The sequence below is a fragment of the Salinibacterium sp. NG253 genome, assembly GCF_015864945.1.
Classification (GTDB): domain Bacteria; phylum Actinomycetota; class Actinomycetes; order Actinomycetales; family Microbacteriaceae; genus Rhodoglobus.
On the sequence record NZ_JADYWF010000001.1, the window covers coordinates 2,004,294 to 2,054,059 of the forward strand.

Sequence of the window (49,766 nt, forward strand, 5' to 3'; positions counted from 1 at the left end):
CCATCGTGTATCCGGGTGCCCGCCACGAAATCTTCAACGAGACCAACAAAGACGACGTCATTCGAGACCTCGTGGTGTGGCTCGATGCTCGGCTCAAGCCCGTGCATCCTGACGCGACACCTCCGGCGCCAGCCCACCCCGAGGCGACCGAACCCAAATAAATGGCATCAATTTTCACTGAGATTCTGAACGGCCGCTCGCCCGGGCGCTTTATTTGGGCGGATGACCGTGTCTTCGCCATTCTCACGATCGAGCCCCGCAAGCCGGGGCATGTGCTCGTGATTCCGCGCCTCGAGGTTGATCGGTGGAGCGAGCTCGACGAAGATCTCGCGATGCACATCTTCCGGGTCGGGCGGCTCATCGGCCTTGCCCAGCGTGATGAGTGGGATGCCGACCGGGTCGGTCTCATGTTCGAGGGCTACCGGGTGCCGCACGCGCACTTGCACGTCTGGCCGTCGTGGAATGTGTATGAATACAGCCACACGGGCATCAACCGTGACCCGGGCGCTGCGGCTCTGGACGAAGCTTTTCAGCGATTGCGGGCCCGCATGATCGAGCACGGTCATGGTGAGTTCGTGCCGCCGCTCGACTGGTCAATTCCGCAGGCTGACACTGCCCAGTAGGCTGGATTCAGTACAACTAGACAGGGGTGAGTGATGCACGGCGAATTCAAGGTGCCTGGTGGAAAGCTCGTAGTGGTCGATCTCGACGTTGTCGACGACGCCATCACCAACTTCCGGCTCGCCGGCGACTTCTTCCTTGAGCCAGATGACGCTCTCGAAGACATCAACGCCGCCATCAACGGGCTCGCCGCCAACTCTGACGCGAAGACCATCACGGCCGCGATTCAGCAGTCGCTGCCCGAGGGCACCGTGATGCTCGGTTTCTCTGCCGAATCGGTCGCCACGGCCATCCGTCGTGCACTGCAACGTGCCACAACCTGGAAAGACTACGACTGGCAGATCGTCACCGGGCCACCTCTTGAACCGCGCATGCAGATGGCGATGGATCAGGTGCTCTCTGAAGAGGTTGCTTCCGGTCGCCGCCAACCCACTCTGCGCATTTGGGAGTGGGACAAGCCCGCCGTCGTGATCGGCAGCTTTCAGTCTCTGCGCAACGAAGTTGACCTTGAGAACGCGAAGAAATACGGCTTCGAGGTCGTTCGTCGCATTTCGGGTGGTGGCGCCATGTTCATGGAAGCCGGCACCGTCATCACCTACTCGATCTACGCCCCGGTCGAGCTAGTGCAGGGCATGACCTTCGCCGACTCCTATGCGTTCCTCGACGAGTGGGTCATCATCGCCCTCAAATCACTCGGCATCGACGCCAGCTACCAACCCCTCAACGACATTGCGAGCCCCACGGGCAAGATTGGCGGGGCAGCCCAAAAGCGTCTCGGTGCTGGTGCTGTGCTGCACCACGTGACCATGAGCTACGACATTGATGGCGAAAAGATGGTGCAGGTGCTGCGCATCGGTCGCGAGAAAATGAGCGACAAAGGCACCAAGTCTGCCGCCAAGCGAGTCGACCCGCTGCGCAGCCAGACCGGCATGGAACGTGCCGACATCATCGACACCATGGTTGCCACCTTCCGAGGGCTGCACGGTCTCACCGAGAGCGAACTCACCAGCGACGAGATCGCTCGTGCTGAAGAACTCGTGACCGAAAAATTCGGCACTGAAGAATGGTTGCAGCGCGTTCCGTGAACACCACCCTCCGCGGCCTGACCCTCACGCTCACCCTTGCCGCGCTGCTGCTGGGCGGCATCGTGGCGTCGGCTGTGCTCGGGCAACTTCCGGTGAGTCCTGCCGAAGTGGGCGGATCGCTGCTGCGCTCGCTCGGCATCCAGAACGCCTGGGCACCCACCGATTCCATCGTGGAATCCACGCTCTGGGTGGTGCGTTTTCCCCGGATTGCGATGGCCATGGTCGTGGGTGCAGCACTCGCCGTTGCCGGTGCTGTGATGCAAGCCATCTTTGGCAACCCGCTGGCGGAGCCTGGCGTCGTGGGAGTCTCATCCGGTGCCGCTCTGGGCGCCGCGATTGCGATCGTAGTGGGAGTTGCCGCGCTCGGTGACAGTGCGATTGCGCTCTTCGCTTTCGTCGGCGGGCTGCTCGCTACGCTGCTGGTTTACTTCGTCTCGCGCGCCAACGGCCGCACCGAAGTGGTGACGCTGCTGTTGACCGGTATCGCTGTGAACGCCTTTGCTGGCGCGGGTCTCGCGTTCTTGCTGTTCGTCGCCGACTCGGGCAGCCGCGAACAAATCGTGTTTTGGCAACTGGGCTCGCTCAATGGTTCGCGGTGGAGCGAAGTGCTCATCGTGGCGCTCGTCACCGCGATCGGTCTCGTCGCCGCCGTGGTTCTCGCGCGCCCCTTCGACCTGCTCGCGCTGGGGGAGCGCAACGCTCGTCACCTCGGTGTGAACGTTGAGCGCCTGCGCATCGTCTCGATCGTGATCGTCGCGCTTCTCACCGGCGTTGCCGTGGCGTTCGTGGGAATCATCGCCTTTGTCGGCCTGGTCGTGCCGCACGCTATGCGCATGGCGATTGGGCCGGCCCATCGCCCGCTCATCATTGCCAGCGCTGTCGGCGGCGCAGTGCTGCTCGTGCTCTCCGACCTGCTCGCCCGCTCCGTCGTGCCCGGCGGCGACCTGCCGATTGGCCTCCTCACCTCGCTCATTGGCGGCCCGTTCTTCTTCTACCTCCTGTTCCGCCAACGACGACAGAGCGGAGGGTGGGCATGATTAGTGCACGCAACGTGAGTGTCCGACTCGACTCTCGCGCCATCCTCGACGACGTCAGCCTCGACGTGGCTCCCGGCGAAGTCCTCGCACTCGTCGGGCCGAACGGCGCCGGAAAGTCGACGCTGCTCTCAGTGTTGAGCGGTGACCGCAAGCCAGACAGCGGAACCGTGACCATTGACGGGCGGGATATTGGCGGCATCCGACATGCAGAGCTCGCTCGCCTGCGCGCCGTGCTCACTCAAGAGAACACAGTCAGTTTTCCCTTCCGGGTGTCTGAAGTCGTTGCCATGGGCCGAAGCCCGTGGTCGCGAACCCCGGATAGCCGTGACGACGTTGCCGTCGTCAATGATGCTCTTGCTGTCACGGATGTTGCCCACCTGAGCGAGCGCCGGTTCACCACGCTGTCGGGTGGCGAAAAGGCGCGCGTCTCGCTCGCGCGGGTTCTCGCTCAGCACACCCCCGTCGTGTTCTTAGATGAGCCGACCGCAGCGCTCGACCTTCGCCACCAAGAAGAGGTGATGCGGGTCGCCCGCTCGATGGCCGCCGATGGCCGTGCCGTCGTGGTCGTACTCCACGACCTCAGCCTCGCCGGTGCCTACTCCGACCGCCTCGCCCTCGTTGCGCACGGCACGCTCGACGCGATCGGTACTCCCAGTGAAGTGCTCACCGCCGAGCGGGTCGAGCGCGTGTATGGCCTCGCTGTCGACCTGCACGACGTCGGTGGGCATCCGGTAGTCGTTCCCCGACGCTGACGGCAGCGATTGACAGACCAGCCGCGAAGAGCGACTAGCGGCTGAGAAGGTCGCGGTACTCGGGGTGATCGGTGATGAACTTATCGATGAACTCGCACTTTGCCACGACGCGGGTTTCGCTTTCGGCACGCACCAGATTGAGGGCGCCGCGGGCTAGTTCGCTGCCGCGACCTCGGCCCCGAAACTTGGGATCAATCTCGGTGTGCACAAAAACGATCTGATCGTCGCGCAGCTGGTAGTCGGCGAGTCCGGCCTGCACACCATCGACAAGCAACTCGTACCGGTGCATTGCAGGGTCGTGGATAACTTCGCTGGCCATGACCAAAGCCTAGTCGCGGTATCTCTGCTGGGGATGCGTTCTGCGGCGCGTCAAAGCATGGGAATAGTATCGACGGGTGTCTGATTTTCCTCCCCCCAGTTCCGGCGGGTCGCACCGCCGATTGATCATCATCGCCGTCACTGGTTTCGTGCTGATCGTTATCGCCGCAGTGGCTTCGTTTGTCGCGCTTGAGCCCAGTCCCGAGCCGGTTGCGACCGCAACGCGCACGCCTACTCCGACGCCCACTCCCACCCCGACGCCTACCCCCACGCCCACGTTCGACAAAGCCCAGTTCTCCATCGACGATGCGAGCAGTCTCTGGGTCGTCGCCAACAAGCTTCGCCCGCTCAACCCGCAAACCTACGAACCGAGCCTCGTGTTCGTCGATGTGCCGTACGTGTATGAGCCCTACTTGACGCCGGATGCTGCCGCTGCTGTCATCGAAATGTTTGCCGCATTCGAAGCCGAGACCGGGCTTCAGATGCAGTCGCAGAGCTCCTACCGCAGCTACTGGTCTCAAGAGAGCGTCTATGCCGGCTGGGTATCAAGCCTTGGGCAAGAGGCGGCAGACCTCACGAGCGCGCGCCCAGGCCACAGCGAACACCAAACCGGTCTCTCGATTGACGTGAGTGCGTCGCCTGCGACTTGCACTCTTGACCAGTGCTTTGGTGACACCCCGCAGGGGCAATGGTTGGCGGAAAATGGCTGGAAGTACGGCTTCACTGTCCGCTATCCCGAGGGAAAAACCGACATCACCGGTTACGAGTACGAGCCATGGCACATGCGCTACGTGGGCAAGGAACTTGCCGCTGAACTTCATAGCACGGGCATCCAAACCTTGGAAGAGTTCTTTGGGCTGCCTGCCGCACCGAACTACGGCTAGCCGCTGGCACCCTAAACTCGTGTCATGACTTCGACGCCGCACCCCGACACTGTGAGCTACAGCTACCTCGGGCCTGCCGGAACCTTTACGGAGGCCGCGCTTAAGCAGGTTCCCGAAGCGGTTGGTGCCCACTGGAAGAGCGTCAACAACGTTGGCGAAGCTCTCGACGATGTCACGAGCGGTCGCAGCGTTGCCGCGATGATCGCGATCGAAAACTCGATCGATGGTGGCGTTAGTGTCACGCAAGATGCTTTGACCACCACCCCCAATCTGCGGATCTTGGGCGAATACTTGGTGCCCGTGAACTTCGTGCTCGTGGCCCGGCCGGGAACGGCGCTCGCCGACGTGACGACGGTGAACGCGCATCCGGTTGCCTACGGGCAAACGCGGCGCTGGATTGATGCCCAGCTTCCCCAACACGGCTACATCCCTGCGACCTCCAACGTTGCCGCTGCCGCATCCTTGCTCGACAACAGCATTGCGGATGCCGCAGTCGCCCCACCCGGAATCACCGAGCACTATCCGCTCGAGGTTCTCGCTGAGAACATTGCGAATAACCAGAACTCTGTGACGCGGTTTGTGCTGGTCTCGTCGAACACCGAATTGCCTGAGCCGACCGGCGCAGACAAGACGAGCGTGATCGTTGAACTCCCCGACAACGCTCCTGGTCGCTTGCTCGAAATGCTTGAGCAGTTTGCGACGCGGGGCGTCAACATGAGCCTCATCGAATCGCGGCCGATTGGTGACGAGCTAGGCCGCTACCGCTTCGTCATCGACCTTGAGGGTCACATCCTCGATGAGCGGGTGGCAGACGCGCTGCTCGGTCTGAAGCGGTTCAGCCCGAACGTCATCTTCTTGGGCAGCTACCCGCGGGCAGACAAGCTCGCCACGACGGTAACGCCGCGCTACGGCAACGATGTGTTTGTTGAGGCACGCGACTGGTTGCGGGCCATCACCACTAACGAGCCTTCGGCTACTCGCGAGCCGTAGCCTTTTTGCTTCGCGCTTTTTCCTGAGCTGTCGTGCGCGCTGTGGTTCGCGCAGTTGTGCGCGCTTGTGAACGCGCCTTGGAATGAGCCCGTACTTCGGCGCGAGTGTGAACCTTCGGTACTCGCACAATGAGCGCGCCGGGTTCCACCCAGGCATGCACTGATTTGGCGAGACCGAAGTCGTCTCCGTCGAGCTGAAACTCCTCCGGGTTATCGACGATCATGTTGAGGTCGCTGCCCTTGGCGTAGCGCACATCACGCACGTCTTGGGAAAGATCGATGATGCGGCGTCCGATGGCGCTTTTGCGCAGCACGCCGTTCTCCCACGCAATCTTGTTCCAAATGTTGAGCCACCCGAAACGACCGCGAGGTATGAGCGCGGCCATATCGAGGATGCCGTCGTCGGGTTGGGCTTCGGGCATCAGCAGCAAACCACCGGGCAGTGATCCGCAATTGCCGATGATCACGGTGTGCGCGCTGAGGGAACGATTGGGGGAGCCATCCACGCTGAAGCGCAGCTTCACAGGTTTCAGCTCGGGAATGGACCGTGCAATGCCGTCGACGTAGGCCAACCAGCCGACAGCTTTCTTCAGCTTCGTACTCGTGTTCTTGATCATCTTGGCGTCGAGTCCTAGGCCTGCCATCACCAAGAAGGCGTGTTTTTCGTGCTCGTCGTTGTCCCGCACAATTTCGACCATGCCGAGGTCGATGGCGTGGTCTGCACCGTGGAAGGCCAATTCAACACTGTCGCGGATGCTGCCTGTTGGTAGATCCAAGTTGCGAGCGAGGAGATTGCCTGTGCCCGCCGAGACGACAGCCAACGCGACTCCGCTGCCCCCGAGGGCCTCGGCCACAGCACGCACGGTGCCATCGCCGCCTGCAGCGATCACCACGGCGACACCACGACGGATCGCACTGCCGGTGACGTTCTGGCCGGCATCCTCCTTGGTCGTGGAAAACCAGATGGGGGCAGCCCAGTCGGCGGCCTTCGCCGCAGCAGCGACCATCTTCTTGAGCTTCGCAAGATCGACCTTGATGGGGTTGTAAACAACCGCAACTTTAGGCTTTGAGTTTCGAGGGGTGGGCACAGATAAACGCTACGCCATGAATCGGTAGGCTGTAGGGGTGATTGACCCCCAAATTCTTAGAGAAAACCCTGAAGCCGTGCGGCAGTCGCAAATCGCGCGCGGAGCTTCAGTCCAGTTGGTCGACGATGCTATTGCCGCCGACCAGAAGCGTCGCGCCAGTATTGGCGAATTTGAGGCGCTCCGGGCCGAGCAAAACAGCTTCGGCAAGAAGGTTGCTCAGGCGCCATCCGAAGAGAAGAAGGCGCTCGTCGCTGAGGCTCAGAAGCTGGCTGCTCGGGTAAAGGCCGCTCAGCTGGTTTCCACCGAGGCTGAGGCGGAGTTCACTCGCATCGTCGGTGCACTCGGCAACATTGCTGTTGAGGGCGTTCCCGTTGGCGGCGAGGATGACTGGGAGCTCGTGCGCGAAGTTGGCACTCCCACAAAGTTCGACTTTGAGCCCCGCGACCACGCTGATCTCGGCGAGATCCTGGGAGCCATCGACATTCCCCGCGGCGTGAAGGTATCGGGCAGCCGGTTCTACTTCCTCAAGGGCGTTGGTGCGCGACTCGAAATCGGCCTGATGAACATGGCTCTCGATCGCGCTATCGCTGGCGACTTCATCCCGCTCATCACGCCAACCCTCGTGCGCCCCGAGATGATGGCCGGCACCGGGTTCTTGGGTGAGCACTCCGACGAGATTTACTACTTGCCCGCCGACGACTTGTACCTCACTGGTACGAGTGAAGTGGCGCTCGCCGGTTACCACTCCGACGAGATCCTCGATCTCTCGAAGGGCCCGCTGCGCTACGCCGGTTGGTCGACCTGTTACCGCCGTGAGGCCGGTTCTGCGGGCAAAGACAACCGCGGCATTCTGCGTGTGCACCAGTTCAACAAGCTCGAGATGTTCAGCTACGTGCTACCCGAGAATGCTCAGGCCGAGCACGAGCGCCTGTTGTCGTTCCAAGAATCGATGCTGCAGGCGTGTGAGCTCAGCTACCGCGTGATCGATGTTGCCGGTGGCGACCTCGGTTCGAGCGCTGCTCGCAAGTACGACATTGAGGCCTGGGTCCCTACTCAGGGCACCTACCGCGAACTCACGTCCACCTCGAACTGCACGACTTATCAGGCGCGCCGTCTCGACATCCGCTATCGCACCGAGTCGGGCAAGACCGCCCCGGTAGCGACCATCAACGGAACTCTCGCAACCACCCGCTGGCTGGTTGCCATTCTTGAAACCCACCAACAGCCCGACGGGTCGGTCGTGGTGCCGAAAGCACTTCGCCCTTACCTCGGTGGCCTTGAAATTTTGGAGCCAATCGCGTGACAACCGCAGCGCAGGATGACCGCTGGATGATCGCACTCGACATCGATGGCACTGTGCTGCTCGAGTCGGGCGAGATGAACGACGCCGTTATTGCGGCGGTCGCGAAGGTTCGAGATGCCGGGCACGAAGTTATGTTGGCCACCGGTCGTTCGGTTGCCATGACTTTGCCCATTCTGCAGAAGCTCGGGCTGAAGCCGCAGTACGTGGTCTGCTCGAACGGGGCGATCACGCTCAAGCGCAACCCGATGGGCGAGGGCGGCTACAGTCGCGAATTTGTGGAGATGTTCAACCCCAGAGAGGTGCTCACGAGCATCAAGGAGCACTTGGGTTCGGCGAACTACGCAGTTGAGGATGCGACGGGCAAGTTCTTTGTCAACGGCAAGTTCCCCGATGGCGCCCTTGGTGCGGTGAGTGAAGATGTCGCGTTCGAGGAGCTCGTCAAGGTGCAAGCGACTCGCGTTGTCGTGATCTCACCCCAACACCAAGTCGATGATTTCCTCTCGGTTGTCGAAAAAATGGGCCTTCACAAGGTCAGCTACAACGTGGGCTGGACTGCCTGGCTCGACATCGCGCCCGATGGCGTCAACAAGTCGACGGCGCTCGAAAATGTGCGTTCGCGTCTCGGCATCCCGCGCACGCGAGTGCTCGCCATGGGTGATGGTCGCAACGACATCGACATGCTCGAGTGGGCGTCACGTCACGGCCGCGGTGTTGCAATGGGTCAGGCTCCGGATGACGTGCTGGCGGTCGCCAACGAGGTCACTGAGAGCGATATCAACGACGGCGCCGCGCTCGTTCTTGCCGCCTTCAAGCCGTAGCAAGCCGTAGAACGCCGTAGCGAGGTTTAGCCGAGCCCGAGCCCGAACGCCGAGCTCGGCCAAACCACCCGCTTCTGCGCTGAACCCCTTCGGCGCAGAACTCTGTTAAAACTCGCTGAGCGCTTCGTCGTAGATGGCCATGGCGCGCGCAACTTCGTCGGGTGTCACGACAGCCGGCGGTACGACGTGGATGCGGTTGTCGGCGATAAACGGCAACAGTCCGCGCTTTACGAGCGCACCCTTGATGCGGCCCATGTCAGCCGCGCTGAGAGGCTCACGCGTCTCGCGGTTGGCGACCAGTTCGAGCGCCCAGAACACGCCGCTTCCGCGAACGTCGCCGATGCAGTCGTGCTTCTCAGCGAGAGCGGCAAGGCCGGGGCCGATGTGATCGCGACCGATCATGGCAGCGTTCTCGATGATGCCTTCGTCTTCCATCGCGGTGATGGCCGCGACGATCGAGGCAGCCGCGATGGGGTGACCCGAGTAGGTGAGTCCGCCGGGAAAGACGCGCTCGTCGAACGTTGCGGCGATCTCGTCAGAGATAATCACACCGCCGACGGGGATGTAGCCGGAGTTCACTCCCTTGGCGAAGGTGATGAGGTCGGGCTTCACGTCGAACGCTTCAAACGCGAACCAGTTTCCGGTGCGACCGAAGCCGACCATGACCTCATCCAGAATCAGCAGGATGCCGTACTTGTCGGCGATCGCGCGAACACCAGCCATGTAGCCGGGCGGCGGGGTCAGCACGCCAGCGGTTCCGGGGATGCTTTCGAGTAGGATCGCGGCGATTGACTCGGCGCCTTCCGCTTGGATGGTGCGCTCCAGGTGGTGCAGGGCGCGCTCGGATTCTTGTTCGGGGGAGTCCGACCAGAATTCGGAGCGGTACTCGTAGGGGCCGAACACGTGCACGTGGGCGCGAGCGTATTCGTTGGGGATGCGGCGCCAGTCGCCGGTGGCGACAACGGCCGATCCGGTGTTGCCGTGGTACGAGCGGTAACGCGAAATGATCTTGTCGCGGCCGGTGTGCAAGCGGGCCATGCGCATGGCGTTCTCGTTGGCATCCGCTCCACCGTTGGTGAAGAAGACCTTGTTCATGCCGTCGGGCGCGTGGTCGGTGATTTTGCGGGCTGCTTCGCCGCGGATGTTGATGGCGTGGGCCGGCGCGACGGTAGCCATGATGTCGGCCTGTGCCTTGATGCCGGCGATGACTGCTGGATGCTGGTGGCCGATGTTGACGTTGACGAGCTGGCTCGAGAAGTCGAGGTATTCGTTTCCTTCGTCGTCCCAGACCATGCTTCCGAGGCCGCCTTCGAGCACGAGCGGTTTGAGTGCGCCCTGTGCTGACCAGGAATGGAATACGTGGGCGCGGTCGAGCGCGACGGTGTCGGCGTTGCTGTGCTGGGGTGTTGCGGGCGCGGAGTTCATGGGGCACCTTTCGTGACGAAGCTGAATGACTCAACTATTGCTGCCGGCCACTCGCGCGTGGCTGCCAATATGTACACCAGATCACCAATTGTTCGACATAATGTGACTACAGGGCGATGAGGGGAGAAACCGGATGCTCCCGACAATTCAATGGCTGCTCACGAGGCGCACATTGCGACTGAGCGTGATCGAGGTGAGCGCCACCGCAGGCGCTAACGCCAGCCCCGTGGAGAGTGCCAGACTCAGCTCCGCTTTCACGGCCAGAATGAGCGCTCCGATCAGTTGGGTGCACAGCTCCGACCTCGACGACCCGACGCCGTTCTTGAGCCGCGGCAATGTTTTGCTCACCGATGGTGCGCAGTTCGGGTTCGGAGCAGCTGCTGAGCTTTACGACTACGACTCCTACATTGAGCGCCTCATCGACACCGGTCTTGTCGGGCTCGGTTTCGCAACGCACTTTCTTCACCAAGGCATGCCAGAGGCGCTCGCTGCTGCTTGTGCGCGCGTGGGCTTCCCTCTTATTGACGTTCCCGATCGCGTTCCCTTTATTGCGGTCATCCGCGAAGTCGCTGATCGCATCGCGGCGGAGCGCAGCCGTCGCATGGCATGGTCGATTGCTGCCCACAAAGCCATTTCGCACGCCGCCCTCAAACCAACAGGTTTGCGGTCGACCCTCATCGAGCTCGAACGTCAACTCTCATGCTGGGTTGGGCTCTTCGACGCGACAGGTCACCCAATTCCCGTTCCTGGCCAGCAACGCTCCGCAGCTCGCTTTGCTCAGCCGGTAAGGGATGAGGTGGCGCGGGCGCTGCGCAAGGGCAGTCGGTCATCCACCGCCTTCACTCTCGACTCTGGGCAAGTCACCATCCAGACCCTCGGCCAGAACGGAGAGTTGCGCGGTGCGCTGGCTCTTGGCCGCGGCGTGCCTCTTGATCGTGCTGAGAACGAACTCGTGACGAGCGTGATCGCGATGGCCACCCTTGCGCTTGAACAGAACCGCACCCTGGATGCCACGCGTGGTCAGCTGAGGTCGTCACTGCTCGAACTGGTGCTCTCAGGCAACGTCGCCGCGGCCGAGGCAATTGCTGGCGAAGTGTGGGGCGCTCTTCCGGTAGCGCCGCTGAGCGTCGTGGCGATTGCACGGCAAACCCACAGCCACTTCGTACTGGATGCCCTCGACGCCCTCTCGCTCGATGCCGACGGCAGCGCATTTTTCGCCGTTCGCGGCGACACCGTCGTCGTTCTCGTTGAAGCGGGCGCGCAGCAGCAGTTCTCCGCACTGCCTTCTGAACTGACCGACGTGCAGCGAGACCTCACACAACTCATCGCTGAGCACGAGCTCGTGGCAGGCAGCTCCAGTGCCGTCGATTATGCGGGGCTGGGCGCAGCGCTCGGGCAAGCAACCAGCGCCCTCTACGCTCGCGGCGGTCAGGCTGGGCTCACTGATTTCGCCGATATTGGCGACTCCGGGATGCTCGGGGTGCTCCAGTCTGCTGGTGCTGAGCGAGTGGCGCACCGGGTGCTCACGCCGCTCAGCGATTTCGATAGCGCGCATTCGGCGGCTCTCGTGGAGACGTTGCGCTCCTGGTTTGCGAACGATTGTTCGTGGGGCGCGACGGCTGCGAAGCTCGGCGTTCATCGGCATACGGTGCGGTCGCGTGTCGACCAGGCGGCGAGCATCCTGAACCTCGATCTGGAGTCGTTCGAGGGGCGGCTTGAGGTGTGGGCGGCGCTTCGGCTGCACGGCTAGACCTCACTACCCCCATTTCGAGCCTTCTAGCCTGCCTTTCAGGTACGCCTTGCGGGCATCAGATACACTCTGAACTTGCGTCACGCAAGGAGGGCTGTCCGAGCGGCCGATGGAGCCAGTCTTGAAAACTGGTGGGCAGAAATGTCTCGTGGGTTCGAATCCCACGCCCTCCGCTCTGCGTGTCATGTCTTGTTTCCGGCTAAAGAAAGGGGAGTGCGATGAGTGAACTTCGTCCGCGCTCAGAGTTGCGTTCGCGCTCTGTCGACCGCACCGACTCGAAGAAAAAGCCTGAAGTCCAAGGTCTGGCACGTCACGGACGGTTGAAGAAGCCAGGACCGTGGGGCTCGATCGCTAAGGTCGTTGCCGCATCGCTCGCTGTTCTGTTGGTCAGTGGTGCCGCAGTTGGCGCTGTGGCCTTTGACAATATTTATAGTCAGCGCGACACCGTTGCCCTCATCGGTGAAACCGAAGGTGCTCCGCCTCAGATCGGCAGCTTTGAGGGTGGCTTCAACATCCTCATCGTGGGTAGTGATACTCGAGTCGATCAAGATGGCGTCGGAGGCTCCGCAGCGGTTGAATCTGGCGAACTCAATGACGTGAACATGATTTTGCATGTCGCGGAAGACGGTCAATCCGCTACCGCCATCAGCTTTCCGCGCGACATGGTTGTCGGCATTCCTGAGTGCCCGAGCCTGGACGGCGATTACAACAAGTACTACTCCACCGAAGCGCTCAACACGGCGATGTCGTATGGCGGTCTCGCCTGTGTCGTCCTGACGCTGTCGGAGTTCACCGGCCTCGACATCCAGTTTGCCGGCGTTATTACTTTCCAAGGTGTCATCGAGATGACCAACGCAATCGGCGGCGTTCCCGTCTGTATCGATGGCCCGCTCGTTGACCCGCTGGCAGACATCAACCTTCCTGAAGCAGGTACATACACGCTTCAAGGTGCTGAAGCTCTCGGCTTCCTTCGCTCTCGCCACGGTGTTGGTGACGGTAGTGACCTCACGCGCATTAGTTCGCAGCAGGTGTACCTCTCCTCGATGGTGCGCACTCTCAAGAGCGAAGACACGCTCGGCGACTACAAAAAGCTGTACAACCTGGCGCAAGCCGCCATCGACAACATGCAGCTGTCCACTGGACTCAGCGATATTCCGACCCTCGTCTCCATCGCGCTGGCGTTGAAGGATGTTCCGCTCGAGACGGTTCAGTTTGTGCAATACCCCGGTACCACTGGTGGCGTCGGCGTGTACTCGGGCAAGGTTCAGCCGAACACGTACCTGGGCGATCAAATGATTGCCTTGATCGCAGCCGATGAGCCGTTCGTGCTCGCAAACGCTGGAGACGACATCGGGTCCTACGTCAACCCCGATTCTGTTGACTCGACTACGGAACCCGAAGCCACGGAGTCGGCCGACCCCAATGCAACGGCTGCTCCTGAAGTTGAAGCCGAGGTTCTTGATATTCGTGGCCAGAGCGCAGCGGATGAGACCTGCACGATCACGAACAGCTACTAAATCGTTCGATTTGCGGCTCGGTTCGTCGTTCCGCTCCTGAGCGGTTATGATTGCTGAGTACGTCTGGAGACGTCGCATAGTCCGGCCTAGTGCACCACCCTGCTAAGGTGGAGTACCCGTAAGGGTACCGAGAGTTCAAATCTCTCCGTCTCCGCTCTGCGAAGAAAACCCTTGATTTTTCAGGGGTTTTCTTGCGTTAAGGGCCAGCCACCATTGCAATCGCGAAGGGACCTCGTGGAGATCTACTCCGTCGCCGAAGCGGCCGCGCGAATCGAGTTGCTGAGCCAGCGTAAAGACGGTGCGCCCTTTCTGCTTGGCGTCGTCGGGCCGCCCGGGGCAGGTAAGTCGACGTTCGCGGAGATGCTCGCGGTGCCGATCCTTCCGATGGATGGTTTCCACTTCGCCAATGAACACCTCGACCGTCTGGGCCTTCGGAACAAGAAGGGTGCGCCGGAGACTTTTGATGCCGCCGGCTTCGCCGCGACGCTGCGTCGGTTGCGTGCCGGGGAGGCTGTCGTGGCTCCGCGGTTTGATCGAGAGCTCGACGCCGCCATCGCTGGAGCGGTTTTGCTCCCCGGCGATGCCCCGTTGATCGTGACGGAAGGCAACTACCTTCTCCACGACAATGCCGGCTGGGGTGCGATTCGACCGCTGCTTGATGAGGTCTGGTATCTCGACATCAATGACGACCTTCGGCGCGACAGGCTCGTGGCCCGTCACGAACGTTACGGGCGTTCGGAGGCGGATGCCGCCCGCTGGGTTGCCGAGGTCGACGAACCCAATGCTGTGCTCATCCGCACGACGCGCCAGCGAGCGGATGCCGTCATCGCTGCTGCCTGAGCGCTTGGCTGGCGTCTGAGCGCTGGCTAGCACCGGTGCGTCCACAGGCTAGGCTCGGGCGTTATGGCAACTGGCTCAACGATCCACACTTTCACGGTGCAATTGGCGGATGTGGATCGCGGTGTGTACGACGACTTCACGCTTCGCGTCGCGCGGCATCCCTCTGAAACTGACTTGTACATGATGACTCGTGTGCTCGCGTATTGCCTCGAATACGAAGAGGGAATCGCGTTCAGCGAGGGAGTCTCGTCGACCAATGAACCTGCGGTTCTCGTGCGCGACCTCACCGGCACGATTACAGCCTGGATCGAAATTGGGGCACCGGATGCCGCCCGACTCCACTACGGCAGCAAACTAGCCGACAGGGTCGCCATCTACACGCACCGCGACCCGGTGAAGGTTGCAGCTCCGTGGGCAGGCAAGAAGATCCACAATGCGAGCGAAATTGTCTTCCGCAGCTTTGATCCCGGCTTCATCGAAGACGCTGTGGCCGCCCTGGAGCGACGCAACGCTGTCACCCTGTCGGTGACGGAGGGGCAGCTGTATCTCGAACTCAACGGCACTACGGTGAGTTCGGCACTGCATAGCCACGACGTGGAATGAATGCGGCCCACCGCTATGTTGGTCTAGAAGATGACTATTCTGCCGCGCACCCAGCCTCCTGCCCTTTCGTTGCCACTCGCGCGCGGAGGTTCCCTTGAGGATCTCGCGCTGGGAACAGGCGCCGATGGCCGTTTCACTCTTCTCGTTTTCTATCGCGGTCTGCACTGCCCGGTGTGCCGTAAGCAACTTCGCGAGCTTGACGACAACATGGATGCGCTGCGTGACGCCGGGGTGGGTCGTATTGTGGCCATCAGCATGGACACCCTCAAGCGCGCCACGATTTCGATCGAGGACTGGGAGCTCTCGCGGCTTCCTGTCGCCTATGGGCTGAGCGAGGAGCAGGCTCGCGAGTGGGGTCTCTTCCTCTCCAGCGGATTCAAGAAGGGCGAACCGGAGCTGTTTAGCGAGCCGGGCATGTTCATCCTTGACGCCGACAACACCGTGTTCTGGACTACAGTTTCCAGCATGCCGTTTGGTCGGATGCCGGTGAAAGCCATCATTCATGGTCTCGAGTACGTCACCGATACCGATTATCCCGCGCGCGGAACGGTAGCGCCCGAGAACTGAGCCGTGCACGCCGCGTCGGGCGAAAGATTTTCATAATTACCCGCGTGTCCCCCCGATGGGGGTAGACAGAGGGGTGTTTCTCACCATAGGGTCGATGCTGAATCGTTATTCAGTAGTGCGTGTAAGGCTGTCGAAACCTAGTCGGCACCAGCGTACGTGAGCCCGATGAAGGACTTTGGCGTGAATCCTCCTGTAGATCCCGACGTACGTCCGCGAGGTGACGGCGAGGCTCTACTCGCTCGTCGCATGATCATAACGAGTGGCATCGCAGCTCTTGCCGCCGTGGGTGCGGCCGCCGCGAGCAGTGCCGCGTTTGGTCCGGCGAGCACCCTCTCTCTGCTTCCGGATGGAGCGAGCCCTCCCGCGGCTCCTCCGTCTACCGGGTCTGCGCCGCGCAACACTCCGGTGCCGACCACTCCGACACCGAGCGCGACATCCACGAACCCGCCGACCACGAAGAACCCGACCGGGGGCACTACTCCGCCCGCGACTCAAGACCCGCGATCGCCGGCAACGGCAAACCCGCCTGCCGACCGCGACCAGAGTTACGCGAATCCCGGCGCAGGAACGGGCACGACGCCCCGTGCTGACACGCCATCAGCGGCGAAGCCCGCGACCAAGCCAACCCCGCAAAAAGGGTCGACAGCTCCCGAGGTTATCTCCACCGGCGTCGCCGATAACGACCAAACTCACTCTCACTTGCTGGCCCGCGTAACTTTTGGCCCGCGCAGCAGCGACTTCGTTGACCTGTCGTCGATGGGAATCGACAAGTGGTTGGGCGCACAACTTGCTCCGGCATCCATCGCAGACCCGGATGGCGATGCGGCGTGGGCTGCCTTCCCTCTCGCGAAGTCGTCTACCGCCAAAGTGCGCTCCTCTATCAAGCAATACAGCTGGGATGCTGCACGCCAGACAGGTCAAGGAACCTTGGCGGCACAGGTCTTCAGCAAGCGCCAGCTGTTTGAAGTCGTTGTCGATGTGTTCTCGAACCTGCTGAATGTGACTACGCCATCGGACAGCGTGTGGGCTACGGGGCCCGACTATGCGAACTCGGTTATCCGGGCGAACGCTCTCGGCACGTATTCCGCCATGCTGCATGCGGCGATGCGCCATCCCGCCATGCTGACCTATCTCAACAACGAGCAGTCGAACAAGGGGAATGTCAACGAGAACCTCGGTCGTGAGCTGCTCGAGCTCCACACGCTGGGAGTCGCGTCGGGCTACACCGAGGGTGATGTGCGCAACAGCGCCATGATCCTCTCGGGCCGTGGCATCGACTACGAGACCGGCGAATTCCGCTATCGCGCGGATCGCCATTATGTCGGCCCCGTCGCCACATCGTTCTTTACCGACGAGAACGTGACCGCTGAAGGCGGACTCGAGATGGGCGACCGCTACGTGAGCGTGCTGGCGCATCACCCCGCTACCGCAGCGACGGTCGTCAGAAAGCTTGCGGTTCGCTTCGTTTCGGATTCGCCTCCCCAGGCCTTGCTCGATCGCTTGGCGCAGACGTACCTCGACAACGACACTGCGATCCTTCCCGTGCTCAAGCAGCTTTTCGCCAGCGATGAGTTCTGGTCGGCAATCGGAGAGAAAGCGCGCCGGCCGCTTGAAGACGCGGTGGGGGCGGCCCGTGCGGTTGGGGCTCAGCCCAGTGACAAGCTTGCCGATGGTGCCAAGAATCTTTACTGGGTTCTTCAGAATCTTGGGCACGCGCCTCTCACGTGGACCCCACCCAATGGTTTCCCCGACGTCACCGGGGCCTGGCTTTCCGCCAGCCAGACGGTGTCGCGCTGGAACCTGCACCGGAGCTTGACCGGTGGCTGGATGAAGGGACTCACCCCACCCGCCAAGCTCAGTGAAGAACTCGTGCCGACCACGGGCCAGACGAACGCCCAATGGATCGACAGCATCGCTCAGCGCATGATCGGCCGTCCGCTCAGTGATACCCATCGCGCTGTGCTGCTGTCGTATCTCGATGCTGACGGTTCTACTGAAGCCGAAGCGGGCGATGCGTGGCAGGTCCCCGCTCTCGCGGCCCTCGTGCTCGACTCGCCCTATTTCCAACTGCGCTAATTGACGGCGCTAATCGACTGCGCTGACCAGACTCACCCTCCCCTGTAGCTCGAACCCGACTCGAGAAAGAACCCTCTAATGACCGAGACCCGTTTCCTTCACCCTGACTGCCCAGACTGGCGACAGTTGGGTCCGACTGATTTAGATTCCGCAGTGCGAGCCCATAGCGAGATTGTGGTGGCCGAAGAGACGGCACGACGCGAGCTCTGGTCGAAAGGTTTTACCCGCCGACGGATGCTGCAGGGCGGGCTCATGGCCGGAGTCGCCGCTATCGGCTCCCAGATTGTCACCACGCAGGCGTCGTACGCGGCTCCGGGTTCGCCAGACACGGGTGCTCTTATCGTTGTGTTCCTCCGCGGCGGAATGGACGGGCTCTCCGTGCTGGTTCCGGCTACCGACGCTGACCTTTTGAAGGCACGCCCCGGCATCGCGGTCAAAGAGAACTCGGGTCTCATTGCCTTCGAACGCGGTTTCGGTTTGCACCCGGCGCTGTCTGCCTTGAAGCCGATGATGGCTCAGGGCAAGATCGCTGCTGTACCCGCCATCGGCACGCCCGACCTTTCGCGAAGCCACTTCCAAGCGCAGGATTGCCTCGAGCGCGGTGGCTCCGCCGGCAGCGCTTCGCAAACGGGGTGGCTCAACCGCGCTCTTGAGCAGAGCGGTCCAGGAACGACTTGGCGCGGGGTTGGGGCAAGCGATCGTCTTGCTCGCTCTCTCGTGGGTGGTTCGAATGCGCTCGTTGTTCCTGACCTCGAGCGCATGGCGATTGACGTGGATGACTCGCTCCTTGAGCCCACTCGCACGGCCCTTGCAAGCCTCTACACCGGTCTTGACCACCCCATCGCGCAGCAGGCCAACCTCGCCTTGAGCGCCTCCAGCGAAGCGTCCGAGATTGCGGCTTCCGCTGGTGACGCGAAAGCGCGTGGCTACGGGGACGACAACTTCTCTAGCGACCTCGCGACGTTGGCCAGCCTTATCCGGGCGAACGTGGGACTTCGGGTCGGCACGTTGGATCTCGGTGGCTGGGACATGCACACCGACATCGGCACACCAGACAAGGGCGACATGCACGACATGCTCAGCGCTGTGGGCAACGGTCTTGCGGCATTCTTCGCTGACCTTGGCCCGAAGGCTGACACCACCACTGTGGTGCTCATGAGTGAGTTTGGTCGTCGCGTAGGTCAGAACGACAGCTCAGGTGTTGACCACGGTCACGGCGGCCTCGCCATGGTGCTCGGTGGCGGAGTCAAGGGTGGCGTGCACGGCAAGTGGGAGGGCCTCGGAGCTGATGTGCTCGATCACGGCGACGTTCCCGGCAGCAACGACTTCCGCGATCTTCTTGGCGAGGTCGTCATGAACCGCCTCGATCTCAGCGCGGCCGACGCCAGCATCATCTTCCCCGACTGGAAGGTGTCGCCGATAGGGGTCATGGCTTAGCTGCGTGACGGCTTAGCGGGGGTCGATCAGGGGTCGAATATACTGGTTTTCTAGTGTCCGGCAGTTGTCGGTTCGCCACTCCCACGAGGAATGAGCCGCGCCATGATCGAGTTTCGCAACGTTACTAAGCGGTTTCCCGATGGAACGCTCGCAGTCGAGAACTTTTCCCTCGTGCTTCCGTCGCACAAAGCCACCGTATTTGTGGGCTCATCCGGCTCCGGCAAGACCACGCTACTTCGCATGATCAACCGGATGATCGATCCCACTGAGGGATCCATTCTGATCAATGGCGAAGACATTGCCGACGTCGATCCAGTGTTGCTTCGCCGCCGCATTGGGTATGTGCTTCAGGCCACCGGACTGCTGCCTCACCGCAAAGTGGTCGACAATATCGCTTCGGTACCGCGATTGAATGGTGTGCCTAAGCGCAAGGCCCGACTCGACGCAATCACCCTGCTTGATACCGTTGGCCTTGATCGGAATCTTGCGGAGCGCTATCCCGATCAGCTATCCGGCGGTCAACAGCAGCGCGTCGGTGTGGCCCGCGCCCTCGCCAGCGATCCCGATATCCTTCTCATGGATGAGCCATTTGGCGCCGTCGACCCCATCGTGCGGGCGGAGCTTCAAGAAGAGCTCAACCGCCTGCAGCGTGAACTGGGCAAAACGACTGTCTTTGTTACTCATGACATCGATGAAGCGTTCGTTATCGCCGATCAGGTGGTTATTCTTCGCAACGGCGGCGTGATCGCGCAGGTGGGCAGCCCCGCCGATATCTTGGCGACTCCCGCGGATGATTTCGTAGCGTCGTTCATCGGAGCTGATCGTGGCAAGCGCACCCTCTATATTCAGCACCGCGAAGGAGACAGCGCGCCGTTAATAGTGGATTCTGATGGTCGGCCTGCCGGCGTGCTCGGGACCGAACAATGACGTGGCTCCTTGACAACTTTGCTCTAGTCGCCGAGCTCACGGGCAACCACGTAGCGCTCAGCATCCTTCCGATCGTGCTCGGGTTTTGCATCGCTGTGCCGCTCGGATGGATCGCCAACCGCTGGCAGCCCGTGCGCTCGTTCGTGATCGCTGGCGGCAGCCTTCTCTACACAATTCCCTCGCTTCCGCTGTTCGTGATGTTGCCGTATCTGCTGGGAACGAAGATTACCGATGATCGAAACATTGTTGTGGCGCTCACGCTCTATGCAGTCGCGATGATGGTGCGGACTGCAGCAGATGCGCTCGCCGCGGTGCCCAAGGATGCGATCGAAGCGGCGACTGCGACCGGATACTCGGCCTGGGGCCGATTCTGGCTAGTCGAGCTTCCGCTAGCCGGCCCGGTTCTTCTTGCTGGGATGCGGGTGGTTTCCGCGAGCACGATCGCACTGGTGTCGGTCGGGGCCATCATCGGCTCGGCGAACCTCGGGTACCTCTTCACGAATGGAAAGCAGCGGGATTTTCTCGACGAAATTGTCATCGGCATTGTGGCTAGCCTTGTCATTGCGCTCGTCTTCGACGTGATCCTCGTTCTTCTTGGCCGAGTTCTTATGCCGTGGATGCGACGGCAAAAAAGCGTTCGCAGCCGCACGCCGCTTCTTCTCGGGCGGGTGGGTTAGCCCATGCAGTTCTTTCTCGATGCTTTTCGTTGGCTGCTCGACCCGGCTAACTATGCCTCAGGCGGTTTAAATCCTTTGCCGATTCAAGACCGTGTGGGCGAGCACCTGTTGTACACGGTTGTCGCCGTCGCCGTTGCGGCGGTTATTGCGTTGCCGCTGGGCTTCTATATTGGGCACACTGGTCGCGGGCGGCAGTTTGTGATTGGCTTCACCGGCGCCATGCGGGCTTTACCCACGTTGGGGCTTCTCATGGCACTTTTTGTCATTGTGGGCGCTACCGTGCCCTTTACACAGGCGGCTTTTATCGCCTCGATCATCGCACTCGTTATATTGGCAATTCCATCGATTCTGGCGGGCGCCTACGCTGGCATCGAGTCTGTCGATCGTCAGACGATCGACGCAGGTCGTGCAATGGGGATGACAGAACTGCAAGTACTCACTCAGATTGAGATTCCGTTGTCGTTGCCGCTCATTATTGGCGGAATTCGGGCGTCGGCGCTTCAAGTTATTGCGACCGCAGTGATCGCCTCGTACATCTCATTGGGCGGCCTCGGCACAATCATCTCTAGCGGCATCGGACTCAACGACAACGATCGCATTCTCGGCGGCGCCATTCTTGTCACGCTCTTAGCGCTCGTTGTCGACGGTATGTTCGCCCTCGCTCAGCGGCTTACCCGTCGGCGCGGAACTGCCGGGGTTCGCCGAAAGAAAATAGACGTCCGTGAACAGCCACTGGGGCTGGTCGCGGTGGCGGCACCATCCGCCCACGAAGGGAAAAACTAATGTTCGCAGCAAATCGGAGGGCACGGGTCGCCATCGCGACCGTCGCCGCGGGAACGCTTGTTGCCCTCGCAGGGTGCTCCACCTCTGACCCCACCGACACGTCGGCTGACGGCTCTGTCACTGGCGACACGATCATCGTGGGCTCGTTCGCCTACCCTGAGAGCGAGATTCTGGGAAACATTTATGCCATCGCGCTTGAGGATGCCGGGTTCGAGGTCGAGACGAAGTTCAACCTTGGGCCGCGCCAGACCACGATTCCCGCTTTGGAAGATGGATCGGTCAGCCTCATGCCGGAGTACAACGGCAACCTCCTCTTTTTCTATGACACAGAAAATGCTGCCCGCACCACTGCCGAAGTAGACGCGGCGCTCGAGACCACAGTTCCGGACGGCTTCCAGGTTCTCACCTCCTCACCTGCCGAGGACAAAGACGCCTACGTTGTCACCCAAGAGCTGGCAGATGAAGAAGGTCTCGTTACCATTGGCGACCTCGCAAAGATCGAGCCATTTAGCCTCGGAGCCAGCCCGCAGATTGCCGAGCTTCCCTACGGCATCCCCGGTCTCGAGTCGGCGTACGGACTGACGGACATCACGTTCGTTCCGATCGAGGACTTTGGAGGGCCCGACACGGTGAAGGCTCTCGTTGACGATGCTGTGCAGGTTGCGGATATCTTTACGACGTCGCCGGACTTGGTCGCGAAGAACTTGCTCGTTCTGGAAGATCCCGAGAACCTCATCGCGGCGCAGAACATTGTGCCGCTGTTGAACTCGAACATCTACAGTGCCGAACTCGCAGAGGTTCTCGATGCGATCTCGGCCGCGCTTACAACTGAGGATCTCATCACTCTGCGTGACCGTGTCGAGGGCACGGAGAAGGCACAGGCTGCGACCGCAGCCCAAGACTGGCTCACCGAAAAGGGTCTCCTGAAGTAAGAAACTGCTCCGCATTTGCTTGCGGGGCACAGAGGCGCGGGGCGGTCTCCGTCAGCACTAAGACGGAGCCGCTCGGCGCACCAACCATCGGCACAGTATTATCGCGGAGATGACTACTTTCTCTCGCCGAGGCCTCCACGGGCACGTTGTTGATGTGCTCGGCCGTCGCATTATGCGCGGTGAACTGGCGCCGGGAGACATCATCGATCCGGATGCGCTGCTCACAGAATTTCAGGTCAGCCGCACGGTAATCCGCGAAGCCCTCAAGGTGCTCACTACGAAGGGTCTCGTGGATGCGCGGCCTCGACTGGGTACCTTCGTCACGGCGCGGGAACGCTGGCAGTTGCTCGACCGCGACGTCATGACGTGGCGCTCGGAAGGTATGCCCGACCCGCTGCTTGTGCTCGAACTGAGCGAAGTGCGGCAAGTGCTCGAGCCCGCGGCGGCTCGACTTGCCGCAGTTCGCCGCAGCGACGAACAGTGTGCTGAGATCGAGGCCGCGATGACGGCGCTAGCTGCGACCTTCGAGAGCACCGAAGTGACGTCGCACGTAGCAGCGGACCTAGCTTTTCATCGGGCCATCTTGGCGGCCTCCGGCAACGAACTACTGGCTCGCTTTGAGGTTGTGCTGGAACCCGCGCTGCATGCGCGCAACGAGCTTGCCTTTGAGAACGAAACCACAACCCAGTTTTTGGATGACCATCGCGCGGTGGTGACGGCGATTGTCACGCAGGATGCCGAGGCTGCCCACACCGCGATGAAGCTACTGATGGACCAGTCGAACCGCGACTCCGAAACCATCGTGAGCAAAGACCCGATCGGGGCTGCCCTCGTGGCGAACCGAAAGCCGGCTCTCTAATGGCGGCCCGCACCGTGCTCATCACGGGCGCAGCCCACGGCATCGGTGCTGCTGCTGCACGCCTCTTCGCTGCCTCCGGTGACGATGTTGTCGTCACCGATATTGACGTGGATGCCGCCGCCGCGGTTGCCGCCGAGATCGTTGCGGCCGGCGGCGTCGCCACCGCCCATCGCCTCGACGTCGCGGACTCCGAGCAGTGGGAGTCGCTCTCGCGTGAACTGCGCTCCGCGAATCGCCCGCCGGCCGTCATCGTGAATAACGCGTTCTTTCAAGTGACTGGCATCGCGCATGAACAGAGCGAAGACGACTGGAATCAGCAACTCTCGGTAACCCTGTCATCCGCCTACCGGGCAATGCGCACCTTCCATGACACTCTCACTGCGGCCCGCGGCAACATGGTGAATGTGTCGAGCGTTCACGGGGTGCTGTCCTGGGCCGAGCAGCCCGCCTACGATGCGGCGAAGGGCGGGCTCATTTCGCTCACCCGGCAGCTGTCGGTGGATTACGCCCCGCACGTGCGCGTGAACGTGGTGCTCCCGGGGTCGATCGAGACTCGGCAGTGGGATCACCAAACCCCAGAAGCGCAAGAGCTGGCGCGGCGCCAGGCCACCCTGCGGCGGCTGGGTAAACCTGAAGAAGTCGCGTCGGTCATCCAGTTCCTTGCTGGAGACGGTGCGTCGTACATCACGGGCGCTTCGCTCGTCGTCGATGGCGGCATGACGACAACACTCGGCGCTTAACAGGGCCTCGCTGCCACGCGCTCGGCTAACGCCGAAGTTGCCGACCGGCTACCACTCGGCGAGCGACCCATCATCGCGACGCCACACGGGGGAGCGCCACTGGTGCCCGACCTTGTCGGCGGCGCGCACGGCGGCCTCATCGATATCGATGCCGAGTCCGGGGGCAGTTAGCCGCTCGATGTAGCCACTCGTGAAGTCGAAGACGCTCGTATCCATCAGGTACTCGAGCACATCTGATCCGACGTTGTAGTGGATGCCGATGCTCTGTTCTTGAATCAAGAAGTTCGGAGTGTTGAACCCGACCTGCAGGCTCGACGCCAACGCGATTGGTCCGAGCGGGCAGTGCGGCGCGAGTTGAGCGTCGAACATGTCGGCGAGGGCGGCGATGCGACGCACTTCGGAAATGCCACCCGCATGGGAGAGGTCGGGCTGAACGACGGCGATGCCGGCCTGAAGCGGACCCAAGAATTCGTTGCGAGAGAAGAGGCGCTCGCCGGTGGCGATCGGGATCGACGTTGACGAGACGATGCCATCGAGCAAGTGCGACTTGTCGGGCACGACTGGTTCTTCCACAAACAGGGGAGCGTGCGGTTCGAGAAGGGGAAGGATGCGGCGGCTGTTCGCCGCGGTCATTCGTCCGTGAAAGTCGATCGCGAAGTCCCGGTCGGGGCCAAGAACTTCGCGTGCGAGCGCAGCCCGGTCGACGACCTCGGCGACGGCGCTCACGGTGCTGAGGGGAGACATCCGTCCGCTTGCATTCATCTTGATCGCGGTGAGACCCGACTCGACCTGCTGGGCGATGTTGTCGCGCAGCTCGGAGGGTTCGTCGCCGCCAACCCAGCCATACATGCGGATGCGGTCACGAACAGCACCGCCGAGAAGGTCGTGAACGGGAACGCCGTGGGCTTTGCCCGCGATGTCCCAGAGTGCTTGGTCGATGCCGGCGATCGCGCTGGAAGCGACGGGGCCGCCGCGGTAGAAACCTCCGCGGGTGAGCACTTGCCAGTGGTCTTCGATGCGGGTGGCGTCGAGCCCCACGAGGTATTCGGCGTGCTGTTCGACGGCGGCGCGCACGATGTCGGCTTGGCCTTCGACAACGGGCTCGCCCCAGCCGACGATGCCGTTATCGGTCTCGATACGCACGAACAACCAGCGTGGTGGAACGAGGAATGTTTCGATGCGTGCGATCTTCACGGCGGCCCTTCCGTTAGTAAGTCTTATTATCCTACTAATGACAGCTACTAAAGTGAGCATCATGGATGCCACCACGACGAGCCACCGCGACTGGCGGGGCGAGATGCTTGCCCACCTTCGCGCACTGATCGTTCAGGCTGAGCCTGCGATCGTGGAAGAGGTCAAGTGGCGAAAACCCACGAATCCGGATGGCGTCGCAGCCTGGAGCCTCGACGGACTGATCTGCACCGGCGAAACCTACAAAGACAAGGTCAAACTCACGTTCGCGCAGGGCGCTTCGCTCGACGACCCCACCGGTATCTTCAACAGCAGCCTTGACGCCAAGGTCAGGCGCGCGATCGATCTCCACCAGGGGGACGCGATAAACCCTGATGCTTTTCAGGCGCTCATCCAGTGCGCGGTGGCGTTCAACGCCGCTCGCTAGCTTTCGCGCCAGCCGCCAGCCGCCAGCCGCCTGCGTCTGGTCGGGTCTGGGTTGCGCCCACGTTCGGTGCCACAAGCGGCATCACAACCGCGGCCAAACCGGCATCCGCACCGTTAAATATCGCCCCCTTTAGCGATCTCTAAAGTGTTGCCCGAACTGTGCTTTTCTGAACGCGCGTGCCGAGCATCCGTCTGGGAGAATGGATGCGGGACCAGCCGTGCCACAAGCGCGCCCGCGGACCAAGACAGTGCAGTCGGAAGGAACCTGATGCAACGCGAACACAGCGACGAATTTGACCGGTGGAATGCCCGCCAAGAACTGGCCGAGGCAATGATCCCCCTTATCGGCGGGCTGTATCGCAACCACGGTGTCGTGACCTCGATTCACGGCCGCCGCCTCATCAATCAGTCACCTGTCGAGGTGCTTAAGGCCCACCGTTTTGCGCGTCAGCTCAACGAGAGCGAACTGCCGATCGAAGAGACCATGCCGATCATGGTGGCGCTCTCGGCGATGCCACTGAATTCGGCATCCATTGATTTGGCGAAGCTCGTGAACCGTTTTCGCGAAGTCGGCGGGGAGCTCAGCGACTTCTTGGCGGCTGAACTTGAGCCGGTGCTCAAGAATGGCAGCGAAACGAAACCAGCGGGAGCGGATGTTGTGCTCTACGGTTTCGGACGTATCGGTCGACTGTTGGCCCGCATTCTTATCGCGCACGCCGGCAACGGCGAGGGACTCCGTCTGCGCGCCATCGTTGTGCGCAAGGGGTCAGACAATGACCTCGTGAAGCGTGCCAGCCTGCTGCGTCGCGACAGTGTTCATGGTCCGTTCGAGGGAACGATCTCGGTCGACACCGAAGCCAACACGATTCTGGCCAACGGCACCCTCATCCAGGTGATCTACTCGAACGACCCGGCCACGATCGACTACACCGAGTACGGAATTTCGGATGCCATCGTCGTCGACAACACCGGCCGCTGGCGTGACGAAGAGGGCCTCGGTCAGCACCTCAAATCAACGGGTGTGAAGCGTGTACTGCTCACCGCTCCCGGCAAGGGCGACATCAAGAACATCGTGTTTGGGCTCAACCACGACACAATCTCAGACACCGACACGATCCTCTCGGCCGCGTCGTGCACGACCAACGCGATCTCGCCAGTACTGAAAGCGATCAGTGACCAGTACGGCATCGAGCACGGGCATGTTGAGACGGTGCACTCGTACACGAATGACCAAAACCTGACCGACAACTTCCACTCGGGAGATCGTCGCGGACGTTCGGCGCCGATGAATATGGTCATCACTGAGACGGGGGCTGCGAAAGCAGTCGCAAAGGCAGTTCCCGAGTTGGCGGGATTGCTTACCGGCAGCGCGATCCGGGTTCCGACTCCGAATGTGTCGATGGCGATTCTGAACCTCAACCTCGCGACCGAAACCACGCGCGACGAAGTGAACCGGTACTTGCGCGACCTCTCGCTCGACTCGACTCTGCAGCAACAGATCGACTTTATCGATTCGCCCGAGGTCGTCTCGAGCGACTTCACGGGCTCGCACCGCGCGGGCATCGTGGACGGCCTTGCGACCATCAGCACCGGCAAGCATCTCGTGTTGTACGTCTGGTACGACAACGAGTTTGGCTACACCAGCCAGGTGGTGCGCGTGATTGAACATATGGGGCAAACGCACCCGCAAGTTATTCCCGAACGCGCCGTAGTTGGAGCATAATTTTCCGAACTGTGATCGTGTTACGCGCGCGCTTCACGCTGTGAGCGTAACAAAGGAAAACTCTCAGACTTGGCGTGTGAACATCGTTAAATGAACGATTCCGCGCTCCCAGTAATTGATCTCTCGCTACTCGATGGCGGCCCAGAAGCGGCTGCCAAGTTCCGGGATGATTTGCTGTGTGCCACCCACGATGTTGGGTTCTTTTACCTTGTCGGGCACGGTGTCGACGAAAAGTTGATGGATGACCTTCTTGCGGCATCCCGCGAGTTCTTTGCTCTACCCGCCGAGCAGAAGCTGGCTGTTGAAAACGTTAAGAGCCCACAGTTCCGTGGCTACACGCGTGTCGGTGGCGAGCTGACCGAGGGCAAGACCGACTGGCGTGAGCAAATCGATGTTGGCCCCGAGCGCGACGTCGTCGACAACGCTGCTGGGCTTGCCGACTACTGGCGTCTTGAAGGGCCGAACCTGTGGCCGGATGCCGTGCCGCAGCTTCGTGAGCTGGTCAACGAGTGGAACGACAAGCTCAGCGCCGTGTCGCTGCGCCTTCTGCGCGCGTGGGCTCACGCCCTCGGCGCCCCGGAGGACGTGTTCGACAATGCATTTGCCGACAAGCCTTTCCCGCAGTTGAAGATCGTGCGGTACCCCGGCGAGTCCAACCCGGAGCCCAAGCAGGGTGTTGGTGCTCACCGTGACGGTGGCGTGCTGACGCTGCTGATGGTGGAGCCTGGCAAGGGCGGCTTGCAGGTCGACTTTCAGGGCGAGTGGGTTGATGTTCCGCCGAAGCCCGGTGCGTTCGTCGTCAACATTGGCGAGATGCTCGAGCTCGCTACCGAGGGATACCTCAAGGCGACGCTGCATCGCGTGATCTCGCCGCTCATTGGCGATGACCGCATCTCGATTCCGTTCTTCTTCAATCCGGCCCTCGACACTGTGATTCCCCAGCTGCAGTTGCCGCCGGAGCTCGCGGCCCAGGCCCGCGGACTGTCGCTTGACCCCACGAACAGCCCGATCCTCGAAACGTATGGAGACAATGCGCTTCGCTACCGAATGCGGGCGCACCCCAACGTTGCCCAGATCCATCACGACGATCTGATTCAGGGCCCGCGGGGTGCGATCTAAACCTGCTTACTGACGTAACTCAAGTGCGGTCTGCCCCTCGGGGTGGGCCGCACTTTGTCGTCGGGGCCGGCGCTGTTTCTGGATCGCCATCGTTGGAAACTCAGGAGATGTGGCTTTGCGGGGTTCCCCACGTGCTGATGCGGCGATCGCGCGCTCAAATGTCCTGAGTTTCCACTCTTTGGGCGGCGATGTTCGACAGCCGCAAGCCCGCCGCATTGCCGCCTCCGAGTGTTTGATATATCGTTTGATCACGAGTTTGACCGCCTACGAGAGCCGGAGCAACCTGTGTCGCAGTTCCCCGAACGTCAGCCAGCCGAGGCGTACACGGTCGTGATGCCCGATCATCCACGCCCGATCGTCATGATTGGCGCCGGCGGTATCGTCAAAGATGCGCACCTCCCGGCCTACCGCAAGGCGGGGTTCGAGGTGTGGGGGATTGTGAACCGCACGGCGGCCAAGGCGCAGGCTCTGGCTGAAGAGTTCGGCATCCCGAACGTGTTTACGTCGCTCTCGGATGCCGTAGCGGCGGCCCCGAAAGACGCCGTCTACGACCTCGCACTCATGCCCGAGCAATACCCGACGGTGCTCGACCAACTTCCCGATGGCGCGGCCGTGCTCATCCAGAAGCCGTTCGGTCAGAACCTGGCCGAGGCGCGTGTGCTCCTTGAGATCTGTCACCGCAAGAATCTTGTTGCTGCCGTGAACACGCAGTTGCGGTTCGCGCCATACGTCGCGGAGGCTCGCAAGCTCATCGCCGAGGGTGGGATCGGTGAGCTCTATGACATGGAGATCCGCGTCGCTACCGAGACGCCCTGGGAGATCTTTCCCCATGTGCTCGGCATCGAACGCCTCGAGCTCAACATGCACAGCGTGCACTACATGGACCTCGTGCGTTCATTCTTGGGCGACCCGGATGGGGTGAGCGCGGTCACGGTGCGGCACCCTGCCAAGCCTCAAGTGTCGAACACTCGCTCGACGATCATCATGCGTTATCGGGATCGCCCGCTGCGGGTCACGATCAGCACGAACCACGATCACGGATTCGGCGGCAAGTTCGAAGAGAGTTTCATCAAGTGGGAGGGTACCAAGGGGGCCATTCGCGCTCAGATGGGTCTCATGCTCGACTATCCGCGGGGTGGCCCGGATGCTCTCGAGATTGCGTACACGGACAAGCCCGAGCTCGGCTGGCAGTCGGTACCTTTCGAGGGCAGCTGGTTCCCGGATGCTTTCATCGGCTCCATGAGCGCCCTCCAACGCTACGTCGAGGGCTCGATTTCTGAACTTCCCACCTCGGTAGAAGACGTCATACGTACTATGGCTGTTGTTGAAGCCGGATACGATTCACAAGAACGCGAAGGTATCGCGTTGGCAACTAAGGAGAACACTCAGTGAGATTTGCGCGACTCGGGCCGGTTGGCTCAGAAATTCCTGTCGTCCTGCACGACGGAGCGGCGTTCGACCTGCGCCCCATCGCGGCAGACATCAACGGTGCTTTCTTCGAGTCCGGCGGAGTTGACTCTGCTCGAGCGGCAATCGCCGCTGGCACGCTCCCCGCCGTCGAGACCGAGGGCGTTCGCGTCGGTGCGGCGATCGCCCAGCCCGGCAAGATCGTGTGTGTCGGCCTCAACTACAGCGACCACGCTGAAGAGACCGGTGCGACGCTGCCCGACGAGCCCGTCATCTTCATGAAGGACCCCAGCACGATGGTCGGCGCCTTCGACAACGTGCTCATCCCGCGCACGAGCGTCAAAACCGACTGGGAGGTCGAGCTCGGTGTCGTTATCGGCGCGACTGCTCGCTACCTTGATTCCCCGAATGACGCGGCCGCCGTCATTGCCGGTTACGCCGTCTCGCACGACGTTTCCGAGCGCGCTTTCCAACTCGAACGTGGCGGAACCTGGGACAAGGGCAAGAGCTGCGAGACCTTCAATCCGTTCGGGCCTGAGCTGGTGACCGCCGACGAGGTGTCCGACCCTCAAGCCTTGGGCTTGCGGCTGTGGGTGAATGGTGTCGAACGCCAGAATGGCACGACCGCGAATATGGCGTTCGGTGTCCACTGCGTCGTCTGGTACCTCAGCCAGTTCATGGTGCTTCGCCCCGGCGATGTCATCAACACGGGAACGCCCGCCGGCGTGGCCATGGGTATTGAAGGCCAGCCCTATTTGCGCGCTGGCGATGTTGTTGAGCTCGAGATCGACGGTCTCGGTCGTGCACGCCAAGAGATGGTGCAGGCATGAGCGCCGAATTCGACGGTCTCGTCGCCGTAGTCACCGGGGGAGCATCCGGCATCGGTTTAGCTTCAGCACTCGCTCTCGCCGAGCGTGGTGCGACTGTTGCCGTGCTCGACCTGAACCCCGAGGGGTTGGATGCTCGCCTGCACGGTTTCGCAGCAGACGTGTCTGATCGTGCCTCCGTGGTCGCTGCTGTCAAAGCGGCGGCCGAGAAGTTGGGCGGCATCGACATCGTCGTGAACAACGCCGGCATCAGCGCGGTCGGCACCGTCGAAGACAACGACGACGCCGATTGGGCGCGAGTGCTCAACATCAACGTCACCGGAATGGCCAGAGTGTCGGCCGCAGCGCTGCCGTGGTTGCGCAAGTCGCAGCACGCCGCCATCGTCAACCTCTGCTCGATCGCCGCCCTCAACGGCCTCCCGCAGCGCGCTCTCTACAGCGCATCCAAGGGTGCCGTTCTTGCGCTCACCTACGCGATGGCTACCGACCATGTGGCGGATGGGGTGCGCGTCAACGCGGTCAGCCCCGGCACCGTCTCCACCCCCTTTGTGGAACGGATGCTGCAGGGCTTCGACGATCCCGTCGCTGAACGCGCCGCACTGGATGCCCGCCAGGCCACCGGACGCATGGTCACCCCCGAAGAAGTCGCCGGTGCCGTCGCGTATTTGGCGAGCCCGCTCTCCGGCTCAACGACGGGCACCGCGCTCGAAGTTGATGGTGGAGTAACGCACCTTCGCGTCAGAAAGTAGGCGCTCGCGGCATCCGACTGTCAAAAGTGGCAGTGGGAGGCCAAAACCGCTGGTATAGTTTTCTGGTTGGCGAAAGTCAATGAGATGCGCCCGTAGCTCAGCGGATAGAGCAATTGACTACGGATCAATAGGCCGGGGGTTCAAATCCCTCCGGGCGCACCAAATAAAACAGGTCTGATCAGCACTTTCTTGTGGAGTGCGGTCGGGCCTGTTGTGGTTTCTGCCCACATCCTGCCCACACTTGAAAACAACGGGGCGTACTTTCGGGGCAAAAATCGACCTGTCCGACTCGGCGGAACCCAGTGTTTATCTGGGTTTTGGTCCAGCGGGCGGAGTTGACCAATTGACCTCTGAACAATCGCCTGAGTAGACGGTGATTGCGCCTAGCGGCGCGTAACCGAACTAGGGGCAGGTCAGGGAGTAACCGAAACACTCAGGAGACCCTTCTGCCTCGGAAACTGCCAGAGCAGTGGAGCAAAGACACTTAGCGGAAAGACCTGTTTCCAAGACAGATCGAGCCCCGGAAATCTGCCACTTCCTACCGAGGCTCGGAAGATGTTCCGCGTGTCTCGAAAGCTTTAGCTTTCTGAGACACCCACCTCGAACGTTTGACGCACCTTCATCTGGCTTAATCTCGGGTGAGTCATACGGGCACCACACGCCCGCGCTCTTGACGGCCCCATGTGATAGCTCGGGAACGTCCGCTGCTCGTCCCGGTTGTGGGAGGGCGAATGAAGGTGGGGGGCAATTGCCCGGCAATCCGAGAGCGGCTAGGCTGGGATCATGACAGAGTTTTCGGCTCTCACGGTTTTCGCAGGTCTCCCAGTTCGGGATCTGACGCTTGCGATCGAGTGGTACGAGCGGGTGTTGGGTCGTGCCCCTGACGCGCGACCCGCTCCCCAGATCGCCGACTACTACCTAACCGTTGATCGGGTGCCTGAGCATGGCACGCTTCAACTTCGGGAGGATGCCGACCGTGCCGGGGGTGGGATGACGACGATCAACGTGGAAGACATCACAGTGATCGCCCAGTCCCTTGCGAATCTGCAGGTGGCATTCGACACGCAAGAGTTCCCGATCGACGCCGTGACGGTTAGCTCCGTCACCGTGGGCACATTCGAAGACCCAGACGGCAACGCTGTCACCATCGTTCAACCTCACCTCCGGTCCACGGACTAGAGGCGTAAGTAAGGTCTTTCCGTTGCCCGACGGAAGCGGATCCTGCACAGACAACGTCGATTTGCCCCGCAGCAGGTTACCCTTGCGGGGTAGCGATACCGCCACATAGCGATCACAGAACGCCGCCACAAAGCGATCAATTTTACACTTCTGCCCTCGGTGTTTGGTTGCTGCGACGGGACGCTGCCAGGCAGTGCGGGCCGTCCTGTACCGGGTCGGGCGCGTCCGGGGTCGGCCTGCGCGGCCTACGCGCCATGAGTCGCCAACTACTACCCGAGATCGCCTTCGCGATCGATATTGCGATTCCGGGTCGGCCGTGTGGCGGCCCAGACCGGGCTCGGTGCTCTTCGAGTGCTTGATCAACCACATCCGGCCGAGTCTGGCTGCTTCGGTTTCGCGTGCACGCGGGGCCGCGGAGCTGAGATCAATGGACGTTACAGCGCACCTCGGCGCATCGATCCAGGTCGATCTGCCCGCGGTTCGACGGCGGTCAAGCGGCGCACGCGGCCCCGGCGGACATCGACCGCGTCGATGTCGCGCAATCGTCCGTCGCTCATGAATGCTCCGTCGAAAAGGAGCGCGATTTGCATCGAAACCGCTCCGAGCCCGGCATGTCCCCAAGGAGGCGGGCTTCGTAATTGTTCGAGTCGCAACTGCATCGCGACGGCTCCGGGACATCGCGATGGCGACAGCGCCTTCCATACCGTAGCGACCTCAGGAGCCTCACTCTCGTCCGAAGGTGTGGTCGCCGCATCGGCCGGCATCATCGCATTGCTCGATGCACTCACTGAGGTCAAATGTAGGACGCAGGCGCCCAAGGCAGGATGAGTCCAGAACCGGTTGGTCCTCGTGCAGGCATCCTCTCAAAAAGGGCAGCCGGCCTACTGCACCGCCGGCCTACTGCACCACCGGTCGACCAGCTCGCCGCACAACTCGTGGCGGGGAACTACATGGCCATTCCGGATAAAACTCGGACGCAAGGAGTTATCCCTGTTGGAGGTCTGCTGCGGTCAACGAGTTCGGCAGCTTATCGCCCTCGTTGCCTAGCCATTGATATTTATCACCATCTGCACCAAAGAGGCCGGCGGTGCCACCCGTGATGTAGAACTCATTTCCGGAGGCACCGGGCACGCCTGATTCCACTAAGAATACGAGATAGGACCCACTGGCGTCGATGACGATTTTGCTGCCGTCTTCAGACACCGAGTTGCCAGTTGCCAGCTGCCGGATCACGATTTCCTCACCGGCGCTAAACTTCTGGTCCAGTCTCGCATCATCGGGCAGTCCAGCTGGCTGGAAAATCGCCGTTATCTCAGCCGTGGATGCGGTATAGGCAGAAGCAGAATCTGTCTCGGGGTACTCTTTCTGACTCGTCACGTCGATGCTTGCCACGAGCGTGCTATCGGCGGCAAGCTCTTTGATGGAGTTGTAGAGCTTTACCCGTGAACCAGATGAGAACGTAACGGCCGGAGCGCAAGCTGCAAGCGACATAACGCTGACAACTGCCACCATCATGAGGAACTGTCGGCCGTATTTGGGGAGCGAAATCATTGTCCCAATCCAATCAGTAGAGAGCGTTCATTCCTTGAGAGTCATCCGCAACAAGTTGGCAGCCGATGCCCGCAGCGTAGTTGCTTGTCGAAACTGAATTCATAATGGCAGTAGCGGTCGAAGAATGATTGAGGCCCATCACGTGACCGATCTCGTGGACCCAAACGCACTTGCGCTTCGTCACCGAGTACGAATTCGTGTAATAGGTGTTGATCCATGATTCACCCGTGTGGCCATCGCACGCCCACGTCGACCTACCGTCGTATCCCGCCGCCCCATTGTTCTTATAGGTCACTGTGAACGCCGCCGTGGAGCTGGTGAGTAGATTCGCGTCTGTGACGTTCCAAGCGCGTACCGCTGCAGATACTTCGGATGCGAACGGCGTGCCGCCAAGGTTTTGATACCGCTGCGGACTCAAGGTACAGCCCGTCGTGGTGTAGGCGTTCGCCCCGGTTACACCAAGCCCAACTGACATTGTGGACACTAAACCAACTGCTAAGATCGCCACGACGACTTTCTGATTGCGGCTGCGAAGCTTCATTGACTTCCCGATCCGTTTCGATGATTTGTAACGATGCTGGCCAAGTTACGCGCCCTAAAGGTGAACGTCAATCAATTTCGCGGTCGCCTGCTTGGTAATAACCTGCAGACGGCGACCGCGGCTCGGAAGCTGGGCTGGCGCGTGCGTATGGAGATCCGCCTGCGGTGGTCATGTCGGTGAAGGTTCGGCCCGCGGGCCGTCGTGATCTGCGGATTCATCCGGGATCCATCATTATGTAGTGATGGATGTCATCGTTCGAAGAGCGGTTCCTGACGAGTGGCGCGCCGTGCAAGACATCCGCCTTCGAGCACTAACTCGTGAGCCGTCTGCATTTGGCTCATCCGCGGGCGGAGAAAGCCTTCTCACCGAGGGTGATTGGCGGCAACGCATCGCGCACGGCTTCTCGGTACTCGCCTGGGCGGACGAGGAGCCCATCGGAATGGTGAGTGGAATCGTTAAGCGGGAGACCGGTGGGCACGAGCTGGTAGGGATGTGGGTCGACCCCGAACAGCGGGGAACTGGGGTGGCAACACTCGTGGTCGATGCCATGTGTGCCTAGGCGAAAGGCATGCGTGCGACAACGCTTGCTCTCTGGGTGGTTGTCGAGAACCAACGAGCGCGCCGGTTTTATGAGCGTGTCGGTTTTCGGGCTACAGGCGACTACGCGAAGCTTCCCAGTCACCCTGAGCTGTCTGAAGAAAAAATGACGATGGTCCTCCGTTAGAGGTTCCCTGTGACACAGGTCACGCCCGTGTTCGAGCTGCATGGGAAATCGTCGCGCTTGCGTGCTTTCGGATGAGAATAGTGGTCAGAGTGGCTCGTCAGAAACGTGAGGCTGAGTCCGCTGCGAAGCCAGCAATACGAACGATGTGATCGCACACGCGGTCGGGCGGGATTCTGTTCGCGGCCAACAAGGTAACGATGCCGTGGCCTGCCGCCCGGATTAGCTCCGCCGCCGCCGCCGCGTCCGCTTCCGGCTCGGTGACGGTGCGGGCAACCTCTTCCTTCAGAATGCTGAATGCTGTGTGCAACTCCCCGGAAGTATCAGCAGACGCGAACGGGAGTGTCGTTCGGGTCGAGAACATTGCCTCACAAGCCTCGGCCATTCAACCTGTTTGGAGTCGGCTCTTGCGCGCTTCGAGTTGATTGGCACCTGTTTGACCGTGCCACGTTCGAGATTGGTCGCACTCTGCTCGCGACAGGGGACGAAGGTCAGAGCATCGAACTTTATTCGGCTGAGCGTTCGATTGTCGACGCGTTCAGGCTGCGAGGCATTGTCGGGTACGAGACCGGTATTGAGGCGTTGCGCAATTGGTTGAAGCACCCAGAGCATCCCAACCCGCCAGGTTGTTTGCCATTGCGCAGGCCCTGCCGCGAGCGGTCGGCCCCTACGAACCGCCTTGGAGATACTGACATGACCCCGGAGCAGACTTTTGCTGCGCTGCAACGCATCGCCCGATAGCAGGACCGCGCGCTGTGCGAAGTCCGTCGTCGAGGACATGGCTTTGGCCGTCCTCAAAGATCATCTCACTGAAGTGTCGACATTCCTGAATCCAGTCTTCGTGGACGCAGTCGAACCTGCGGCAGCGTGGGACCTAACTTCGAAGACGTGGATCTAAGGCTGCTTGTTCTCTTTCCCTAATTCCACCGATGCAGTGGAGACGTAGCTCGTTACCGAGCAATAATCAGATTGACCGTGCCCACATTTCACCCACACTTGGGGAGCATCGCCGTCAGCGCGCGGCATCGGAGTCGCGCCCAGTCACCAGTGTTTTGCAGAGATTTTGGACAGTTCCGCGCAACTCCGCGGAAACGGCTTTCGACTACGGATCAATAGGCCGGGGGTTCAAATCCCTCCGGGCGCACCACTCCAGAAAGCCCCACATTCGTGTGGGGCTTTCGTCGTTAGCTTTCTTCTGTGCTGACGAGCATTCCCGTTGGATCCCCGTCGGTCACCGGAATCCGAAATCCGCCCCGTGTCTTGACGAGACTCGCGCGCAAGTCCCCTATGACGGTGGACACCGTGTGATTTGAAGCAAGCCCTTCCGGCAACGCTGGAAGGGCTAAGTCAGCCAAGGTGCGATTCGCTTGACGCCCGAATGAAAACCGGTAGCGATTGGAGCGAATGCACATTGCCCAGTACAGTTTCTCAGCGTCGGACATTGGCGTCCGTGGCTTCAAGATTGCTACATCTCGGCCACAGACGAATGCTTCCGGTTGCAGGAAAGTGGCGAGCGGGCTTCCGCCGAGCGCTACGCTCAGTTCGCCGGATTCGCCCGGAGTTTCTCCAACGGGCAGCTTCACCCGCGCCGACACGCCGTTATTCCGATCAGTTCGACTAACGAAGTTCACTCCGCTTGGAGGGGCCACGCGGTGAAGTCGATTCAACTCAAGGCTCTGTCCATAACGCACCTCGAATAGATCTCCGACAGCGGCTCCCGCTCGCGGAACGCCCGATTCAGACGCAGTGATCGGCGGAATCATCGATGTAAGTTGCTCAACGACTTGATTTGCGGAAATCCATTCAGGCGGGCGATCCGGAAGCTCCAGCGTCGCGAGCGTGCGATTGGCTTCTCGCCCGAACCCTTCGTATCGGAAGCGGTTGGCTTGAATGCACGTTGCCCAATACAGTTTTTCCACGAGCGTCATGGGTGTCTTGGGCTGCAGTACTGCTACGTTCTGCGCAGTATAGAAAGGCTCGCTCTGGACAAACGTCGCTAAACGAGACGCGCCGCCGAGCGCAACTGTCAGCAGCCCAGGCTTGTATGGGGCAACCTGCCCCACGCGGGCGACACGACCGCTGACCCCCTGTTTTTTTCCTGATCGTCCTACAAAGCAGATTCCTGCCGGGGTGACCTTCATTTTGTTGAAATCGAATTTGTTTCCGTAAGACACCTCGAATAGCTCGTCAACTCTCATCGATGAGCTCCGGCGGCACTTGTGCGGATAGCATTAATTGCGCGATTGCGTAGTTGCGGATAGTCGCATGAAAGTCCGCCTCGGTTAGCTTCGAATAGTCCGTTTCCATGTATGCTTCCGCGCACCACTCATCGCTGGCAGTTACCTTCTTAGTGACGGATTCTCCTGTGCGAACCTCACGGTTTCGAAATGCGTCAACCCAGGCATCTCGGATCGCGGGCCAGCGGCCATTCGAATCGATCCGGCCAAGGTGTTTAGTCTTGACATAACCGTCATCCCTCCAGTAGCCAAACCAGGTTTTCTTATTCTCGATGGCGTGTGGCTTGTGGGCGGTAAAAATCATCACGCAGGTGATCACACCTACTGGCGAGAAAAGCTCGCTTGGCATGGACATAACGGCTTCGAGCGTGTGTGACTTCAGGAGGGCAGCCTTTTCAGCGCTTGGCGCGGTCGCGCAGGACATTGGCACGATCGCAACCCCGGTGCCTCCCGCGTCGAGCAAGTCCAGCATGTGTTGAACGAACGCCAGTTCGCTCAGTCCCGCTCCCTTTTGGTTGTAAGGGGGGTTGATTAGCCCCACATTTGCTTTGTGAGCCTGGACCGCCTTCGAGACACCTTCATCGAAACACGAACCTTGGTAGAGGTTCGCCTTGCCGTCACCACGGAGGATCATGTTGGAGGCGGCCAGGGCATACATCCCGGGCTGTTGCTCGACGCCTACCAGCCGCTCTTTGCGGATTTGTTCCCGTTCCGCTTCCGACGTAGCCCCAGAGAGCATCCTGTTCATCGCTGAAATCAGAAAACCACCAGTTCCCGCACAGGTATCGAGTACAATGTCGTGTTTGTTGACATTCGCGAGTTCGGCGAAAAGTTCCGTAACGTGTCTGGGCGTAAGCACTATCCCGAGGGCCTTACCGTCTCCTCCTGTGTATTTCAGAAATTCACCGTAAAACTGTCCTACAACATCGAAGCCTTCATACGTCCTCGTGAGTGGCAACACGTGTTCGGCAAGCATCTCGATCAACTCGTACAACACGCCGCGTGGGTGAGTGGGCGTCGGCTTCCCTAGCTCCGGATGTACTCCGATCGTGGAATATGGCTGCGTCATATTGATCTTCTTTGCCTGAGGGATCTCCGCAGCTTCCAGCTCATCCTTCACAACTCGGAGCCATTGCCGTTGCAATTCTGACGGGGAGTAATTCCCATAGCTATTCGCGAAGGCAGCATTCCGTAATGCAAGTAGCGTTCCCGAAACAAGAAGGGGCTTCTCGGCCTCCGTCAATTTCCCGTAGTCGCGCATGAAGTTGTGGAGGTCGCGCGAGAACGCCATCAGGTCGGAGACGCGTGCTTGTTCTACTGCGGGATCGTATTGTGCGGCATCTATGTAGTCCACGAAGGGCAGAAGGTCCTCGATCTCGGCTCCTGAGCGGGCGGATAGCTGTCGCGCGATCGCCGATCCGCGTGGGTGTAAATATGTCGAAACAAGTAGATCGCCCTCTGACTGCCCGCTCACCGCGACAGCGAGCACGTGAAAACTGCTGCTCAGCGATTTCGCATAATGCAGCACACCGTCAACGGCGTAGTCGACGGGCTTCGAGAGATCTCTCGATACATGTTTTCTGGGATCACCTTTGCATTCGACTACCAACACGAAGTCAGGCACGGCGAGGGATGTAACAATGAACTCGGGCGCGCCTAGGCCGGTGCCGCCCGTCTTTGAGGCGCCCTTAAGGAGGCGGCGAATCTCAGCTATCTGGCTTCGCTGTTCTTCTACACGTGTGTCGCTGTCCTCGTCGAAATATCCCAGAATGCGGAGCTTATCCCGTACGAGATTTTCAGTGATTCTTTCGTTGATGCTCATTGCCCCTGGACTTTCTCGTTGTGAACACGGGTCAACGCCCCGCCAAGAACAGTATGCAGCTAGGGAACGTCTTTTCTGGGACCGGCACAGGCGCTCTGGCCATAAGTTGGCTTGAGCCGTTAACTTCTGTGCCGTTGAGTTGCAACTTCCTGCCTGGAGTTGTCGCTTGTCAGGAAGAAGCCCAATTTTTCCATGTCGGAGGAACGATCAGCTTCAAAAAGGTGCGTGTACGTGATGTCCATTATTGCGATGCTGCTGTGACCCATCCACCGACTCACCTTATAAATATCGATACCAGCGGCCGCCATTGGGGAGGCGTAAGTGCGACGAAGGGAGTGTCATTTCAATCCGGTCACTCCCAATTTTTGGATGCAGGGATGAAGTAGTGCTTGTATAAACTTCCGATATCGAATTAACGGCCATAGTCCAGCGCAGCCTTGCTCTCGGCGTAGCCCCCTTGCATTCGCCCTGGCCAGAGCGCTGCATCTCGATTGTTCTCGTGAGGGTACTCCTTGAGAGCTAGGCACCCAAGCTCTCAAGGAGTTCCTAGCGTAAGGGGACGTCCCTCGAGCTACGCGCGGTCTTCGAAATACCAAACTGCCAGCCCGCGCCCTTGGCTCTGCGAACTGTGCGGCGAACTTCCGCGTGCATCCCCTGAAATGCTTCGACGCGCCGTGGAGCTCGCTGAATCTCAAGGATTGGCGGTCGCGTCATTGGCGCGAGATTTCGGATGGAAGCCAGCCCAGGTACGCAAGCTTATGGTTGAAGTCAACGAGCGACCCACCTTTCGGGGGAGTGGCTGCGTTATGGCCAACCTCGGCACCGACGCCGACGTCCGTCCTGCGCAAAGTTTAGAAAATCGTGCGTGGCCCTCGTCGGGGCGTCATGTGACTGAGATGGCAGTTCTGGAGCTTTTGGTCTGGACAATACCGCTGTAGTGCTCCGCGTGCCGGGTATGGTTTTGATCGAACATGGTGCAGGCTCTAGACGTGATCGACGTTCGCATATGGGATCCGCAGGGGAACGCCGCCACCGGCGAGTTCGAACAGATCGTTACGCTGCACCGAAAGAGCAAAGCAACGCTCGGACAGTTGCCATTTGCTGCGTTCAGGCAGGCGGGCGAGCAAGGTCATCTGCTCATGGGATTTGTGAACGGAAAGCTCGAGGGTTATGTGCTCTACAGCACCCCTCGTCATCACACCCTGAAGCTAGTGCACGTGTGTGTGGCGGTGGGTGCGCGCGGCACGGGTCTTGCCGGGGCCATGGTCGAGGCGGCCATAAGGCACAATCCGGGAAGGTCCACGATTACGGCTCATTGCCGTTCCGACTACGGCCTGGACGGATTCTGGCGCTCACTAGACATGACCCCCGAGGCGGAACGAGCGGGCAGGGCTAAGGCCGGATCGACCCTGATCGTTTGGACAAGGCGGATCGGTCCGCGCGACCTGCTCGAGGAAGCTCTATATGGTTCCGCGCGTCCCCTAGCGGTTCTAGACTCCAACGTCCTCATTGACCTCTATTCGAGCGAAGCGATAGATCGCCACGATCGTCACGAGTCCTCAGGGCTGTCAGAGGACTGGATCGTCGATCTCTTAGAACTGACCTATTCGCCCGAGGCTTATGTCGACCTCAAGGCCTTCGCAGACGCGGGCGAGCGAACTCGCATGCAGAGGCGGCTCGGCAGCTTAGTTGCCTTGAGGCGCGTCGACGGGATGAAGGCTCTAGTTGAACAGCTAATCTCGAAAATGCCTTCTGCGATGGTCCTAAAGGACCGCAGCCTTTCGAGCGACGCCATTCACCTCGCGGACGCCATTCTCGCTGGGGCCGACTTCTTCGTGACTCGCGACAACAATCTCATAGAAGCGACTAGTGAATGGATCGCTCGCGAGTACGACCTCGAGGTGTTGCGACCTGTCGCGCTGATCCAGCAGATGATGCCCGAGGCTGCACTCTCGCGATTCCGATCCGATCTGCTGGAGTCCGTTGGCCTAGCCTGGTCGACAGTGTCCACAGTTAGCGCTGCATTGGAACAAGCCTTTCTGGACCACCGCTCGCAAGAGAAGGGCGCATTTTTCAAGAAGGAACTTCAAGCTGTGCTGGCCAGTCCGAATTCAGCTCGCCTCAGCGTCCTTACGGACAAACGTGGTCGCCAGCTGGCCTTACTTGGCACTCGCGTCCAGGGAGAACTCCTGACCGTGCCCATTCTTCGAGTGGCGAGAGGGACGCTGGGCTCGACGATCGCGTTCCAGCTTGTTCGGTACCTTCGGGACATCGCTTTGAGCTTGGGTGCTGCAGCGGTGTCGGTCGTCGAGGACAGGCTTGATCCTGTGGTTGCCAATGCACTGAGGGCTGACGGATTTGTAGGGCATCCGATGGTGGTGACCGTCGCGCGGCACCCTCCGGAGGGGCTCAAGCGGTTGGCGAGTGCGATAGATGTCGCTGCATATGAGCGGCAAAACTGGCCACAGATACTACTCGATTCGGGCCTCCCCCTGTGGGTGGTGCCCATCCAGCCGACTTACGCCCGAGGCCTTCTCGGATTCAACGACACACTCATTAGCGCGCGAGACAAACCAGCGCTCGGCTTGTCGCGTGAGTTCGCCTACTTCAGCTCTCCTAAGATCAAAGCTTGGGATGTGCCGGCCCGCGTTCTTTGGTATGTGACGAAAGACACCAACGCGAAGGAACCCACCGCAGTCAGGGCCCTCGTCGCGCATTCTCGGGTGACCGATTCGGTGGTGATGGAAGTGGGGGCGGCGATGTCACAATATCGATCGTTCGGCACTTTGAGGGAGCGCGAAATTCGAGATCGGTCGAGAGACGGTAGAGTTCGTGTGCTGCGTTTCGAGGATACGCAGCTACTCGATGAGCCCATCGCAAGACGAAACCTCGGCCCAATCTTCGATCGGTTTGCCATTAAAACGCCTATTCAATCTGCGCGAATGGTTCCATCTCACCTCTTCGATGTTGTGGTCCGGGATCAGCCAGGATTCGAGGGACGATGACTAGAGCATTGTTTCTGTCGCTTAAGCCTCGCTACGCCCGGGCGATCCTTGAGGGTAGAAAGACAATCGAAGTCCGTCGCAAGTTCCCTGTCGTCCCAGAGGGCACAATGATCGTTCTTTACTCCAGCTCTCCCGAGCGGGCCGTACTCGGCACCGTAAGTCTAAAGCGGACAACACGGATCGACCCAAGCCAAGTCTGGAACTTGCACGCTGATGCGATCGAGATAAGCAAGGCGGAACTAACTCGGTATCTCCATGGCGCACCTGAGTCGACGCTCCTAGAAGTCGAGAACCCCTCTACCTGGAATACCCCGGTGCCTCTGAGCGCGCTTCGCAAGGCAATCGGGGTTGAGCCGCCGCAGAGCTTTCGCTATTTGGAAACCGCACAGGTTGAACTGATGCAATCAGGAGTTGGAGCAGCGTAGTCACATCGTCCCTAGAGCCGTGAGCTAAGAAAAGCGTAGTTCCTTGCGGATGCATTTTCCCAGCGCGTCCAGAGCCGCCGCCTGGGCCCCCGCCAAGGCGACCAGTGCGCCCGAGTCCTGGTCCGACGATCCGTCGAAGTAGAGCATGTCAAGCTCTTCTTGATACTTGCTCACTGATTCGGTCCACGTCTCGTGAGCTGCAGTAATACTCGGTGACGCGAAGGCATCACGCAATGCCGCCATCTCCGCGTCCCGTCTCGCATCGAGGTTGATGACCTTCTGTCGTGAACCGAATCCATGCTCGATATTTTCGTGATTGACGATGTTGTTGACCGTTGCTTGAATCCCTCGCGCCCGGATGTGGCACATCCGAAGTAGATCGACATAGGCATCGGTTCTGCGTTCTATTCGCCGCGAGAGTTCTGCGCGTCTCTCCGACCGTAAGTTCGCGATGATGGTCAGAGCCATCCCGCCGAGTCCGATGGCGAAAGCAGCGATCACTCCCCACCCTGCTACCTCAATGTCAGTCATCTCAGCTCCTCCTAGTGGCGCATTTGGGTTTGGACTCACTGTACGGGCGAACCAACGCAGTGCGCGTGAGCCTTGTCGCTCTCTATACCTCTGTGTTTCGGTCCCACGAACAGAGGTTCGCCGAGCGGCTTCAAAGGGCCTCGATCTCAAGCGATCACGGCTTGACCCGACTGTGATGCAAATCCGTCAGTTCTATCGGACTTAGTATCGCTCAAGAAATATGGTGCCCACATTTCACCCACACTTGGGGAGCACCCCAGTCAACTTGCGGCATCGAAGTCGCGTCCAGTCACCAGTATTTTGCAGCAATTTTGAGCACTTCCGCATAGCTCTGCGGAAATGGTTTTCGTCTACGGATCAATAGGCCGGGGGTTCAAATCCCTCCGGGCGCACCACTCCAGAAAGCCCCACATTCGTGTGGGGCTTTCGTCGTTAACGGCCGCAGCCGTGCTCCACTGGGCATTCGTTAGAGTGACGCCATGGCATCCACTCAGCAGGGCCGTGTCGTCGAACACGCACTTCTTCCGGTCAAGCCCGGCCGTGAGGCGGAGTTCGAAGCAGCTTTCGCTCAAGCGAAGAGCATCATTGCGGTGATGCCGGGATTCCGCGGGCTGACTCTCTCACGCGGGGTCGAGCATCCCGAAACGTATTTGCTGCTCGTGCGGTGGGACACCGTTGACGACCACGAAATCGGATTTAGGGGTTCGCCCGAGTATCAGCAGTGGCGAGCATTGCTGCACGAGTTTTACGAACCGTTCCCGGTCGTCGAGCACTTCGATGAGATCGAGCGGGTCGAGACGAACAGCTGACTTCGCCGAACCACTTTCGCCCGCGGGCCGTGAACAGGCCAAACTAGAGGGATGCTGCTACCTGCGATCATCCTCATCACCTTGGCTCTTGTTTTTTACACCGTCGGTGTGTGGAGCGAGCGAGTGCAGAAGGTGCTCAAGCCGTGGCACGTCGTGCTCTTCGGGCTGGGATTGGCGGCGGATGCCACGGGCACGTTCCTGATGAACCTGATCGCGACTGAGAATCGTGCAGCCGGCATCGAGCAAAGCGCGTTGAACCAGCTGATGGGCGTTACGGGAGTGATCGCGATCGTGCTCATGGCTGTGCACCTCGCTTGGGCGATCGTCGTGCTGGTGCGCAACCGCGAAGCGGAGAAGACCAGCTTTCACCGATTCTCTGTCATCGTGTGGGGAATCTGGCTCGTGCCGTACATCGTTGGGGCGCTCGGCTCCAGCCTCGGCTAAATCAGATCAGCAGGCGCCGCTCACCCGATTCGTTCGCGCAAGAACGCCACCACCCGATCACGGGCAGCCGCCGCGGAGTTTGCCGGGTTCTCGCGCACTTCGCCGGTGAGCACCGAGTGTGCGGTTGCGGCGTAGCCGTCAGGGTTTCCCGGCGTCGAGTCCAACTGGATGATCTCGAAGGCGTCACCGAGGCGGGCCTTGATGGTGTCGAAGCGGGCGCGCGGGGCCGCAGTGTCTTCGCTGAAACGCAAGCCGAGCGCGCAGACGTCGCCGGCATCCGCTCGGGCAGCAATCCGGTCGAATTCGTCGGGCGAAACTCCGGCATCGAGTTGGCGCGCACGGCCGACCGGAAAAGGAACGGCCGGCTGGCTGAGAACGGATGCCGCCACGGAATCGTCGATCGCCGCGGCTAAGGCGAATCCGCCCGTGAAGCACTGTCCGATCACCCCAACACCTCGCCCGGGAGTGCGGGCAGCGAGGTCGGAGGCAACCGCCCGAAAGTAGTCGGTGACGGGCCGAGACGAGTTCGTCGCGAACGCGCGGAATTCGGCAGTCACGCACAATCGCAGCACGATCCGCGTCATGTAACCCATGGTCTTGGGCTTGCCTGGTTGGCCGAACGGCGAGGGCACCACCACGGTGAACCCCGCGGCGACGAGGTGCTCTGCCAAGCCCAGCACCTCCGGGGTGATCCCGGGAATCTCCGGAATCAGCACCACACCTGGGCCCGCGCCTTTTTCGAAGCAGTCGTAGGTCATCCCCGCGGCAGAGAAGGGCGCACGAACCCACCCCTCGAGGTCGCCGACGGGAGCGGTAGTGGTTGGCGCGGGTGTCATGGGTCAATCTTCGCGCATGGGAACCCAGCGCACACTGTGGCGGCAGAACAGGGCCGAGAGCGCGGTCGAGAGCTCAGTCCCGAGCGAAGTTTCTACATCCACGGCTCACGCATATCTCGTTCATAGGAATGTCATAGGGAATCCCGATGTGATGTAACAAGTCAACCACCAGAGGAGCTTGATCATGAAGCGAAATCACTTCACCCTTACCGCCGCAGTCAGCACGTTCTTGATTGGCGGAGTGCTGTTGGCCGGATGCTCGACCGCCGTTGAAACTCCCGCCGTCACCTCCAGCGTGGCCGCCGAGATCAGCGAGGCGAGCGTCGACCTGAACCTGGGACCCGTTGCGACAGAAGTTCTCGCGGCGAACGCAAACTCGACGACCACCAACGATGACGAGTGGACCCTCGATGGCGCCGTCACGATCGCGCTCGACGGCTCCACGGCGAGTGCCGACGGCGATGGCGTCAGCGTCTCGGGTTCCACCGTCACTATTACGGCGGCCGGCACCTACATTCTCTCGGGGCAGCTCGATGGCCAAGTAATCGTCGACACCGACGATGAAGACGTTGTCGCGCTGGTGCTCGACGGGGTAGAAATTTCCAACTCGACGAGTGCCGCGATCGCGGTCGTCAACGCCGAAGACGTGGTGGTCTCGCTCAGCGGAACCAACACGCTCTCCTCCACAGGAGACGATGCCGACTACAACGCCGCACTCTTCAGCGACGCCGACCTCACCATCTCGGGCGACGGCTCGCTCACGGTGAGCAGCTCGGTCAACGACGGAATCACGAGCCACGACGACCTCGTCATCCTCTCGGGCGACATCACGGTCACTGCCGGTGATGACGGCCTGCGGGGCAAAGACTCGCTGACCATCGAGGGCGGAACTATCACGGTGGATGCCGGCGGCGATGCTCTCAAGTCAGACAACGAAGAAGACGAAACGCGCGGCTACGTGTACATCGCGGGCGGCATTGTTGACCTCACGGCGGCGGATGACGGAGTGCAGGCCGAGACCGACATCGTGATCGCTGGCGGTTCGACCACGCTCGCGGCAGAAGACGACGGCCTCAAGTCTGAGGTCAACATCGTAATCTCGGGCGGCGGAACCGCTGTCACCAATTCCTATGAAGGCATCGAGTCGTACTACATCACTATCGAGGGCGGCGCGCTCGCGGTCAACGCAAGCGATGACGGCATCAACGCCACGAGCGGCACCAGCACCACTACCGACATCGGCGGCATCGTCGAAGCGGATGACGGAGCGATGGTGTCGATCACCGGCGGCGAGACCACGGTCAACTCTGCCGGCGATGGAATCGACTCCAACGGGTCGATGCTCGTCACGGGCGGTATGACCACGGTGTTCGGTTCGTCAGAAGACCGTGAGGGTGCGCTCGATGCGAACGGCACCATCGTGGTCGACGGCGGAACAGTCTTGGCGGTCGGTATGACCTTCATGGCAACCGCGCCCGAAACGTCATCCGCGCAGGGCTGGGTGAGCGCTTCGCTCGAGCAGGCGTACGGCGCCGACCAGACCGTTCAAGTGCTCGATAGCAGCGGCACGGTGATCGCCGAGTTCACGTCGATCAAGTCGTTCCAGTCGGTCGTGCTGTCGGATGCCGCCATCACGAACGGCGACACCTACACGATCACGGTTGACGGCGACTCGGCCGGAACCGTGACCGCCGGAGTCGCGGCAGCGGGAAGCGAAAGTGCCGGCGGCGGCGACGGGGGAGCACCTCGCCCGTAATCTAAAGCAGCAGCAGCAGCGGCTGCCGCCAGAGTTCGCCCCCGTGGCGTTCGCTGAGCGGCAGCCGCTGTTGTGTTGTCCCTCACAGGCGACGGTGACAGGCTGGACTCACCGACGAAAGAGGATTCTGATGATCGACTATCCAGGAATGATTTCCAAGAAAAACCTCATCGAGCCTGTCCCGCGTCGCGTTCGTGGCTATTTCGCTGGCGAGCTCATCTTCGACACGACAGCAGCGCTGTATGTGTGGGAGTGGGCACCGTATCCGCAGTTCTACATCCCGCTCGCCGATGTGAAGTCTGAGTTCCTCGTCGGTGAAGGGCAGGAGCACCATCCCGCGCGCGGCACCTATCAAGTTCAGGGTCTCGCGGTGGGGGAGCGCGAGCATCCGGCAGCAGCCAAGGTTTACGCCGGCGACGGGCTCGAGGGCCTCGCCGACATGGTGCGTTTTGAGTGGGATGCGCTCGACTCCTGGTTCGAAGAAGACGAGCAAGTTTTCGTGCACCCTCGAAGCCCCTATGCCCGAGTGGATGCCGTGCGTTCGACCCGCACGGTGCGTGTCGAACTCGAGGGGGTTGTGCTCGCCGAGTCCTCGTCTCCGGTCATGGTCTACGAAACGGGTTTGCCGACGCGGTATTACCTCAACCGCACCGACGTGAACTTTCAGCACCTTGTCGCCAATGACACCGTTACCGAGTGCCCTTATAAGGGAACCACTACCGACTACTGGTCGGTAAAGGTGGGCGACACGGTTCACGACGATCTGGCGTGGTCGTACTCGTTCCCCACGCGACAACTGTTGCCAATTGCCGGCCTCGTGGCGTTCTACAACGAGAAGCTCGACATGTTCATCGATGGCGTCGAGCTCACTCAGGCCAAAACGCACTTCTTCCCGTCGACTTCTGCGAGCTAAGAGCGCGCGTCATGGCAGCGAACAGCTTTCGAACGGACAGCGGGCTTGTTGTGCCTGCTATTACGACGACGCAAATGCGCGAGGTCGATCGGGTCGCGGTCGATGAAGTCGGGCCGAATCTCTATCAAATGATGGAGAATGCTGGCCGCAATCTGGCGTCGCTCTGTGTGGAGCTCCTCGGAGAGCGCTGGCCGACAGCACCGATCGTGGTGCTGGCCGGAACCGGTGGCAACGGCGGCGGCGGAATCTGCGCGGCCCGTCATTTGGCCAACCACGGTGGCAACGTCACTCTGGTGATCTCTAACCCCTCTCACCTCAAGGGCGTCCCTGCCGATCAACTCGCGCTCTACCGCGCCACCGGTGCCCGAGTTGCGACGGTCGCTGAGCTTGACACCGTGGATGCTGAGCTGCTCGTCGATGCCGTGTTGGGCTACAGCCTCGGTGGTGCACCGCACGGGGCAGCTGCCGAACTCATCAGATGGATGTCGCGCCACCCCGCCCCGGTCGTCTCCCTCGACATCCCATCCGGGGTCGACTCCACGACCGGCGTAGCGCCAGGTGATCACGTCACCGCCACCCACACGATGACCCTCGCTGCTCCGAAGACCGGGTTGGATGCCGAAGCTGTCGGCACCCTGTGGCTAGCCGACATTGGGATTCCTCGCGAGGTTTATCGGCGCGTAGGTATCGAGCTGCCTGCTGCTCTCTTCGTTCCGGGTTATAGAGTGCGACTTCAGGCGTCCTAAACACAGTGTTTTGGGGCCCTCATTTTTGCGACACGCCCGGGATGTGGTCGGTGTTGGCGAGGGGGGCAGAATGCACGTAATGTTTCCTCTTGTCACCCCAAAGGTGCGGAAGTCCCGGGCAGTTCTGCTGCTAGGTTTCCGGCCTCAAGTGGGGGCCACCATTCTCCTGAATCTTTTATGGTTTGGGTCGAGTCAAACATCGGTTTACCTCTTGTGGGTTGCGGTGTCAGATCTTAGGATGAGAACCCGCTTTATTCGCGTGTTGGTCAGTTGTTGTGTGCCGTTCTGGTGCAGTTCTGCTGGTTTGACAAGCGCGGTGAAGCTGGTAAGTTAGACAGGTTGCCTTTCGCTTTCGGCGGAGGTTGCCAACACAGGTTTTGAAAGCCCTGGGGTGAAGCCGTTTTGCGGTGGAGGTCAGGAGCGTCCGATCCTTGAGAACTCAACAGCGTGCACAATGTCAAATGCCAAAAACCCGACTGTGCTTTTTATGATCAACCTATTTCGGGTTGGTTGTGGGAGTGCAGCGGATTCCTTTGGAAAAAGATATAAACAACAAAGCAAGTCAGTATTGATTTGTTCTGTCAGTTTCAAACTTGTTGCCTCGACACCCTATTCCGGGTGCGGGTGACGCAAGATGTGCATCGGTGGGCTTTGGCTTGTTGGTGCAATCAAACATTTATGGAGAGTTTGATCCTGGCTCAGGATGAACGCTGGCGGCGTGCTTAACACATGCAAGTCGAACGATGAAGCCGGAGCTTGCTCTGGTGGATTAGTGGCGAA

At 60.7% G+C, this 49,766-nt stretch carries 50 protein-coding genes, 3 tRNA genes, 1 rRNA gene and 1 pseudogene (1 of these 55 only partly in view); 42 read left to right on the forward strand and 13 right to left on the reverse strand.

Annotation, left to right across the window (positions count from 1 at the left end):
• The 5 genes in view from I6E52_RS09595 to I6E52_RS09615 are tightly spaced (at most 33 nt apart) and all read left to right on the forward strand, a layout consistent with a single transcriptional unit that may run on beyond the window.
• Positions 1 to 161, forward strand: partial view of an alpha/beta hydrolase gene (locus I6E52_RS09595; RefSeq protein ID WP_197121890.1) — the 3' portion only. 766 nt of this gene lie to the left of the window's left edge; the window shows 161 of its 927 coding nt (coding positions 767-927); its start codon lies beyond the left edge, outside the window; the stop codon is at positions 159 to 161.
• On the forward strand, positions 162 to 623 hold the full coding sequence (locus tag I6E52_RS09600) for an HIT family protein (protein WP_197122092.1): 462 nt from the start codon (positions 162 to 164) through the stop codon (positions 621 to 623).
• Between the two features lie 33 nt (positions 624 to 656).
• Complete coding sequence (locus tag I6E52_RS09605) at positions 657 to 1,706, forward strand: biotin/lipoate A/B protein ligase family protein (RefSeq protein ID WP_197157068.1); 1,050 nt, start codon at positions 657 to 659, stop codon at positions 1,704 to 1,706.
• Positions 1,685 to 2,743 (forward strand): iron ABC transporter permease, encoded by a 1,059-nt coding sequence (locus I6E52_RS09610; protein WP_197121885.1) that lies wholly within the window; start codon positions 1,685 to 1,687, stop codon positions 2,741 to 2,743. Before I6E52_RS09605 ends, I6E52_RS09610 begins: the two co-directional genes overlap by 22 nt.
• A complete protein-coding gene (locus I6E52_RS09615) occupies positions 2,740 to 3,495 on the forward strand; it encodes a heme ABC transporter ATP-binding protein (protein ID WP_197156702.1) in 756 nt (251 codons plus the stop codon). The genes I6E52_RS09610 and I6E52_RS09615 overlap by 4 nt, the downstream gene beginning before the upstream one ends.
• Positions 3,496 to 3,529: 34 nt before the next feature.
• Here I6E52_RS09615 and I6E52_RS09620 read toward each other — a convergent pair whose 3' ends face one another.
• A complete protein-coding gene (locus I6E52_RS09620) occupies positions 3,530 to 3,814 on the reverse strand; it encodes a GNAT family N-acetyltransferase (RefSeq protein ID WP_197107051.1) in 285 nt (94 codons plus the stop codon).
• Between the two features lie 76 nt (positions 3,815 to 3,890).
• Here I6E52_RS09620 and I6E52_RS09625 point away from each other — a divergent pair, with 76 nt between their 5' ends.
• A complete protein-coding gene (locus I6E52_RS09625) occupies positions 3,891 to 4,697 on the forward strand; it encodes a M15 family metallopeptidase (RefSeq protein ID WP_307842475.1) in 807 nt (268 codons plus the stop codon).
• A 24-nt stretch (positions 4,698 to 4,721) separates the two neighbouring features.
• Entirely contained in the window at positions 4,722 to 5,687 is a 966-nt protein-coding gene (gene pheA / locus I6E52_RS09630) for a prephenate dehydratase (protein ID WP_197156704.1), read from the forward strand.
• Here pheA and I6E52_RS14570 read toward each other — a convergent pair.
• On the reverse strand, positions 5,671 to 6,774 hold the full coding sequence (locus I6E52_RS14570; protein WP_197156706.1) for a diacylglycerol kinase family protein: 1,104 nt from the start codon (positions 6,772 to 6,774) through the stop codon (positions 5,671 to 5,673). The genes pheA and I6E52_RS14570 overlap by 17 nt on opposite strands.
• A 37-nt stretch (positions 6,775 to 6,811) precedes the next feature.
• On the opposite strand from I6E52_RS14570, the gene serS reads away from it, so the two are divergent.
• Complete coding sequence (gene serS / locus I6E52_RS09640) at positions 6,812 to 8,077, forward strand: serine--tRNA ligase (RefSeq protein ID WP_197156708.1); 1,266 nt, start codon at positions 6,812 to 6,814, stop codon at positions 8,075 to 8,077.
• Positions 8,074 to 8,895, forward strand: a complete 822-nt coding sequence (locus tag I6E52_RS09645; protein ID WP_307842476.1) for an HAD-IIB family hydrolase — start codon at positions 8,074 to 8,076, stop codon at positions 8,893 to 8,895. Before serS ends, I6E52_RS09645 begins: the two co-directional genes overlap by 4 nt.
• A 105-nt stretch (positions 8,896 to 9,000) precedes the next feature.
• Here I6E52_RS09645 and I6E52_RS09650 read toward each other — a convergent pair whose 3' ends face one another.
• Positions 9,001 to 10,320 (reverse strand): aspartate aminotransferase family protein, encoded by a 1,320-nt coding sequence (locus I6E52_RS09650; protein WP_197156710.1) that lies wholly within the window; start codon positions 10,318 to 10,320, stop codon positions 9,001 to 9,003.
• Between the two features lie 133 nt (positions 10,321 to 10,453).
• Here I6E52_RS09650 and I6E52_RS09655 point away from each other — a divergent pair, with 133 nt between their 5' ends.
• From I6E52_RS09655 to I6E52_RS09725, 15 genes are all read left to right on the forward strand, one after another.
• On the forward strand, positions 10,454 to 12,070 hold the full coding sequence (locus I6E52_RS09655) for a PucR family transcriptional regulator (protein WP_197156712.1): 1,617 nt from the start codon (positions 10,454 to 10,456) through the stop codon (positions 12,068 to 12,070).
• A gap of 88 nt (positions 12,071 to 12,158) precedes the next feature.
• A tRNA-Ser gene (locus tag I6E52_RS09660) sits at positions 12,159 to 12,243 on the forward strand.
• A gap of 45 nt (positions 12,244 to 12,288) precedes the next feature.
• Positions 12,289 to 13,587, forward strand: a complete 1,299-nt coding sequence (locus I6E52_RS09665; RefSeq protein ID WP_197156714.1) for an LCP family protein — start codon at positions 12,289 to 12,291, stop codon at positions 13,585 to 13,587.
• 65 nt (positions 13,588 to 13,652) lie between these two features.
• Positions 13,653 to 13,741: transfer RNA gene (locus tag I6E52_RS09670), tRNA-Ser, on the forward strand.
• An 80-nt stretch (positions 13,742 to 13,821) separates the two neighbouring features.
• Entirely contained in the window at positions 13,822 to 14,427 is a 606-nt protein-coding gene (locus I6E52_RS09675) for a nucleoside/nucleotide kinase family protein (protein ID WP_197156716.1), read from the forward strand.
• A 63-nt stretch (positions 14,428 to 14,490) separates the two neighbouring features.
• Positions 14,491 to 15,030 (forward strand): YaeQ family protein, encoded by a 540-nt coding sequence (locus tag I6E52_RS09680; protein WP_197156718.1) that lies wholly within the window; start codon positions 14,491 to 14,493, stop codon positions 15,028 to 15,030.
• Positions 15,031 to 15,060: 30 nt separating this feature from the next.
• On the forward strand, positions 15,061 to 15,597 hold the full coding sequence (locus I6E52_RS09685; RefSeq protein WP_197156720.1) for a redoxin domain-containing protein: 537 nt from the start codon (positions 15,061 to 15,063) through the stop codon (positions 15,595 to 15,597).
• Between the two features lie 180 nt (positions 15,598 to 15,777).
• On the forward strand, positions 15,778 to 17,673 hold the full coding sequence (locus I6E52_RS09690; RefSeq protein ID WP_197156722.1) for a DUF1800 domain-containing protein: 1,896 nt from the start codon (positions 15,778 to 15,780) through the stop codon (positions 17,671 to 17,673).
• 78 nt (positions 17,674 to 17,751) lie between these two features.
• On the forward strand, positions 17,752 to 19,110 hold the full coding sequence (locus I6E52_RS09695) for a DUF1501 domain-containing protein (RefSeq protein WP_197121845.1): 1,359 nt from the start codon (positions 17,752 to 17,754) through the stop codon (positions 19,108 to 19,110).
• Between the two features lie 102 nt (positions 19,111 to 19,212).
• Positions 19,213 to 20,037, forward strand: a complete 825-nt coding sequence (locus tag I6E52_RS09700; protein ID WP_197157074.1) for an ABC transporter ATP-binding protein — start codon at positions 19,213 to 19,215, stop codon at positions 20,035 to 20,037.
• A complete protein-coding gene (locus tag I6E52_RS09705) occupies positions 20,034 to 20,714 on the forward strand; it encodes an ABC transporter permease (protein ID WP_197156724.1) in 681 nt (226 codons plus the stop codon). Before I6E52_RS09700 ends, I6E52_RS09705 begins: the two co-directional genes overlap by 4 nt.
• 3 nt (positions 20,715 to 20,717) lie before the next feature.
• Positions 20,718 to 21,497 (forward strand): ABC transporter permease, encoded by a 780-nt coding sequence (locus I6E52_RS09710; RefSeq protein ID WP_197156726.1) that lies wholly within the window; start codon positions 20,718 to 20,720, stop codon positions 21,495 to 21,497.
• Positions 21,497 to 22,429 (forward strand): ABC transporter substrate-binding protein, encoded by a 933-nt coding sequence (locus I6E52_RS09715; protein ID WP_197156728.1) that lies wholly within the window; start codon positions 21,497 to 21,499, stop codon positions 22,427 to 22,429. Before I6E52_RS09710 ends, I6E52_RS09715 begins: the two co-directional genes overlap by 1 nt.
• Positions 22,430 to 22,538: 109 nt before the next feature.
• A complete protein-coding gene (locus I6E52_RS09720; protein WP_197156730.1) occupies positions 22,539 to 23,288 on the forward strand; it encodes a FadR/GntR family transcriptional regulator in 750 nt (249 codons plus the stop codon).
• Positions 23,288 to 24,028 carry an SDR family oxidoreductase gene (locus I6E52_RS09725; protein ID WP_197156732.1) on the forward strand — a complete coding sequence of 247 codons (741 nt, stop codon included), beginning with the start codon at positions 23,288 to 23,290 and terminating at the stop codon, positions 24,026 to 24,028. Before I6E52_RS09720 ends, I6E52_RS09725 begins: the two co-directional genes overlap by 1 nt.
• A gap of 48 nt (positions 24,029 to 24,076) precedes the next feature.
• On the opposite strand, the gene dgoD is transcribed toward I6E52_RS09725, so the two are convergent.
• Positions 24,077 to 25,222: a galactonate dehydratase gene (gene dgoD / locus I6E52_RS09730; RefSeq protein WP_197156734.1), complete on the reverse strand. Its 1,146-nt coding sequence runs from the start codon at positions 25,220 to 25,222 to the stop codon at positions 24,077 to 24,079.
• 37 nt (positions 25,223 to 25,259) lie between these two features.
• Here dgoD and I6E52_RS09735 point away from each other — a divergent pair, with 37 nt between their 5' ends.
• From I6E52_RS09735 to I6E52_RS09770, 8 genes are all read left to right on the forward strand, one after another.
• A complete protein-coding gene (locus I6E52_RS09735; RefSeq protein ID WP_231601811.1) occupies positions 25,260 to 25,646 on the forward strand; it encodes a DUF1801 domain-containing protein in 387 nt (128 codons plus the stop codon).
• A gap of 267 nt (positions 25,647 to 25,913) precedes the next feature.
• Positions 25,914 to 27,368, forward strand: coding sequence for a glyceraldehyde-3-phosphate dehydrogenase (locus I6E52_RS09740; RefSeq protein WP_197156736.1), 1,455 nt, complete (start codon positions 25,914 to 25,916; stop codon positions 27,366 to 27,368).
• A gap of 90 nt (positions 27,369 to 27,458) precedes the next feature.
• Positions 27,459 to 28,487 carry an isopenicillin N synthase family oxygenase gene (locus I6E52_RS09745; protein WP_197156738.1) on the forward strand — a complete coding sequence of 343 codons (1,029 nt, stop codon included), beginning with the start codon at positions 27,459 to 27,461 and terminating at the stop codon, positions 28,485 to 28,487.
• 285 nt (positions 28,488 to 28,772) lie between these two features.
• Positions 28,773 to 29,879, forward strand: a complete 1,107-nt coding sequence (locus I6E52_RS09750) for a Gfo/Idh/MocA family protein (RefSeq protein WP_197156740.1) — start codon at positions 28,773 to 28,775, stop codon at positions 29,877 to 29,879.
• Positions 29,876 to 30,724: a fumarylacetoacetate hydrolase family protein gene (locus tag I6E52_RS09755; protein ID WP_197156742.1), complete on the forward strand. Its 849-nt coding sequence runs from the start codon at positions 29,876 to 29,878 to the stop codon at positions 30,722 to 30,724. Before I6E52_RS09750 ends, I6E52_RS09755 begins: the two co-directional genes overlap by 4 nt.
• The gene (locus I6E52_RS09760) at positions 30,721 to 31,470 is read left to right on the forward strand and encodes an SDR family NAD(P)-dependent oxidoreductase (protein ID WP_197156744.1); all 750 of its coding nucleotides are present in this window, start codon (positions 30,721 to 30,723) and stop codon (positions 31,468 to 31,470) included. The genes I6E52_RS09755 and I6E52_RS09760 overlap by 4 nt, the downstream gene beginning before the upstream one ends.
• Positions 31,471 to 31,556: 86 nt before the next feature.
• Positions 31,557 to 31,632 (forward strand) — tRNA-Arg (locus I6E52_RS09765).
• A gap of 621 nt (positions 31,633 to 32,253) precedes the next feature.
• Positions 32,254 to 32,649: a VOC family protein gene (locus tag I6E52_RS09770; protein WP_197109049.1), complete on the forward strand. Its 396-nt coding sequence runs from the start codon at positions 32,254 to 32,256 to the stop codon at positions 32,647 to 32,649.
• Between the two features lie 434 nt (positions 32,650 to 33,083).
• Here the strand turns inward: I6E52_RS09770 and I6E52_RS09775 are convergent, their stop codons facing one another.
• The 3 genes from I6E52_RS09775 to I6E52_RS09785 form a co-directional block, all read right to left on the reverse strand.
• On the reverse strand, positions 33,084 to 33,239 hold the full coding sequence (locus I6E52_RS09775) for a hypothetical protein (protein ID WP_197156746.1): 156 nt from the start codon (positions 33,237 to 33,239) through the stop codon (positions 33,084 to 33,086).
• 394 nt (positions 33,240 to 33,633) lie between these two features.
• A complete protein-coding gene (locus tag I6E52_RS09780; RefSeq protein WP_197109048.1) occupies positions 33,634 to 34,200 on the reverse strand; it encodes a hypothetical protein in 567 nt (188 codons plus the stop codon).
• A 13-nt stretch (positions 34,201 to 34,213) separates the two neighbouring features.
• The gene (locus I6E52_RS09785) at positions 34,214 to 34,675 is read right to left on the reverse strand and encodes a M57 family metalloprotease (RefSeq protein ID WP_197109047.1); all 462 of its coding nucleotides are present in this window, start codon (positions 34,673 to 34,675) and stop codon (positions 34,214 to 34,216) included.
• 307 nt (positions 34,676 to 34,982) lie between these two features.
• Here I6E52_RS09785 and I6E52_RS09790 point away from each other — a divergent pair, with 307 nt between their 5' ends.
• The gene (locus I6E52_RS09790; protein ID WP_197109046.1) at positions 34,983 to 35,300 is read left to right on the forward strand and encodes a GNAT family N-acetyltransferase; all 318 of its coding nucleotides are present in this window, start codon (positions 34,983 to 34,985) and stop codon (positions 35,298 to 35,300) included.
• Positions 35,301 to 35,309: 9 nt separating this feature from the next.
• The gene (locus I6E52_RS14635) at positions 35,310 to 35,465 is read left to right on the forward strand and encodes a GNAT family N-acetyltransferase (protein ID WP_197109045.1); all 156 of its coding nucleotides are present in this window, start codon (positions 35,310 to 35,312) and stop codon (positions 35,463 to 35,465) included.
• Positions 35,466 to 35,562: 97 nt separating this feature from the next.
• On the opposite strand, the gene I6E52_RS09800 is transcribed toward I6E52_RS14635, so the two are convergent.
• The 4 genes and pseudogenes from I6E52_RS09800 to I6E52_RS14640 form a co-directional block, all read right to left on the reverse strand.
• Positions 35,563 to 35,847 carry a hypothetical protein gene (locus I6E52_RS09800; RefSeq protein WP_197156748.1) on the reverse strand — a complete coding sequence of 95 codons (285 nt, stop codon included), beginning with the start codon at positions 35,845 to 35,847 and terminating at the stop codon, positions 35,563 to 35,565.
• Between the two features lie 799 nt (positions 35,848 to 36,646).
• On the reverse strand, positions 36,647 to 37,636 hold the full coding sequence (locus tag I6E52_RS09805) for a restriction endonuclease subunit S (RefSeq protein ID WP_197156750.1): 990 nt from the start codon (positions 37,634 to 37,636) through the stop codon (positions 36,647 to 36,649).
• Positions 37,637 to 37,649: 13 nt separating this feature from the next.
• The gene (locus I6E52_RS09810) at positions 37,650 to 39,521 is read right to left on the reverse strand and encodes a class I SAM-dependent DNA methyltransferase (protein WP_197156752.1); all 1,872 of its coding nucleotides are present in this window, start codon (positions 39,519 to 39,521) and stop codon (positions 37,650 to 37,652) included.
• Between the two features lie 119 nt (positions 39,522 to 39,640).
• A pseudogene (locus tag I6E52_RS14640) lies at positions 39,641 to 39,847 on the reverse strand (hypothetical protein); the annotation flags it as partial.
• A gap of 663 nt (positions 39,848 to 40,510) precedes the next feature.
• Here I6E52_RS14640 and I6E52_RS09820 point away from each other — a divergent pair.
• Complete coding sequence (locus I6E52_RS09820; protein WP_197156756.1) at positions 40,511 to 42,526, forward strand: GNAT family N-acetyltransferase; 2,016 nt, start codon at positions 40,511 to 40,513, stop codon at positions 42,524 to 42,526.
• The gene (locus I6E52_RS14645) at positions 42,523 to 42,951 is read left to right on the forward strand and encodes an ASCH domain-containing protein (protein ID WP_197156775.1); all 429 of its coding nucleotides are present in this window, start codon (positions 42,523 to 42,525) and stop codon (positions 42,949 to 42,951) included. The genes I6E52_RS09820 and I6E52_RS14645 overlap by 4 nt, the downstream gene beginning before the upstream one ends.
• 24 nt (positions 42,952 to 42,975) lie before the next feature.
• Here I6E52_RS14645 and I6E52_RS09830 read toward each other — a convergent pair whose 3' ends face one another.
• Entirely contained in the window at positions 42,976 to 43,482 is a 507-nt protein-coding gene (locus tag I6E52_RS09830; protein WP_197156777.1) for a hypothetical protein, read from the reverse strand.
• Positions 43,483 to 43,961: 479 nt separating this feature from the next.
• Between I6E52_RS09830 and I6E52_RS09835 the strand changes: the two genes are divergently transcribed.
• Positions 43,962 to 44,291: an antibiotic biosynthesis monooxygenase gene (locus I6E52_RS09835; protein WP_197156779.1), complete on the forward strand. Its 330-nt coding sequence runs from the start codon at positions 43,962 to 43,964 to the stop codon at positions 44,289 to 44,291.
• Positions 44,292 to 44,342: 51 nt separating this feature from the next.
• Complete coding sequence (locus I6E52_RS09840; RefSeq protein WP_129072887.1) at positions 44,343 to 44,735, forward strand: HsmA family protein; 393 nt, start codon at positions 44,343 to 44,345, stop codon at positions 44,733 to 44,735.
• Between the two features lie 20 nt (positions 44,736 to 44,755).
• On the opposite strand, the gene I6E52_RS09845 is transcribed toward I6E52_RS09840, so the two are convergent.
• Positions 44,756 to 45,571 (reverse strand): dienelactone hydrolase family protein, encoded by an 816-nt coding sequence (locus I6E52_RS09845; RefSeq protein ID WP_197156781.1) that lies wholly within the window; start codon positions 45,569 to 45,571, stop codon positions 44,756 to 44,758.
• 184 nt (positions 45,572 to 45,755) lie between these two features.
• Between I6E52_RS09845 and I6E52_RS09850 the strand changes: the two genes are divergently transcribed.
• The 4 genes from I6E52_RS09850 to I6E52_RS09865 all read left to right on the forward strand — a co-directional run.
• The gene (locus I6E52_RS09850; protein ID WP_197156783.1) at positions 45,756 to 47,327 is read left to right on the forward strand and encodes a carbohydrate-binding domain-containing protein; all 1,572 of its coding nucleotides are present in this window, start codon (positions 45,756 to 45,758) and stop codon (positions 47,325 to 47,327) included.
• A 130-nt stretch (positions 47,328 to 47,457) separates the two neighbouring features.
• Positions 47,458 to 48,240: a DUF427 domain-containing protein gene (locus tag I6E52_RS09855; protein WP_197156785.1), complete on the forward strand. Its 783-nt coding sequence runs from the start codon at positions 47,458 to 47,460 to the stop codon at positions 48,238 to 48,240.
• 11 nt (positions 48,241 to 48,251) lie between these two features.
• Positions 48,252 to 48,986, forward strand: a complete 735-nt coding sequence (locus tag I6E52_RS09860) for an NAD(P)H-hydrate epimerase (protein ID WP_197156787.1) — start codon at positions 48,252 to 48,254, stop codon at positions 48,984 to 48,986.
• A gap of 675 nt (positions 48,987 to 49,661) precedes the next feature.
• Positions 49,662 to 49,766, forward strand: a 16S ribosomal RNA gene (locus tag I6E52_RS09865); the annotation flags it as partial.

Bases quoted from the DNA above. Each gene is read 5' to 3' on its own strand.
- I6E52_RS09800 (WP_197156748.1), bottom strand. From the start codon at position 35,847: ATGGCCGAGGCTTGTGAGGCAATGTTCTCGACCCGAACGACACTCCCG.
- I6E52_RS09735 (WP_231601811.1), top strand. From the start codon at position 25,260: ATGACAGCTACTAAAGTGAGCATCATGGATGCCACCACGACGAGCCAC.
- I6E52_RS09770 (WP_197109049.1), top strand. From the start codon at position 32,254: ATGACAGAGTTTTCGGCTCTCACGGTTTTCGCAGGTCTCCCAGTTCGG.
- pheA (WP_197156704.1), top strand. From the start codon at position 4,722: ATGACTTCGACGCCGCACCCCGACACTGTGAGCTACAGCTACCTCGGG.
- I6E52_RS09650 (WP_197156710.1), bottom strand. From the start codon at position 10,320: ATGAACTCCGCGCCCGCAACACCCCAGCACAGCAACGCCGACACCGTC.
- I6E52_RS09605 (WP_197157068.1), top strand. From the start codon at position 657: ATGCACGGCGAATTCAAGGTGCCTGGTGGAAAGCTCGTAGTGGTCGAT.
- I6E52_RS09835 (WP_197156779.1), top strand. From the start codon at position 43,962: ATGGCATCCACTCAGCAGGGCCGTGTCGTCGAACACGCACTTCTTCCG.
- I6E52_RS14645 (WP_197156775.1), top strand. From the start codon at position 42,523: ATGACTAGAGCATTGTTTCTGTCGCTTAAGCCTCGCTACGCCCGGGCG.
- I6E52_RS09725 (WP_197156732.1), top strand. From the start codon at position 23,288: ATGGCGGCCCGCACCGTGCTCATCACGGGCGCAGCCCACGGCATCGGT.
- I6E52_RS09810 (WP_197156752.1), bottom strand. From the start codon at position 39,521: ATGAGCATCAACGAAAGAATCACTGAAAATCTCGTACGGGATAAGCTC.
- I6E52_RS09775 (WP_197156746.1), bottom strand. From the start codon at position 33,239: ATGCAAATCGCGCTCCTTTTCGACGGAGCATTCATGAGCGACGGACGA.
- I6E52_RS09710 (WP_197156726.1), top strand. From the start codon at position 20,718: ATGCAGTTCTTTCTCGATGCTTTTCGTTGGCTGCTCGACCCGGCTAAC.
- I6E52_RS09700 (WP_197157074.1), top strand. From the start codon at position 19,213: ATGATCGAGTTTCGCAACGTTACTAAGCGGTTTCCCGATGGAACGCTC.
- I6E52_RS09845 (WP_197156781.1), bottom strand. From the start codon at position 45,571: ATGACACCCGCGCCAACCACTACCGCTCCCGTCGGCGACCTCGAGGGG.
- I6E52_RS09680 (WP_197156718.1), top strand. From the start codon at position 14,491: ATGGCAACTGGCTCAACGATCCACACTTTCACGGTGCAATTGGCGGAT.
- I6E52_RS14635 (WP_197109045.1), top strand. From the start codon at position 35,310: ATGCGTGCGACAACGCTTGCTCTCTGGGTGGTTGTCGAGAACCAACGA.
- I6E52_RS09695 (WP_197121845.1), top strand. From the start codon at position 17,752: ATGACCGAGACCCGTTTCCTTCACCCTGACTGCCCAGACTGGCGACAG.
- I6E52_RS09830 (WP_197156777.1), bottom strand. From the start codon at position 43,482: ATGACTGACATTGAGGTAGCAGGGTGGGGAGTGATCGCTGCTTTCGCC.
- I6E52_RS09790 (WP_197109046.1), top strand. From the start codon at position 34,983: ATGGATGTCATCGTTCGAAGAGCGGTTCCTGACGAGTGGCGCGCCGTG.
- I6E52_RS09655 (WP_197156712.1), top strand. From the start codon at position 10,454: ATGCTCCCGACAATTCAATGGCTGCTCACGAGGCGCACATTGCGACTG.
- I6E52_RS09760 (WP_197156744.1), top strand. From the start codon at position 30,721: ATGAGCGCCGAATTCGACGGTCTCGTCGCCGTAGTCACCGGGGGAGCA.
- I6E52_RS09665 (WP_197156714.1), top strand. From the start codon at position 12,289: ATGAGTGAACTTCGTCCGCGCTCAGAGTTGCGTTCGCGCTCTGTCGAC.
- I6E52_RS09745 (WP_197156738.1), top strand. From the start codon at position 27,459: ATGAACGATTCCGCGCTCCCAGTAATTGATCTCTCGCTACTCGATGGC.
- I6E52_RS09780 (WP_197109048.1), bottom strand. From the start codon at position 34,200: ATGATTTCGCTCCCCAAATACGGCCGACAGTTCCTCATGATGGTGGCA.
- I6E52_RS09785 (WP_197109047.1), bottom strand. From the start codon at position 34,675: ATGTCAGTTGGGCTTGGTGTAACCGGGGCGAACGCCTACACCACGACG.
- I6E52_RS09860 (WP_197156787.1), top strand. From the start codon at position 48,252: ATGGCAGCGAACAGCTTTCGAACGGACAGCGGGCTTGTTGTGCCTGCT.
- I6E52_RS09685 (WP_197156720.1), top strand. From the start codon at position 15,061: ATGACTATTCTGCCGCGCACCCAGCCTCCTGCCCTTTCGTTGCCACTC.
- I6E52_RS09610 (WP_197121885.1), top strand. From the start codon at position 1,685: ATGGTTGCAGCGCGTTCCGTGAACACCACCCTCCGCGGCCTGACCCTC.
- I6E52_RS09740 (WP_197156736.1), top strand. From the start codon at position 25,914: ATGCAACGCGAACACAGCGACGAATTTGACCGGTGGAATGCCCGCCAA.
- I6E52_RS09615 (WP_197156702.1), top strand. From the start codon at position 2,740: ATGATTAGTGCACGCAACGTGAGTGTCCGACTCGACTCTCGCGCCATC.
- I6E52_RS09600 (WP_197122092.1), top strand. From the start codon at position 162: ATGGCATCAATTTTCACTGAGATTCTGAACGGCCGCTCGCCCGGGCGC.
- I6E52_RS09850 (WP_197156783.1), top strand. From the start codon at position 45,756: ATGAAGCGAAATCACTTCACCCTTACCGCCGCAGTCAGCACGTTCTTG.
- I6E52_RS09855 (WP_197156785.1), top strand. From the start codon at position 47,458: ATGATCGACTATCCAGGAATGATTTCCAAGAAAAACCTCATCGAGCCT.
- I6E52_RS09715 (WP_197156728.1), top strand. From the start codon at position 21,497: ATGTTCGCAGCAAATCGGAGGGCACGGGTCGCCATCGCGACCGTCGCC.
- I6E52_RS09620 (WP_197107051.1), bottom strand. From the start codon at position 3,814: ATGGCCAGCGAAGTTATCCACGACCCTGCAATGCACCGGTACGAGTTG.
- I6E52_RS09705 (WP_197156724.1), top strand. From the start codon at position 20,034: ATGACGTGGCTCCTTGACAACTTTGCTCTAGTCGCCGAGCTCACGGGC.
- I6E52_RS09840 (WP_129072887.1), top strand. From the start codon at position 44,343: ATGCTGCTACCTGCGATCATCCTCATCACCTTGGCTCTTGTTTTTTAC.
- I6E52_RS09720 (WP_197156730.1), top strand. From the start codon at position 22,539: ATGACTACTTTCTCTCGCCGAGGCCTCCACGGGCACGTTGTTGATGTG.